We start from the raw sequence: 56247 nt of genomic DNA on the forward strand, positions 1-56247 counted from the left end.
GCGCCGATGGACGCCGAACTGCTTGCCGAAAAGCTCGGATCGTCGCGCTCGACCATCGAGCGACGTCTCAAGCCCTATCTGGACGATGGCCGCGTTCTCAAGGAACGGCGCGGAAAGTCAGTAGTTTACCTGGTGTCCCCGCCGGCTTGCGCCAACGGCGAGACGGCGACGGACATGAGCGTCGACATGGTGAAGGCGGTCATGGCGATGGTTTACGACATTGCCAACGATTGAGCCGGCGCAACCCCGATATCCTTAAAATTTGTGGAAAATCTGAAAAGAGACCCAAAATACTCAGGGGATTACGCAACGTCCGGGCGCCTTGCGGCTTGCATGGTCGGGAATCGCCCCGGGAAATGGTGAAACATCGTCAAAATGACGAAGGTGGAGCCGAGGGAGGATCGCGATGTCGCTGCAGGACGACGAACTTCCGACTCAGGCTCATCGGATCCTCCGCCTTTATGAGATGTTCTTCAGTCTCATGTTCCGTTTCATGGAGGAATACGAGGTAAATGATCTTGGTCAGCTTATGATCCTGACGACGATAGCCATTGCGAATGCGAACAAGATCGATGCGGATATTGAAACTATCTCTGAGGAAACCGACATTCCCTACTCGACCGTGCGCAGAAAGGTGGAGAAAATGTGCGCGGACGGGATCCTTGAAATGAGGAAAGAGAGGCAGAAGCTTGTCTTTTCTATATCTGACCGTATGGACTTTGCGCACCCCGCTCAGCAGCAAGAAGATATAAGCAGAAAATTCCAGAAAGACGTCGTGGACATTGTCGTTAAATCTATAAACTCAATAATACTTGAGAAAAAGAAGTAGAATTCACATTGAAAACCCCAATCAATTGACGCATTAAGTTTTTGTTAACTATACAATACGCATAGTCGATGGCACGTTCATCGGGTAACGCAAGGGCGTCGGGCGACAAGGCCCGGAACCTGGAAACGGCGATCGAGATCGCTACCGAACACGACAGAATATTGGCAACCGCCAGTGCCTGACAGGGCTCTGGCGGAACGGGAAACCTTCGCCTCGGGCAAGGCTTCCTCTCGGTCAGGAAAGCGGGGCTGAACATGGCTTGGACTCAGGAACGCGAAGATCTGCTCAGGAAGCTGTGGCTGCAGGGGCTCAGCGCCAGCCAGATCGCCTATGTGATGGCGGGCATCACGCGCAATGCGGTGATCGGCAAGGCCCATCGCATGGGGCTTCCCAAGCGGTCTCCGGCCACCAGCCACCGTCCCAAGCCGCGGGTCCAGCGCGGCAAGCCGTCGCTCGCCCTGGTCGGTGCCCGGCCGGCGCCGCGTGAGAGCATCATGGAGAAGCAGTTTCAGCGCGGCCTCGGCCTTGCGCTCGAGACCGGCTTTCAGGCGGAGCAGGGCGACCGCGTCACGCTGATGACGCTGACCAGCCGCACCTGCAAGTGGCCGATCGGCGATCCGGCGGATGCCGACTTCCACTTCTGCAGCCACGAGGCCGAGAACGGCCGCTCTTACTGCGAGTTTCATCACGGCCTCGCCTATCAGGGCATCCGCCGCCGCCGTCCTGCCGCCGAGCGCGCGGCCGCGCCGATCCAGGTTCTGCCGCTGCGCGCCATCGCCGTCTGACAGCAACGGTTCGGGTTCGACGCAGCCCGCTTTCCCCCTCCCAGGCGGCAGCGTTTGACCCCCGGGGCGGGGCCGGTTTCCGGCCCCGCCCCCTTTTCGTCTTGGGCTGTGGGGCCGGTTTCCGGCCCCGCCCCCTTTTCGTCTTGGGCTGCGGGGCCGGTTTCCGGCCCCGCCCCCTTTTTGTCCAGGGCTGCGGGCCGGTTTCCGGCTACCATTGTGTTGCCGGCTTGATTTTGCTCATTGTCGGCAGCCCGTGCGGGCGCACACTGGCGGAACAATATCGGCAACACGGGAGTATCCGATCCGATGACAGCCCAGTCCCCCTTGCGCAAGATCCGCCTCAACCTTGCCCGCACCCGCGAGTTTCCGGCCGGCTCGGCGCGGCATGGCTACGAGTTCGTCGCCCCGCTCGGCGAGGACGGGCATATCGATGCAGCGCTCTGGAAGCAGCATCGCGAGGCGTGCCGCGTGCGGCGGTTCTGGGCGGACGAGGAGCACGACATCGGCCATCTGGTGCGCCGGCCGGGCGGCTCCTGGGCGTTTCACTACGACATCGGCGGCGACGAGGACGACGAGGCCGGCTACCGCTTCGGCGCCCATGCCTTCGTGCCGGGCGAATATGTCTCGATCCGCGACGAGGACGGCGAATTGCATACGTTCCAAGTGGTGACGGTGCAGGAGCTCTGACGGCCCTGCCGGCGCGAGGGTCATTCCGGTTCGGAATGAGATGCCGACACTCGTGCCTTTGCGCGGGGGGGCGCCGGCGGCTATACCGGCAGGCAACGACACTTTCGAGCGGGATGGAGCCACATGCACGGGAACGAGGCGCGCCGGATCTCCGGTACGGGCGGATTTTTGCTGGTCAAGACGCTGGAGCAGCTTGGCGCGGGCCGCGTCTTCTGCGTGCCGGGGGAGAGCTACCTGCCGGTGCTCGACGCCCTGCATGATGCCTCGATTCCGGTGACGGTGTGCCGCCAGGAAGGCGGCGCGGCGATGATGGCGGAGGCTTGGGGCAAGCTTACGGGCCGGCCCGGCATCTGCATGGTCACCCGCGGCCCCGGCGCCACCAATGCCGCCGCCGGCCTGCATGTCGCGCAGCAGGATTCCACGCCGATGATCCTCTTCGTCGGCCAGATCGAGACCGGCATGCGCGGCCGCGACGCCTTCCAGGAGGTCGACTACCGGCAGATGTTCGGCGGCATCGCCAAATGGGTCGCCGAGATCGAGGACCCGGCGCGCATCCCCGAGATGCTGTCGCGCGCCTATCATGTGGCGACCTCCGGCCGGCCCGGCCCGGTGGTCCTCGCCCTGCCCGAGGACACGCTCGCCCGAACCGCCGAGGTGATGGAGCTGCCGCCGTTCCGCCCGGTCGAGACGCATCCCTCGCTCGCCCAGATGGCGGAGCTGCAGAAGCGCCTGTGGGCGGCGCGCCGGCCGCTGGTGATCCTCGGCGGCAGCCGCTGGAGCGAGGCGGCGCGCGCCGCGCTGGTGCGCTTCGCCGAGCGCTTCCGCCTGCCGGTCGCCTGCTCGTTCCGCCGGCAGATGCTATTCGACAACCTGCATCCCAACTATGCCGGCGATGTCGGCATCGGCATCAACCCGGCGCTGGCCGAGCGGGTGAGGGAAGCGGACCTGCTGCTTCTCGTCGGCGGCCGCATGTCGGAGATGCCGAGCCAGTCCTACACGCTGCTCGACAGTCCCTTGCCGCGCCAGACCCTGGTGCATGTCCATGCCGGCGCCGAGGAACTCGGCCGCGTCTACCTGCCGGACCTTGCGATCCACGCGAGCCCGATCGGCTTTGCCGCCGCGCTGGAGGGCCTGCAGCCGCCGAACGAGATCGCCTGGTCGGGCCTCGCCGAGGCGGCCCATGCCGACTATCTCGCCTGGTCGGGCGCGCGGCCCCAGGTGCCGGGCGCTCTGCAGATGGCGCAGGTGATGGACTGGCTGGAGGAAAACCTGCCGGAAGACGCGGTGCTGACCAATGGCGCGGGCAACTACGCCACCTGGGTGCACCGCTTCCACCGGTTCCGCCGGCACAACACCCAGCTTGCCCCGACCAGCGGCTCGATGGGCTACGGCCTTCCCGCCGCCATTGCCGCGGCGCTGCATTCGCCCGGACGCCGCGTCGTCTGCTTTGCCGGCGACGGCTGCCTGCAGATGACCCTGCAGGAATTCGGCACCGCCTGTCAGGACAAGGCCAACCTCATCCTCGTCGTCGTCGACAACGGCATGTACGGCACCATCCGCATGCATCAGGAGCGCGAGTTTCCGGGCCGGGTCTCGGCAACGAGCCTGGTCAATCCGGACTTCGCAGCGCTTGCCCGCGCCTATGGCGCCCACGCGGAAACGGTGCTGACGGCGGACGAGTTCGGCCCGGCCTTCGAGCGGGCGGCAGCCTCCGGCGGGCCGGCGCTGCTGCATCTCAAGCTCGATCCGGAGGCGATCACGCCGGTGCGCACCCTCAGCCAGATCCGCGCCGGCTGACCCGGCGGGGCCCGCCGTTCGGGCGAGCCCTTCAGGTGGGCTCTTCAGGCGGTCTGTTCAGGCGGTCTGTTCAGGCGGTTCGCTGCCGCCCAAGTGCGCCGCCGCCACCGGCAGCGTCACCTTGGCAATGGCATCGTCGTCGGCGGAGGGGCGCACGGTGAAGCCGAGCGCCTCGCACATCGCCAGCATGGTGGAGTTTTCCTTCAGGACCTCGCCGGTGATCGTCTCGATGCCGTCCGAGCGGGCATAGTCGATGATCAACTGCATCAAGGCCCAGCCGAGGCCGCGGCCCTTCAGGTCCGACTGGACGATGATCGCGTATTCGCCGGTGCGGTGGTCCGGATCGGCATGCAGGCGCACGACGCCGAGGATCTCGTCCGTTCCCGGCGTCAGCGCGGCAAAGGCCATGGCGCGCGAATAGTCGAGCTGCACCAGCCGCTGCATGAAGGCGTGGTTGAACTCCTTGACGGGGGCGAAGAAGCGCAGCCGCAGGTCGTCCGGCGACACTTTCTCGAAGAAGCGGCGATAGCGGTCCTCGTCCTCCGGGCGCACCGGGCGGATATCGACCAGGCTGCCGTCCTTGAGCTGGAGCTGCTGCTCCCACTCCTTCGGATAGGGCGTGATGGCCAGCCGCGAGGTCGCGTGGCGGCCGCGATGCACCTGCGGCTCGCCGAGGGCGATGCGGGCATCGAGCGCGGTGACGCCGGCCGCGTCGGCGACCAGCGGATTGAGGTCGAGCTCGCGCACCTCCGGCAGGTCGACGGCGATCTGCGCCACCTTGACCAGGGTCAGGGCGATGGCGTCGAGATCGGCCGCCGGCCGGTTGCGGAAGCCCGCCAGCAGCTTGCTGACCCGCGTCTGGCGGATCAGCGCCTGGGCGAGGTTGAGATCGAGCGGCGGCAGGGCGAGCGCCACGTCGCCCATCACCTCGACCCCCGTTCCGCCATGGCCGAACAGCAGCACCGGGCCGAAGCTCGGATCGTCGGCAAGGCCGATGAAGATCTCCGTTCCGCTCGGCGAGCGCACCATCGGCTGCAGCAGGATGCCGGTGATCTCGGCCTTGGGATGCGCCGCGCCGATCCGCTGGAGCAGGGTCGCGGCGGCGGCCCGCGCCGCTTCGGGCGTAGCAAGGTCCAGCACGACGCCGCCGACATCCGACTTGAACGGCAACTGCGGCGAGACCAGCTTCAGCGCCAGCCGCTCGTGCTGCATCAGCAACTCGCGCGCCAGGATCTCGGCCTCGTCCGCCGTGGCGGCGAGGCGGCTGGGCACCTGATGGATGCCGTAGCAGGCAAGCAGGTCGGAGATCTCGCCGGGGTGCAGCCATGTGCGCCCCTCGTCGAGGGCCTGGCGCACCAGGTGCTGCGCCCGCTCGCTGTCGGTGGTGAAGCCGGCCGGCAGGCTGGGCGGCGCCGCCATCAGCATCTCGCGGGCATCGGCATAGCGCACCAGATGCATGAACGAGCGCACCGCCTCGGAGGCGCTGGCATGGCAGGGAATGCGCGCCGCGTCGAGCGGCTGGCGCGGCAGCGGGGCGCCGGCGGTCAGCGCCACCAGCAGCGGCTTGCGCCGCCCGTAGCCGGACTGGCTCGCGGCATGGGCCTTGGCCAGTTCGCTGGCGACGTCCTCCAGCCGGGTGAAAGCGGAAGGGGCGGCCACCGCCAGCACCGCGTCGACATTGCGGTCCTTCAGTAGGATCCGCGCCGCCTCGCCATAGCGTTCGGGCGACGAGGTCTCATGCAGGGTCAGCGGGTTGGCGCGGGTCTCGCCCTGCCGCATGACCGGCTGCAGATGCGCGGTCGTCTCCGCGTCCAGCTCGGCGATCTGCCCGCCCTGGCGCTCCAACTGGTCGCCGGCAAGCGTGGCCAGGCTGCCGCCGGTCGCCAGGATGGCAAGGCGCCGTCCGGCCACCGGCTTCACCCGGCTCACCGTTTCCACCGCCTCGAACATCTCGTCAATGTCCTCGACGCGCAGCACGCCGGCACGGGCCAGCGCCGCGTCATAGACCGCATCCTGCGCCGCGATCCGCCCGGCATGGGTGACGCGCTCGCCGATCCGCTCGCGGCTGGCGCCGGAGCGCAGCACCACGACCGGCTTGGAACGGGCGGCGACGCGGGCGGCCGACAGGAACTTGCGCGGATTGGCGATGGTCTCCAGATGCACAAGGATCGCCCGTGTCCGGTAGTCGAGCGCGAACCAGTCGAGCAGGTCCGACACGTCGACATCGGTGCGCTGGCCGAGCGAGGCGATGGCGGAAAAGCCGATGCCGTTGGCCTTGGCCCAGGACAGGGTCGCGTTCACCACCGTGCCGGAACGGGCGATGAAGGCAAGGTCGCCCGTACCGGCCTCGCACACGCCCAGATGCGCGGCGAGCCCGGCGGCCGGCGCCGCGATGCCGAGGCTGCCGGGGCCGAGCAGGCGCAGGGTGTGGGGGCGCGCCGCCTGCAGCGTCGCGGTCACGGTGGCATCGTCCCAGCGGTCGTAGCCCGGCGACAGGGCGGCGACGGCCCGCGTGCCCGCTCCGCCGAGCGCGGCGACGGCGGCCGGCGCATCCTTGGGGGCGCCGAGATAGAGCGCAAGGTCGGGCGCCTTGTCGAGATCGGCGAGGGATCGCACGGCCCGTGCCGGCGCCGCGTCCGCCTTACCGGGACAGGCAATGGTGAGGATCTGCCCGCGAAAGCCGGCGCCGGCGATGCGCGTCAGCAGCAGGTCGGCGACCTCGGCGCCGAACCGGTTGGGCCCGACCACGGCGAGCGAGGCGGGGCGGAAGAGCGCATCGAGATTGCGGATCGTCATCGGCACTCATCCTGTCTGTCAGGCGCGAGCGTCAGGGTGGGAGAGTGGGGCGCCGGGCCCGGAAAGTCAAAGGCGCCGCCACTCCCCCGATGTGGCGGCGCCTCGCTTCCGGGCGAACGGCCTGGGCCGCCGCCTGGAAGAAGCCTTGTCTGCGACCGGCGGCGTCAATGCGCCATCAGCACCGGCACCGTCATCGAGGCGAGGATGTCCCGCGTCGCGCCGCCGAACAGGAACTCCCGCATGCGCGAGTGGCCGTAGCCGCCCATCGCGATCATGTCGATGCCGTGGTCGGAGACGTAGTTGAGGATCGCATCGGCAACGCCGGAGCCGGGCCGGGGCACCACGTCGACGGTGACCGAAAGCCCGTGCCGGGCCAGATAGGTGGCGATGTCGGAGCCCGGCTCGCCGTCGGTGATGCGGCGCCCGGTGTCGACGATCATCACGGTGACCTTCTTGGCCATCTGCAGCATCGGCAGCGCGGCATGCACCGCGCGGCTGGCGGTCGGGCTGCCGTCCCAGGCAACCATCACGTTCTTCATTTCCATGGTGCCGCCGATATAGGGCACGATCAGCACGGGCACGCCCGCCTCGAACAGCACCGTCTCGATCAGCAGCTCGCGCATCGGCTCCGGCGTGTCCGGATTGTCCTGGCCGATCACCACCAGATCGGTGAGGCGGCAATGGGTGAGCACGCTCTCGGCGGAGCCGCCGGTGATCACCTCGGCGGTCCGCACTTCGGCGGCAACGCCGGCCTTGCGGGCCATTTCGCGGAAAGTGTCGCCGGCTTCCTGCGCCGCCTTCAGCGCCTGGTTGCGGGCGATCTCGATATAGTCGGCCGGCATCGGCCCGGCGATGAAGCCGGGAACCACCGGCTCGAAGGCGATCGTCAGGCCCGTGGCATGCGCGCCGGTGCGGGTCGAAAGGTCGAGCGCCACGCCCGCGGCGTGCTGTTTGCCGGCCAGGTCGACCAGCGTGAGAATGTCCTTGATAGCCATGGATCGCGTCCCTCCATTTGAGACCATGCCGCGGCAGCCGCCGAGGCTGCGACGGAAGATGTGCCGAAACTAGGGTGTCCGGGGGCCCCGGTCCTTGACCGGGATCAATCTTTGATCGGGATCAGTCGGTTGGTGCCGGCCGGACACGTGGGCGGCCCGCAGCGAATGCGCGGGTACGCATCGTCGCACAGGCCGGATCAGATTTAAATCGATGAAGATTTTGGCCGCGGAGTATTTCATCCGGCCGGCCTCGGCTGCGTAAGAAGGTCTGGAATGCATCGTGCCGCAGGCGCGGTGATATCCCGAGAAATGACAATCTGGATGGAGGCAAACATGCGCAAGTACTTGATGGGAGCTGCCCTTGCCACGGTTCTGGCCGGGGCCGGAGCCGCGAATGCGGCGAACATTGTCGAGACGGCCCAGCAGGCCGGCACGTTCAACACGCTGATCGCCGCCGTCGAGGCCGCCGGCCTTGTCGAGGCGCTGTCCGGCCCCGGACCGCTGACGGTCTTCGCCCCGACCGACGAGGCCTTCGCCGCGCTTCCCGAGGGCACGGTCGAGACCCTCCTGAAGCCGGAGAACAAGGACCAACTGGTGGCGATCCTCAGCTATCACGTGGTCGGCCAGGAGATCACCTCCGACCAGATCCCGGCGGCGACCACCGAGGTCGAGACGCTGAAGGGCGAGGGCGACCGCACGATCACCGTGGTGAAGTCCGACAGCGGCGTCACCGTCGACGGGGCCAATGTCGTCACCGCCGATATCCGCGCCGACAACGGCGTCATCCATGTCATCGACAAGGTGATCCTGCCGTCCGACTGACCTTTCTGCACGCGTTGCATGGAAAGGCCGGCGCCCCCCGCCGGCCTTTTCCTGTGTGCCGCGTTCGTCCTACTGGCCGCGCAGCGCCTCGCGGGCGATGATCAGCCGCTGGATCTCCGAGGTGCCCTCGTAGATCGTGGTGATGCGGGCATCGCGCACCAGCCGCTCCAGCGGATAGTCGCGGATATAGCCGGCCCCGCCATGCAGTTGCAGCGCCGTATAGGTGGCGCGCTGCGCCGCTTCCGAGGCGAAGAGCTTGGCCATCGAGGCCTCGCGGGCGAAGGGCTTGCCCGCGTCCTTCAGCGCCGCTGCCTGCAGGATCAGCAGCCGCGCCGCCTCCAGCTCGGTCTCCCGGTCGGCGATCATCCATTGCACGCCCTGCATGTCGGAGATCGCCTGGCCGAACTGCCGGCGCTCCTTCACATAGGCCTTGCCCCGCTCCATCGCCGCGCGGGCGATGCCAAGCGACAGCGCGGCGATGCCGATGCGCCCGCCGGCGAGTTCGCCGACGGCGATGCGGAAGCCGTCGTTCTCGCGGCCGAGCATCGCGCTTGCCGGCACCCGGCAGTCCTCGAAATGCACCTCGTTGGTCGCCGAGCCGGTCTGGCCCATCTTCTTCTCGGCCTTGCCGATGACGAGGCCCGGCGTGTCTGCTTCCACCAGGAAGCAGGAGATGCCCTTGCCCTTCGGCGCGTCCTTGTCGGTCACGGCCCACACCACGAAGACGCCGGCATATTCGGCCGAGGTGATGTAGAGCTTGGAGCCGTTCAGCACATAGTCGTCGCCGTCGCGCTCGGCGCGCGTGCGCATCGCCGCCGGGTCGGAGCCGGCGCCGCTTTCGGTCAGGCAGAAGCCGCCGGCCGGATAGGTGCCGTCCGTCAGCCGCGGCAGATAGCGGGCGCGCTGGTCGTCGTTGCCCACCGCCTGGATCACTTCCGCCACCATGTTGGAGACGGAAACGGTGACGCCGGTGGAGGCGCAGGCCCTGCCGATCTCCTCCACCGCGATGGCGAAGGCGACGCTGCCGGCGCCGGTGCCGCCGTGGTCGGGCGAGATGTTGAGGCCCATGAAGCCGTTTTCGGCGAGCAGTTTCAGATTGGCGAGGAAAGCCTGACGCCCGCCGCCCTGGTCCAGTTCCTCGGCCAGCGGCGCGATCTTGTCCTCGGCGAGCTTTCGCGCCGTGTCCTGGATGAGATACTCTTCCTCGCTCAACGAAAACTGCATCGGCGTTCCTCCCAGAACAATGATGTCCCCGACGGGGTGGATCAGGACCGCAAGACCCGGCCATGACAGGTGCAAAGACATACGGCCCGGCGACGGCGCTGTCCACGGCCAGGGATCAGGAGGCCGGGGATCAGGGGACCAGGGTTCAGGGGGCCGGGGATGAGCCGACCGGGGATCGGGCGCGCTCCTGGCGCGGCCGCGCCGGCGCCGTCCTGTCGCGGCGCCTACCGCCGCGCCTGCGGCGGTCGCTGCTGTTCCTGCCGCCGCTGCTCGTGCTGCTGCTGGCCGTCTTCGCCGCCGACTGGGCGGAGGTGCAGTCGGGCCTGCGCAGCGATGCGGTGGCGCGCGAGCGGCTGACCCTCTACCGCGAGACCATCCTGCGCGAGCTCGAGAAGTACCGCCATCTGCCCTATATCGTCGCCCGCGATCCGCGCGCGGTCGGCGTTCTGTCCGATCCGGGACAGGCGCCCTCGGCCAACCGCTTCCTCAAGGAACTCGCGGCGACGACCGGCGCCGCCGCGCTCTATGTGATGAACGAGGACGGGCTCACGGTCGCCGCCAGCAATTTCGACACGGCCGGCTCCTTCGTCGGCCGCAACTATTCCTTCCGCCCCTATTTCCAGGAGGCGCGGGACGGGGAGGAGGGGCGATTCTTCGCCGTCGGCGCGACCACCGGCGAACCGGGCTTCTTCTTCGCCCGTTCGACGCCGGCCGGGGCGCCGGCGCGCGGCGTCGTGGTGGTCAAGGTCGACATGGAGCGGCTGGAGACCAATTGGCGCCATGGCGGCGAGACGGTCATCGTCACCGACGTGCACGGCGTCGTCTTCCTCGGCACCCGCGACGACTGGCGCTATTCCTCGCTCGCCCCGCTGCAGGACATGGTGGTGGCGGCGATCCGCTCCGACCGGCAATATGGCAATGCCCGTCTCGCCAGCCTGCAACAGGGACCGCTGGCCCAGACGCGCCTGGTCATCGGCGGCACCGCCTGGCGCCAGGCCCGGCTGAAGGTCGGCATCCTCGACTGGACCATCCATTATTTCACGCCGATGAGCGAGGTGCGCGCGCCGCGCGGCGTGGTCTGGGCCGGCGCCGGCGCCCTCGTTCTCCTCTATGCGATCTGGCTGCTGGTGCTGCGCAGCCGCAGGCTCGGCCGCGTCACCGCCGGCCTGCGCCAGGACGCGGCGACCCTGCGCGATCTCAACCGCCGCCTCGTCGAGGAGATCGACGAACGGCGCCGGGTCGAGCGGGAGTTGCGCGACACCCAGGCCGATCTTGCCCGCGCCAGCCGCCTTGCCGCCGTCGGCGAAATGTCGGCCGCCGTCGCCCATGAGCTCAACCAGCCGCTCGCCGCGCTCGGCATGTTCGTCTCCGGCGCAAGGCTCTACCAGCAGCGCGGCGAGACCGCCGCCGTCACCGAGAATCTCGACGAGATCGACGCCCTGCGCCACCGCATGGCGACGCTGACCCAGGAGCTGAAGCGCTTCGCCCGTCCCGGCGAATCGCGCATCGAGACGGTCGACCTGCGCGACTGCCTGAAGACCAGCGCCAAGCTGGTGCGCCCGCGCGTCGAGGAAACCGGCGTCGCCCTGCAACTGCACCTGCCGTCGCGGCCGATGACCGCCAACACCGCGCCGCTGCGCGTCGAGCAGGTCCTCGTCAATCTGCTGCGCAACGCCATCGACGCCTGCCAGGGGGTGGCGGCGCCCGTCGTCGAGGCCCGCGCCCGGATCGAAGAGGGGCGCGCCGTCATCGAGATCCTCGACAATGGCGAGGGCATTCCCGACACCTTGCGCGAGCGGATCTTCGAGCCCTTCTTCACCACCAAGCCGGCGGCGACCGGCCTCGGCCTCGGGCTTGCGATCTCGGCGCGGATCGTGGAAGACCTCGGCGGGTCCCTTGCGACGCGCGCGCGCCGTGCGGGCGGGGCCTGCTTCGTGCTGTCCCTGCCGCTTGCGGCGCAGGGCGGGGATGAGGGCAGCGAGGAGGACGCGCGCCGGCTCGACGCGGTTGATGCGCAATGAGGCAATGCGCGGGGAGGCAGCGCGCAATGAGGCAATGCGCGGGGAGGGCCGGGTGAGCGCAACGCGGGAGCAGGACAGCATGACCATCGACAGCGATGCCCGGCCGGGCGAGGGCGCGCGCACGCCGGTCCTCGTCGTCGACGACGATCCGTCGATGCGCGCCGGCCTGCGGCAATGGATGCGGCTTGCCGGCTTCGAGCCGGTCGAGGCGGTGGATGCGGAAGCCGCCCTCTTGCGGCTTGGCGCCGACTTTCCCGGCTGTGTCATCTCCGACGTATTGCTGCCGGGCGCCAGCGGTCTCGACCTGTTGCGGCAGGCCCGGCGGATCGATCCCGACCTGCCGGTGATCCTGATGACCGGCCATGGCGACGTGCCGATGGCGGTGGAGGCGATGCGCGAGGGCGCGGCCGATTTCATCGAGAAGCCGTTCGACCCGGACATGCTGGCGGCGATGGTGCGCCGCGCCGCCGATCACCGCCGGCTGGTGCTGGAGAACCGGGCGCTCAGCCGCCGGCTCAGCGACATGAGCGGCCTTTCGGCCCGGCTCATCGGCGATGCCGCCGCCATGGTCCGCCTGCGCGAGCAGATCGCCCATTTCGCCCGCACCGACGCCTCGGTGATGATCGTCGGCGAGACCGGCACCGGCAAGGAGGTGGTGGCGCGCGCCCTGCACGAGCTGTCGCCGCGGGCCGAGGCCCCCTTCGTCGCGCTCAACTGCGCAGCGCTCCCAGAGACCATGGTCGAGGCGGAGCTGTTCGGCCATGAGGCCGGCGCCTTCACCGGTGCCGACCGCACCCGCGCCGGGCGGATCGAGCAGGCCGACCGCGGCGTGCTGTTCCTCGACGAGGTGCCGTCGATGCCGCTGGCCTTGCAGCCCAAGCTCCTGCGCGTGCTGCAGGAGCGCGAGGTCGACCGCATCGGCGGCCGCGCCGCCGTTCCCGTCGACATCCGCATCATCAGCGCCGCCAATGTCGATCCGCGCCAGGCGGTGGCGGACAACCTGATGCGGCAGGACCTCGTCTACCGGCTCAACGCGGTGGAGATCCGCATTCCGCCGCTGCGCGAGCGCGGCGGCGACATCCGCCTGCTGTTCGACAGTTTCGTCAATCGCTTCATGGCCGATTACGGCATCGACGGCGTCGCCCTGACGGCGGATGATGCCGCCTTTCTCGAAGTCCACGACTGGCCGGGCAATGTCCGCGAACTGCGCAACGCCGCCGAGCGTTTCGTGCTCAACGCGCCGATGGGCGCGCCGCCCTTGCGCGACCTCGTCACCGGGTCCGGCATCGGCCCCGGCGCAGGGGAGCCGGAGGCGCCGCGCGGCCGCCTGCGCGAACTGATGGAGGACTATGAGCGCCGCATCCTCGTCGATGCGCTGCGCCGGCATGGCGGGCGCATCGCGCCGGTGCTGGAGGAGCTCGACCGACCGGCCCCGCCGCACCCTCAACGAGAAGATGGCCCGGCTCGGCCTCAGCCGCACCGCGGGCGAGGGGAGCGCGGAAGGTTGACCGCCGGTATCGGCAAGATCTTGCCGATCGCTGGTAACCTTTTGGCAAGGTTTTGCCGGTCGGCCGGCCCGTGTTGCAGCGCGGTGCAACGCTTCCCGCCTGTTTCCCGCCCGGTTCCTGTCCGGTTTCCGTCTCTGCCGCCGATCTGGCACGCGGCTTGCCAAGCCTTGTCCAATCGCCCGTCAGGGAGGATGGGCGAGGATAGCGAGATGGCCGCGGCGCAAGGTCGGCGCCCGGCCGAAACTGGCATCCGGCCGGCAACCGGCCGGATCTTGGGAGGACTGACATGACCCTTTCCCGCAAGCTCGCCGTGCTCGGCACGACGACGATCCTCGGCTTCGGCTTCGCCACCGAGACGATGGCACTCGAATGGAACGTCTCCGTCTGGGGCAAGCGCCGCGCCTTCACCGAGCATATCGAGAAGCTCGCCGAGCTGGTCACCGAGAAGACCAACGGCGAGTTCACCTTCAACATCGCCTATGGCGAGGCCCTGTCGAAGTCGCGCGAGAATCTCGACGGCATCTCCATCGGCGCCTTCGAGATGGCGCAGATCTGCGCCGGCTATCACGAGGACAAGAACCCGACCCTGACGGTCATCGAACTGCCCTTCCTCGGCGTGCCGGACCTGCCGACCCAGATCGAGCTGGAAAACGCCATCTACGCCCATCCGGCCGTCGAGAAGGACCTGATGCGCTGGGACGCCAAGCTGCTGATGTCCTCGCCGATGCCGCAGTACAATTTCATCGGCAAGGGCACGGCGCCGACCAAGGTGACGGACTTCCAGGGCATGCGCGTGCGCGCGCTGGGCGGCATCGGCCAGGCGATGACCGCCATCGGCGCGGTGCCGACGACGGTGACCGCCTCCGAAACCTTCCAGGCCATCGATTCCGGCACGGTCGCGGCGGCCTCCTTCGCCCCGCATGCGCACCTGTCCTTCCGCACGATCGACGCCGCCAACTGGTGGACCAACAACCTCAATCCGGGCACGGTCAGTTGCCCGGTCGTCGTCAGCCGCGCTGCCTATGATGCCCTGCCGGAGAATTTCCGCGAGGCGCTGGACAGTTCGGTCGATGCGGCGATGGAGCATTACCTCGCCGAATACGACAAGGTCTATCAGGAGTGGTACCCGCTGCTGGAGAAGATGAACATCCAGCAGGTCGAGTTCCCCAGGGACGAGCTGCAGGCCTTCAAGGACAAGGCCGGCCGGCCGATCTGGGAGGACTGGGTGCAGAAGATGAACGGCCAGGGCCTTCCGGGGCAGGAACTGCTGGACCTCGCCCTGTCCAAGCTCGACTGAGACCGGTCGCCAGGACGTCCGCCGGCCTTCCTGCGGGGAGGCCGGCGGGCCGCCGGCGGCCGTTCCACCGCGCGCCCGCCTCGCGATGCGGGCCCGCTTTCCCCATTGACCGCAGGAACCGTTTGCGTGTCCGCGCCGGGAGGGAGTGCCTTCCCACCCGCGAGGCCGGCCGGACGGAGCTTGCCTGGAGCTTTCCATGACATCGTCCACCGCCCAGAAGGACCCGCCGGGCAGCTACATCCGTTTCGACGGATGGCTGGGCGCGGTCGAAAACGCCTTCAACCTCGTTGCGGCGGCAAGCATCCTCGCCCTGATGCTGCTTGCCGTCGCCCAGGTCATCGGCCGCAGCGCCTTCAACTGGCCCGTGCCCGGTTTCATCGACATCACCGAGCAGGCAATGGCGGTGTTCGCCTTCATGGGCATCGCCTATTGCCAGCGCGTCGGCGGCCATATCCGCATGGAACTGTTCCTCGGCAAGCTGAGCGGCCGGGCCATGTGGATCGCCGAGGTGATCGGCATTCTCGGCATCTGGATCGTGGTGGCCGCGCTGATCTACGGCTCCTGGTTCCATTTCGAGCGGGCCTGGACGATCGGCGACAGCACCATCGACATCCGCCTGCCGACCTGGCCGTCGAAGCTCGTCGTTCCCGTTGCCCTGTCGCTGCTGCTGGCGCGGCTGACGCTGCAGCTCTACGGCTACTGGCGGCTGGTGCGCGATCCCGCCGCCGAGCCTGTCGGCGTCCCGGTGCTGGCCGATGTGGAAACCGTCGCCAGGCATGAAATCGAGGAAGCGCTCGGCGACGCCGCCGAAACGTCCGGTGAGCGGGAGGAAACCCACCGATGACCCCGTTTGAAATCGGACTGATCATGACCGGCCTGCTGCTGGTCCTCGTGGTCCTCGGCATGCGTGTCGCCTTCGCCGCCGCCCTTGTCGGCACCCTTGGCCTCATCGCCATCTTCAGCATGCGCATGGGCTTCGAGCGTGGGTTCGTGGCGGCGCTCAAGATGGCCGGCACCATCCCGCATTCCAAGTCGGTGACCTACTCGCTCTCGGTGCTGCCGACCTTCATCCTGATCGGCTTCCTTGCCTTCTATGCCGGCTTCACCCGGCAGTTGTTCGAGGCGGCCAAGCGCTGGCTCGGCTGGCTGCCCGGCGGCATGGCGGTCGGCACGGTCTTCGCCACCGCCGGCTTTGCCGCCGTCTCCGGCGCCTCGGTGGCGACCGCTGCGGTCTTTGCCCGCGTCGCCATTCCGGAAATGCTGCAGGTCGGCTATTCCAAGCGCCTGTCGGCGGCGGTGGTCGCGGCCGGCGGCACGCTCGCCTCGCTGATCCCGCCCTCCGCGATCCTGGTGATCTACGCCATCCTGGTGGAACAGTCGGTCGCCAAGCTGCTGCTGGCCGGCTTCCTGCCGGGCATCTTCTCGGCTGTGGTCTATATCGCCATCATCATCGGCATGGCGATGTGGAAGGGCGATGCCCCGCCGGTGCGCGGTTTCACTTGGGGCCAGCGCCTTGCCTCCGTGCCGGGCACGCTGCCGATCATCGCCGTGGTGGCGATCATCTTCTGCTCGCTCTATTTCGGCTTCGCCACGCCGACGGAAGCCGGCGCGCTCGGCGCCTTCGTGGTGCTGATTTCCGCCTTCGTCAACGGCATGCGCGGCAAGCAGCTCTGGCAGGCGTTGCACGAGACGGCGAAGCTGACGGTGATGATCTTCACGCTGATCTGGGGCGTCCTGGTCTATGTCCGCTTCCTCGGCTTCGCCGGCCTGCCGCAGGCGTTCGAGGAGTTCATCGTCTCGCTGCATTTCTCGCCCTGGCTGATCCTCATCGTCATCCTGTGCGCCTATGCGGTGCTCGGCATGTTCATGGACGCCATCGGCATGCTGATCCTCACCCTGCCGGTGGTCTATCCGGCGGTGATGGCGCTCAACGGCGGCGAGGCGGTATCGGCCGCCGACAGCGCCTTCGGCCTGTCGGGAGAAATGTGCGCGATCTGGTTCGGCATCCTGGTGGTGAAGATGGCGGAGCTGTGCCTGATCACCCCGCCCATCGGGCTGAACTGCTTCGTGGTGGCGGGCGTGCGTCCCGACATCCCGGTGCAGGAAGTCTTCCGCGGCTGCGCACCGTTCTTCGTCGCCGACATCCTGACCATCGGCGGCCTTGTGGCGTTCCCCGCGATCGTCACCTTCCTGCCCTCGATCATGTGAGGGCGGCACACCGCAAGAACACGAAGGGGCGTCCGCCGGGCGCCCCTTTTTTAACGCTCCAACCTCTCTTTTCGTCATCCCGCACGCAGTGTGAGCCAGATGCGGGATCGGAGAGCCTCTCGGCAGCGCTCCCGAACGACACCGCGACCGCCGTGCCGCCCCGATCCCGGATCTTCGGCCTTGCGGCCTCGTCCGGGAAGACGCGGGGAGAGGTGGGATCAAAAAATCACCCGCAAAGGGTGCCAATGGCTCCCGGCTCTCCGGCTTCGCCTGCGGCCGGGATGACCTCCGGGGAGGAGGCATGACCTCGCATCCCCTCTGCCGTCACCCCGGCCAAGCGCAGCGCAGAGCCGGGGCCTATTCGTTCCCAGAGCGGTGGCGGGACACGCCGACGCACACCCACGCTCAGCCTGTCGTCCCGGTTTCGGCAAAGCCGAAGACCGGGATCTAGTAACCCCGGATCGGTGGCGAGAGTCCGCCAGCCCCTCCTTTCGTCATCCCGAACGCAGCGTGAGCCAGATGCGGGATCGGAGAGCCTCTCCAGAGCGTTCCGGGACGACGCAGAGAATGCGGACGCGTTGCAACGCCTCAGAACAGCGAGCCCTGCCCGCTCTCGCGGCCCTTGCCGGGCGCGCGCGTTTTGGGCCGTGGGGTTGCACGCGGCGCCGGCCGCGCCGCCTCGCTTTCCCCGCCGCCCGCCGGATCGCCGCCGGCGGCGGTCGCGGCCAGCCGGCTGTCGTCTCCGAATTCGATGGTGAGCCCGTCGCCCGGCTGGACGCCATGGGCCGAGCGCAGCGGCTGGCCGTCGGCACCGCGCACCAGGGCATAGCCGCGCGCCAGCACGTTCTTGTAGGAGAGGCTTTCCAGCAGCTTGGCGACGGCGTCGAGCCGCGCCCGGTCGCGGGAGATCTGCTGGCGATGCGCCCGGAGCGCCCGCGCCTCCAGCCCGCCGAGCCGCTCGCGCGCGATCAGGACCGTGCGCGCCAGCGTGTGCGGCGACAGCCGCCCGGCGGCCATCAGATGCCGCGCCCGCTTGTCGCGCAAGGCGGCGCGCAGCGCCGGCGCCAGCCGCTCCGCATAGGTGTCGAGCCGCTGCCTCGGCAGCGCCAGCAGGTCGCGCGGCGAGGGCAGGGCGGCGGAGGCCGCCCGCAATTCCGTCCGCCGGCCGGCGATCAGCCGCAGCAGGCCGGAGATCTGCCGCCGCGCCAGACCGTCGACGCTGGCCATCAACTCGCCGCGCACCGGCACGGCGATCTCCGCCGCGCCCGTCGGCGTCGGGGCGCGCAGGTCGGCGGCGTGGTCGATCAATGTCCAGTCGGTCTCGTGGCCGACGGCGGAGATCAGCGGGATGTCGGACGCCGCCGCCGCCCGCACCACGATCTCCTCGTTGAAGCCCCACAGGTCCTCGATCGAGCCGCCGCCGCGCGCCACGATGATCACGTCCGGGCGCGGGATCGCACCGCCCGGCTCCAGGCGGTTGAAGCCCTCGATGCCGTTCGCCACCTCGCGCGCCGACGTCTCGCCCTGCACCCGCACCGGCCAGACCAGCACATGCAGCGGAAACCGGTCGGAGATGCGGTGGAGAATGTCGCGGATCACCGCGCCGGTCGGCGAGGTGACGACGCCGATCACCCGCGGCAGGAACGGCAGGCGCCGCTTGCGCTCCTCGGCGAACAGGCCCTCGGCGAGAAGCTTGCGCCGCCGCTCCTCGAGCAGCGCCATCAGCGCGCCGACGCCCGCCGGCTCCAGCGAATCGATCACCATCTGGTATTTCGACTGGCCCGGAAAGGTGGTGATCTTTCCGGTGGCGATCACTTCCAGCCCCTGTTCGGGCTGGATCTTCAGCCGGCTCGCCTGGCCGCGCCAGATGACGCCGGACAGCACCGACTGTGCGTCCTTGAGGTCCAGATAGATATGCCCGGAGCCGGGCCGCGAGATGCGCCCGAGCTCGCCGCGCACGCGCACATAGCCGAAGGCGTCTTCCATCGTGCGCTTGATCGCGCCGGAAATCTCTGACACCGAGTATTCGGCAAGGTTGTCGCTGTCTGCCAAGGCGGGATCCGGTCGGTGTGTTTCGTCCCCGCGAAGGGACCGCACCTTGGCCCCCCCGTCAAGACCGCGCGCCCGCCTCCGCGCTCTCTGTTCAGGCTTTCCGGAAAACCCCGCCATGCCCCGCTACGAATTCCGATTGCCGCGCCTTCATGTCGAGGACGGCCTGTCCGCCGGCGCGCAGATCGCGCTCGACCGGGCCCAGTCCAACTATCTGCTCAACGTGTTGCGGATGAAGGACGGCGACGAGGTGCTGCTGTTCAACGGCCGCGACGGCGAGTGGTGCGCCGCGCTCCGCCAAGAGGGGCGCAAGCAGGCCTCGCTGGTGGCGGGCGAGATGACTCGCCCGCAAGCCCCGCTCGCCGACCTTCACTATCTTTTCGCACCGCTCAAGCATGCCCGCCTCGACTACATGGTGCAGAAGGCGGTGGAAATGGGCGCCGGCGCCTTGCGCCCCGTCCTCACCCGCTACACCCAGTCGGGCCGCGTCAACCTGGAGCGCATGCGCTCCAATGCCGTCGAGGCTTGCGAACAGTGCGGTGTCCTTGCCGTTCCCGCCATCGCAGAGCCGGTGGCGCTGGAGGCGCTGCTCGCCGGCTGGCAGGCGGGCGAGGGCGCGCGCATTCTTGTCTTCTGCGACGAGGGCGAGGCCAGCCAGAACCCGCTTGCCGCGCTCGAGCGCCTGTCGGCGGGCTCCCCGCTCGCCGTGCTTGTGGGGCCGGAAGGGGGCTTTTCGGAGGAGGAGCGCGCCCTCTTGCGGGCGCAGCCCTTCGTGGTGCCGATGCCGCTGGGGCCGCGGGTGCTGCGGGCCGACACGGCGGCGGTTGCCGCGCTCGCGGTGGTTCAGGCGCGGCTCGGCGACTGGGTCTGAGGCTGCCCCTACGGCCGGCATGGCCGCCGTTTTCCAGCCATTCCGCCACTGGATTTGATCACGAAAAATCGCATTTGTTTTGGTCGGGACGGCTGAGTATGGTGCGCGCCGACCACGCGACGACCACGCGAAGGGATATCCCATGGCCCGCGATACCATTGATTCCACCCCGATCGTGGGGGTGGCCGACCTCGCCGCGACGCTGGAGGCCGGCTGCAAGCCGACGGATGCGTTCCGGATCGGCACGGAGCACGAGAAGTTCGCCTTCCGCCTCGCCGACAATTCCCCCGTTCCCTATGACGGCCCCGCCGGCATCGAGACCCTGCTGACAGGCATGGAAGGCCTGCTCGGCTGGGAGCGGATCGACGACAACGGCCTCGTCATCGGCCTCGCCGATCCGGTCGGCGGCGGCGCGATTTCCATCGAGCCCGGCGGCCAGTTCGAACTGTCCGGCGCGCCGCTGGAGAACCTGCACCAGACCTGCCGCGAGACCAACGCGCACCTGGCGCAGCTCCGCCAGATCGCCGAGCCGCTCGGCATCGGCTTCCTCGGCCTCGGCATGACGCCGGACTGGCGCCGCGAGGATGTGCCGGTGATGCCGAAGTCGCGCTACGAGATCATGACGCGCTACATGCCCAAGGTCGGCAGCCTCGGCCTCGACATGATGTACCGCACCTCGACCATCCAGGTGAATCTCGACTTCGCCTCGGAGGCCGACATGCGGGCCAAGATGCGCGTCGGCCTGGCGCTGCAGCCGGTCGCCACCGCGATCTTCGCCAACTCGCCCTTCACCGACGGCAAGCCGAACGGCTTCCGCTCGTTCCGCGCCGAGATCTGGAAGGACACGGACAACGACCGCTCCGGCCCGCTGCCCATCGCCTTTGAGGACGGCTTCGGCTTCGAGAGCTATGTCGAATGGGCGCTCGACGTGCCGATGTATTTCGTCAAGCGCGGCGGCACCTATTACGATGTCACCGGCACCAGCTTCCGCGCCTTCATGACCGGTGCGCTGGAAGGCGTCGTGCCGGATGCGCGGCCGACCATCGGCGACTGGAACAACCACCTGTCGACCCTGTTCCCGGATGTGCGGCTGAAGAAGTATCTGGAGATGCGCGGCGCCGACGGCGGCCCGTGGCGGCGCATCTGCGCCCTGCCGGCGCTGTGGGTGGGCCTGCTCTATGACGAGGGCATTCTCGACCAGGCCGGCGAGATGATCCGCGACTGGAGCGAGGAGGAGCGCGTTGCCCTTCGCAACGACGTGCCGCGCCTCGGCCTCGAGGCGCCGTTCCGCGGCGGCACGGTGCTGGATCTTGCCCGCGAGATGGTGGCGCTGTCCCGCGAGGGGCTGAAGCGCCGCGCCCGCCTCAATGACGGCGGCCAGGACGAGCGCGTGCATCTTGCCGCCGTCGAGGAGACGGTGGCGAGCGGCATGTCGCCGGCCGACGTCATGCTGCGCCGCTACGAAGGCGACTGGCAGGGCGATCTGTCCAAGGTCTATTCCGCTTACGCCTATTGAGGGGTCTGTCGAGCGAGGGGCGGCGGCGCAAGTCATTTGACCGCGCCGCCGCGACAGCGGAAGATGCCTGATCCGAAAGTGGAAAGGCATCCGATGACCGAGAGCTTTCCTGCCCTGGGCGCCTTCGATCCGGCCGCGGTCGGCGAGGCGATGCGCCGTCAGTTCGGCTGGGGCGAGCGTGACGTCGCCCGCGCGGCCGAGGCCTTGATGCCGGCGGCGCTCGCCGGCATGCGCCGCTATGCCGCTTCGCCCTCCGCGCTCGAAGGGCTGCTCGCCCTGATGCCCGGCCCCGGCCGGGCCGCGGCGCTGCCCGACCCTTCCGCGCTGGTGGGCGAGCCGCTGGCGCTGATCTTCGGCCCGTCCGAGGTGCAGCGCTCCATCGCCGACTATGTCGCCCAGCAGACCGGGCTGGAGCGGCCGGGCGTCGAGACGATGATGCCGGTGGTCGCCACCCTGGCGCTCGGCCAGGTGGCGCGGCGCTTCACCTTCGGTCCGGCGCGCGAGTTGCTCGACGCCTTCCTGGCCGGCTATGCCCGCGGCCGGCCGAAGCCGGTGCCCAATCCCTTGCGGGTGATGGAACCTTACGCGCAGGCGATGCGCTCGTTCTGGGACGGCTATCTCGGCCTTGTCGGCGCCGCCACCGCGACCGGCGCCGCCGCCCGGCAGGAGGAGGAGCCGGCGCCCGAGCCCGCTCCCGAACCTGTCGACGAGCCTGCCGACGACACCGCAGCCGATGCCGGATCGGCCCTGGTCGACCGCTGGCTGTCGCTCGGCCGCGACATCCAGGAACGGCAGATCCGCGCCTATGAGAGCCTGTTCGAGCGGGTCTCTTCCGGTGCGAAGCCGGACGAGACCTGAACAAAAAAAGCCCGCCTCGGGGGAGGCGGGCAAGGTGCGTCGGCGAGGGGCCGACAGGGCCTCGGCACCGGGCGAAGGGAGAGGGTCTCGTGAGCCGCCCGGTGCGAAGGGGAGGTCAGGCGCCGCGCTTGCGCCGCCCGGAAACGCTGGAGTTCCGCCGTTCGTTCCGCAGCCGCGCGAGCTGCGCGCTCGGGTCGAGATAGTCGGACCCGTGCAGCGAGGCGGCGACGTCGGAGCGCGTCACGCCGATATCGGCGAGCATGTAGTCGTCGAGGTCGAGGAGGCCGGCCACCGCCTTGCGGTTCTGCCGCTGGCGCCATGCCGCGGCAACGATCGTCAGAAGCGCGGTCGCGGCAGTGCCGAGCGTGGCGGCGAGGGACACGCGCGTTTGCGCGGGAAGCGGGGTGTTGCATGCCTGCGTCATGGCAAGACTCTCCTTTCCGGCGCTCCGGTATGGTGCGCCTGGTATGTGCTGTGGCGGGGTCGCCGCCGTTTGTCCGTTTCGTATGACAAGAGAATAGGAAGGGACGATCAATTAAACAAACGAATGTTTTCGATGGATATCGATCTTCATTCGTGATGTATTGACGTCAGACCCGATCCCGCGCGGCGCGTGCCTTCGCCGCCCGCGCCAGCCGGAGGCGGCAGCCATGGCCCATGCCCTCGATATCGACCAGTTGCGCACCTTCCTCGCCATCGCCGAGCTCGGCAGCTTCACCAAGGCGGCGGATGCGGTCAACAAGACCCAGTCGGCGGTCTCCATGCAGATGAAGCGGCTGGAGGACCGGCTGGAGCGGCAGATCTTCGTCAAGGACGGACGCCAGTCGCGCCTGACCGAGGACGGCCACCGCCTCATCGAGTTCGCCCAGCGGATGATCCGTCTCAACGACGAGACGGTGACCGCCTTTTCCGAGCCCTCCATCGTCGGCCGCGTCCGCCTCGGCCTGCCGGACGACTATGCCGAGCGCCTGCTGCCGCAGGTGCTGGCCGCCTTCGCCCGGCTCAACCCGGCCATCGAGATCGCCGTGCAATGCCAGGGCTCGATCTTCACCGGCGAGTTGATCGAGCGCGGCGAGCTCGACCTTGCCATCGTCACCTCCGGCGACTGCGTGCGCGTGCAGGGCGAGGTGATCCGCCGCGAGCCGCTGCATTGGGTCGCCCCGGCCAACCAGTGCCTGCATTGCGAGGACGTGCTGCGCCTGGCGCTCGGCCCCACCACCTGTTCCTGGCGCGGCCAGGCGGTCTCGCTGCTCGACCGCATGAACCGGCGCCACTGCATCTCTTACACCTCGTCCAGCGCGGCGGCGCTGATCGGCGCGGTCCAGGCCGGGCTTGCCATCGCGGTCCTGCCCGAAAGCGCGGTGCGCGCCGGCATGCGCATCCTGTCGGAAAGCGACGGCTTCCCGACGCTGCCGCCCTGCGACATCACCATGATCCGTGCCGCCGCCGCCACCGACCCGGTGCATGACGCGCTCTGTGCCCATATCCGCGCGGCCATCGGCAATGTCAGCACCGAGATGCTGATGGCGGCCGAATAGGCCGCTGCGTCAGGTCTTGGCGCGGCCCGAGCGCAGCACCAGCAGGTTGCCGGCCAGCACGAAGACGAGGCCGGCGATCGCGTCCGGCCCCCAGTGGAAATTCTCCAGCACCGTGGAGACCAGCAGCGCGACGATCGGGAACATCACCGTCGAATAGCCGGCCCGCGCCGAGCCGATCCGCGCCAGCAGCGTCAGGTAGCAGGCGAAGGCGATGACCGAGGCGACCACCGCCAGATAGACCATCGCGCCGAGATAGACCGGCGTCCATTCGATGTCGAAGGACGCCCCGCGCGCGGCCGCGAACAGGCCGAGGAACGTCGCCCCGTAGACCATGCCCCAGGCGCTGGCCGAGACCAGCGGGATGCCGCTCTTCTGGTTGGCGGTCGAGACCATGTTGCCGAGGCAGAAGGACAGCGTGCCGGCAACGCACAGGCCGAGCCCGAGCACCGCCTGCATGTCGAGCCCGGCGCCGGCCGCGCCGACGATCTGCGGGCGGAACAGCAGCGCCACGCCGACAAAGCCGAGCAGCGCGCCCAGCATCACCCGCCGGCTGATGCGCTGGCCGAAGATCGCGAAGCCCAGGATCATGTTGAACACCGAGGCGAGCGAGAACACCACCGACAACAGGCCCGAGGGCACATGCTGGGCGCCATAGTAGAACAGCGTGAAATTGGTGGAGAACAGGAACAGGCCGAGCCCGGCGAAGCGCAGATGCGCGCGCAGCGGGAAGTCGAGCCGCACGCCGCGCAGCGCCGCCCAGGCCATCATGATCGCCGCCGCCAGCACGAAGCGCCAGAACAGCGAGACTTCCGGCGCCACCACGCCGAGCTGCATCTTCAGCGCATACCAGGAAAAGCCCCAGGCCAGCACGGTGAGGCCGTAGAGCCCCATGTCGAACGGGGAAAGGGAAGGGCTGTCGCGCAGCGCGGCGCCGGAAGCGAGCGTGGTCATGAGGCGGCTTCTGTGAAGGGAGAGGGTGAGGCGATCATGCCCCATCCCGCTCCTCGCGACCAATCAGGATTGTTGACCGGATCGATGCACGCCGCTGATGGTTCGTGCCCGCTGCCGCACCCCGCTCACGAACGCCGCATCCGCCAGCGCGCGCGCAACCCTTCCGAGGTCAGGTAGACGAGGGCGAAGAGATAGAGACCGGTCAGCGTCAGCATGGTGACGATCAGCACCGGATAGCCGTACCAGGCGACCGCCAGCAGCCACAGCGCCAGGATATTGAAGAAGAAGGCCCAGCGTTCGGCCTGGCCGCCGCGGCGCGCGCTGCGCAGCAGGGCACCGAACACGGGAATATATTCGAGAAGGCGGGTGAGCCTGTTCGTCATGGGATGTCCGTCCTGTGTCGCGGCGCCCGAACGGCCCCACGGTGGGACCGCCCTCCTAAGGACGCCAGAACGGCAAGGGTGGCACGGGCGGCGCGGCGCGAGGATGCGGCGCCCTGTCCCTGCGACAATCAGGACCTGCGACAATCAGGACCTGTCGGGGCTGTCCGCGCTGTCATGCCAGAGCGGCGCATAGCCGGCGGCAAGCACGGCGACGCTTGCCGGCGGTGTCAGCAGCTCCGCCGGACTGCCGGGCGGGCAGGCGAGGGCGTCCGGCTCGGCCGGGCGGTAACCGGTGAAGCTCCAGGCGAGCCACCGGCCTTCGCGCCGCGTCAGGATCGTCTCGCCGAGCCGCGCCATCGCCCCGTCGGGCAGCGTCTCAAGGTCGCGGAGCGAAAGGCATGTTCGTTCGCGTATGCGCTGGTCATGCAACTGCCGGTCCATCTCCGGCGCGCTGGGCGGGGAGGGCAGCCCCTGCGCCCGCTGCCAGGCCGCGCGATAGCGCAGCGCGTCCGTGCGCCGGCACTCGAAGCAGGGCCGGTGCCCGGCGGCGAGCGCCGTCACCTCATCGAGGAAGAACAGTTCGGTATAGCCCGGCCCCATCACCTTGCGCTGGCGGCCGCGAAACGCCAGCACGCAGCAGATCCAGGCGCGCGAACGCCAGCGCGCCCGGCCGAGCGTCCTGGTTTCGGGGTCGTGCAGCCGGCCGCCGCGATTGCCCATCATCGTGCCGCGCGCGGCGACCGCGTGCAGGCTGCCGTCGGCGGAGACCCGGTTGGTGAGCGCCATGGCGGCCTCGGCTCACGCCTCGCCGACGACGACGATATGCAGCGCGCGCGGCCCATGCGCGCCGAGCAGCAATGTCTGCTCGATATCGGCGGAGCGCGACGGGCCGGTGATCATGTTCACCGTGCGCGGCATCGTGCCCTTGCCGAATCGTACGCGGATCCGCTCCCACAGGCTCTCGTAGTCGCCGGCGATATCGGCCGCCGTCACCACGACGATATGGTGCTCGGGCAGGAAGTTCAGCGTCGTCGGGTTGTCGGGCCCGGAGGTCAGCATCAAGGTGCCGGTCTCGGCGATGCCGCCGAAGGCGTGCGAGACGGTGGCAAGGTCGGCATTCTCGGCCCGGCCGCGGTCGATCTCCAGGTTCGCCTGCCCCGCCCAGGGCATGGCGGCGAGCCGCGCGTCCTCGCCGAAGCGCACCCGCGCCGGCAGGTTCTTCGACTTGAGATACTCGGTGACCGCCTGCGGCACCTCGGCAGCGCTCGCCACCCGGGCGATGCTCGCCTGCACCTTCTCCGCCATCTCGCAGAACAGCGCCACCCGCGCCGCCGGGGCCAGCTGGCCGCGCGCCGGGATCAACCCCTTCGGTGCGCGCTGCAGCCGATCAGTGACCGCCGCGCGGCGGGCCGTTTCGTCGCCCTTGCGCCCCATCGCCGAGCGCATCCTGGCGAGGATCGAGGCTTTTGCGTCGCTCATGCCGAGGCCCTTCCGCTTGCACTCTTCGAGCGCGTGTCTTTCGCCTTCGCCCATTGCGCCTGGAAGGTGCCGCCTTGCGGCGCCGGCAGGTCGCGGTGCCGGGTCCAGCCGCCGGCCAGCGGCAGGAAGGAGAAGCGCCCGCGCCCCCGCCCGATCAGGCCGAGCGCGCCCATGGCAAGCCGTGTGACGCCCTGGTAGAGCGCCGGGCGCCTTGCGAAGAAGGCCCAGAGCGCCAGCCCGTAGCGGGCGGTGGCCGGGTTGAGGTTGCGCGAGAACTCGCGCTCGCGCCAGTGCCGCATCATCTTCGGCAGCGGGATGCGCATCGGGCACACGCTCTCGCAGCGCCCGCAAAAGGTCGAGGCGTTGGGCAGGTGGCCGGCCTTGTCGACGCCGATCAGCGAGGGCGTCAGCACCGCCCCCATCGGGCCCGGATAGACCCAGCCATAGGCGTGGCCGCCGACCGCGTGATAGACCGGGCAGTGGTTCATGCAGGCGCCGCAGCGGATGCAGCGCAGCATGTCCTGGAACTCGGTGCCCAGCATCGACGAGCGGCCGTTGTCGAGCAGCACCACATGATACTCCTCCGGCCCGTCCGGATCGCCGTCGCGCTTCGGCCCGGTCGACACGGTGGTGTAGACCGACATGTCCTGTCCCGTCGCCGAGCGCGCCAGCACCCGCAGGATCTGCGACACGTCCTCCAGCGTCGGCACGATCTTCTCGATCGAGGCGACCACCACATGCGTCTTCGGCAGGATCTGCGTCAGGTCGCCATTGCCCTCGTTGGTGACGATGATCGAGCTGCCGGTCTCCGCCACCAGGAAATTGGCGCCGGTGATGCCGATATCCGCCTGGAAATACTTGTCGCGCAGCACCGCCCGCGCCTCGCCGAGCAGGGTCGTCGGCTCTTCCAGGTTGCGGTCCGGATCGAGATGGGTATGCACCCTGCGGAAATCCGCCTCGACCTGGTCCTTGTTGACATGGACCGCCGGGGCGATGATGTGGCTCGGGTGCTCGCCGCGCAGCTGGATGATGTATTCGCCGAGATCCGTTTCCACCGGCGCGACCGAATGCTCCTCGAGGAAGGCGTTGAGGCCGATCTCCTCGGTGATCATCGACTTGCCCTTGGTCACCGTCCGGGCGCCGCGCTTGCGGCAGATGTCGAGGATGATGCGGCGTGCGTCCTCGGCCGTCTCGGCCCAGTGCACCGTGCCGCCGGCCGCCTCCACCTTCTCGGCATAGGCTTCGAGGTAGAGGTCGAGATGCGCCAGCACATGGTCCTTGATGTCGCGGGCATTGTCGCGCAGCTGGTCGAATTCCGGCAGCGCCGCGGCCGCCACCGCCCGCTTGGTGATGAAGCCCGAGCGCACATGGCCGAGCGCGCGCTGCAGCGGCGCGTCGTCCAGCGCGTGGCGGGCATTGGCCTTGAACTGTGGCGAGGTGATCTGCATGTGAGGCTGGCTCCCCTGCGCTTGCCTGTTGCGGTCAGCCCTGACGCTTTTCGCCGATCGCCGGCTGGTCGGTCATGCCGGCCAGCACCTCGGCGACATGGCGGACCTCGATGGCCGACCCCTCGCGCTTGAGCTTGCCGGCCATGTTCATCAGGCAGCCGAGATCGCCGGCGAGCAGCAGCCCGGCGCCGCTCTCGCGGATCGTCTTGGTCTTTTCCTCGACGATCTTGTTGGAGATGTCGGGATATTTGACGCAGAACGTGCCGCCGAAGCCGCAGCACACGTCGGGATCGCGCATTTCCTTCAGCTCCAGCCCCTCGACCGAGGCGAGAAGCTTGCGCGGCTGCCGGGAAATGCCGAGTTCGCGCAGGCCCGAGCAACTGTCGTGATAGGTGACGCTGCCCGTAAAGCTTGCGTCCACTTCGGTGACGCCGAGCACGTCGGTGAGGAAGCTGACCAGCTCGAACACCTTGGCGGAAAAGGCCGCCGCCCGTTCGCGCGCCGGCGCGTCGTCGTCGAACAGTTCCTCGTAATGCTTCTTCAGCATGCCGGCGCAGGAGCCGGACGGGGCGACCACGTAGTCGTAGCCCTCGAAGGCGCGGATCGTCTGGACGGCGATGGCGCGCGCATCGGCCCGGTCGCCGGAGTTGAAGGCCGGCTGGCCGCAGCAGGTCTGCGCCGCCGGCACCTCGACGAGGCAGCCCGCGTCCTCCATCAGCTTCACCGCCGCGAAGCCGACGCTCGGGCGGAACAGGTCGACGAGGCATGTCACGAAAAGGCCGACGCGCGGGGCGGTTTTCGGCGCCTGCGCTGTCTCGTTTGGCTGCGCGCCGGTTTGCGCGGTGGCTGTCATTGCGTCCCTGCTTCCTCTGTCGGGCGGCGGGAGGTGCGCCGCCGCTTGCTGTCGTCCTGTTCGCTCTCCAGGCGCTGCGCCAGCCGCAGCTCGGAGACGACGCTCCAACTGCCCGAGCGAGCCATCGCATAGGCGACCTGCTCGACGAAATCGATGTGGGAGCTCGCCGCATCGCCCGCCTGGGCCGCGTCGCCGGCGATCACCGCCTCGTAGATCGCCCGGTGCTGCTCCAGCAGCTTCTCGCGCGAGCCGGGATAGCGGTAGAGCTGGACGCGGCTGTAGAACACCCCGTCGGCGAGCAGCCGGTAGCAGGAGCGCAACGTGTGCAGCAGCACGATGTTGTGCGCGCTCTCGCCGATCGCCTGGTGGAATTCGACGTCGAGTTCGGCCTCCCGCGCGAAGTCCTGGCCGTCATGGGCCGCTTCCATGGCGCGGAAGATGCGGGTGATGATCTCCCTGTCGGCGTCCGTTGCGCGCTGCGCCGCCAGCCGCGCGGTGGTCCGCTCGATCTCGCGGCGGTATTCCAGATAGTCGGCGATCGCCGGCGGGTGGCGCCGCACCAGCTCGACGATGGCCTCGGAGAACACGGTGCCGATCACGTCGGCGATGAAGGTGCCCTCGCCATGGCGGGTCACCAGCAGGCCACGCTCCTCCAGCGTCTTGATGGCATCGCGCAGGATAGGGCGCGAGACGTCAACTTTCTTTGCCAGATCACGTTCGGCCGGCAGCCGGTCGCCGGGGCGCAGCACCCCCTGCAGGATCAGTTCCTCCACCTGATCGACAACGGAATCTGCCGTCCGGTTGTGATGGATCTTTTGGAATACCATCGTCCCGTTCTTTTTTATTGCAGCGCAAAAGAATTCTCGCCGCACCGCAGCGGAAGTCTTCGTGCTGAAGAGTTCAGCGGCAACTTATTCCGTATTGCGTTCAGTGGTCAATATTGTTATCCAGTTAGCGCGGATCGATGCTCCGGTTGGGAGGCCGGGCCCGGTTCGCGGGTGACAGGCGCGGATGTGGCCAGGCGGCTTGTGCGGCGACAATCTGCCGGCAAAGGCAGGCATCCGGTTCTGTCCTGTTGCGCGAGGGGAGCGTTTTCGGCATCGGTCTGGTGGGGCAGTGCACCCGCCCTTGTCGTTGCCGTGTCCGGTCCCTGGAGCGCAGGATGTTCCTAGGGAGGACCTGAACGTGAAATCTCTTCTTTCTGCAGTTGCCGTAACGGCGTCTCTTGCGATCGGTGCGACATCGCCGGCCGTCGCGCTGGACAAGCTCGACTGGGACATGCAGTCGACCTATCCGGGCTCGCTCACGCAGCTCGGCACGCTCGGCAAGCTCGTGTCCGAGCGTCTCGCTGCCGCTTCCGGCGGTCAGATCAACGTCAAGTTCCAGGAGCCGGGTGCCATCGTGCCGGCGCTCGAGGCCTTCGACGCCGTTGCCTCCGGCGCGGTGCAGGCCGCCTGGTCGACGCCGGGCTACTGGACCGGCAAGGACGTCTCGCTCGCGCTGTTCGCGGCGGTGCCGTTCGGCCCCAGCGCGCCGGAATATGTCGCGTGGCTGAAGTTCGGCGGCGGCCAGGAGCTGCTTGACGAGATCTATGGCTCCTATGGCATCAAGTCGCTGATCTGCGCCGTCATCGCGCCCGAGGCGGCCGGCTGGTTCCGCAAGGAAATCAACACGGTCGACGACCTCAAGGGCCTGAAGATGCGCTTCTTCGGCCTTGGCGCCAAGGTCATGCAGAAGCTCGGCGTCTCGACCCAGCTTCTCGCCGGCGGCGACATCTTCCCGGCCCTCGAGCTCGGCACCATCGACGCGACCGAGTTCTCCATGCCGGCGATCGATCTCAAGCTCGGCTTCCACCAGGTCGCGAAGTTCTACTACTTCCCGGGCTGGCACCAGCAGTCGACCATGTTCGATCTGATGATGAACAAGGCCGAGTGGGACGGGCTGGACGACCAGACCAAGGCGATCTTCGAGGCCGTCTGCGACGCCAACATGATCTACGGCATTGCCGAGGGCGAGGCCATCCAGGCTTCCGCGCTCGCCGAGCTGCAGGGCCATGGCGTCCAGATCAAGCAGTTCGACCCGGCGGTGCTCGAGGCCATGGAAGCGGCCTGGGCCGAGGTGGTCGAGGAAGAGAAGGCGGCCAGCCCGAACTTCGCCCGCGTCTGGGAGTCGCTCTCCAAGTTCCGCGAGGAATACAAGATCTGGTCCGACGTCGGTTACCTGAAGAGGTAACCCGGAACGCCTGACACGGCGGGTCCGCGCTGCCAGCCGGTGGTGCGGGCCCGTCATTTGCGCTCAAGGCCGCAGGGCCTGGCGCCCGACGGCCCGCTGGACGCCGACCGCGGCCGTACGGTCCACCGATTATCCGGTCGGGGAGAGGGTTTCCATGTCAACGCTGATTAGCCTTCTCGGCATCGCGGCCTCCGTCGTCGCGGCGTTCGAGCTTGGCGTTCCTGCCTATTATCTTTGCGCCGCCGGCTTCGCGCTCGGCGTCGTCGGCGGGTTCCTCGGGGGGCGCGTGTCGCTGTCCGTGGCCGCCATGGTGCTGGCCGCCTTCGTCTTCGCGATCACCGATTCGGGAATGACGGCCGTCCTCCGGTTGATGGACGTCGATCCCCGCGCCTTCTTCCGCGCCAATGACGGGCTGTCCGGCCTGATCGGCTCGCTGCTGGTTCTCGGCCTCACCCTGCTGATCCTGCGCGCCCGCGCGCCGCGGGCCTACGAGACCATGCTGGAGACGTCGGACGACTTCGACCGTGTGGTCAACGGCGTCGGCAAGCTGGCCTCCTGGATCTTCGTGCCGTTGATGCTGGTCATCTTCTACGATGTCACCCAGCGCAAGTGGCTCGACTTCGACACGTCGATCATGGACACGCCGTTCTTCGTCGACAGCACCAAGCTGCAGGAGCTGGAGTGGCATTTGCATGCCGTGCTCTTCATGCTCTGCCTCGGTTTCGCCTATCGCAAGGATGCGCATGTGCGCATCGAACTGGTGCGCGACCGGCTGACCCGGCGGGCCCGCGTCTGGATGGAACTGGCCGGCATCCTGTTCTTCCTGCTGACCTATTGCTATCTGATCGTCTCGTTCGGCTGGGTCTTCGCGAGCAAGTCCTATCAGATCGGCGAGGTTTCGGCCGCCCAGACCGGCCTCAGCCACCGCTGGATCATCAAGTCGATGCTGCCCATCGGCTTTGCGCTGCTCTTCACCGCCGGCGTTTCCGCCGCGTTCCGTTGTGTCGTCTATCTCTTCGGCCCGTCCTACCTGAACCAGCGGTCCGGCGACTATGCCGGCACCCATCACGCGGACCTGCCCAAGGACGTGGCCACCAACGGACCGATCGCGGACTGACCGGAGCTCGACACATGACATTCATCGAACTTCTGCCGGTCTTCATGTTCGTGGCGCTCGCGCTGCTGCTGTTCACCGGCTTCCCCGTTGCCTTCATCCTCGGCGGTGTCGGCCTCGGCTTCGCCTTCCTGGCCCAGGAACTGGGCGCCTTCAACGTCGCGCGGCTGGTCATCATCCCCAACCGCATCTTCGGCGGGACGATGGAAAATCCCGTCCTGGTCGCGATCCCGATGTTCATCTTCATGGGCACGATGCTGGAGAAGTCCGGCGTCGCCAAGGACCTGCTCTACTGCCTGCAGGTGCTGACCCGCCGGGTTCCCGGCGGCCTCGCCCTGTCGGTGACCTTGATGGGCACGATCATGGCCGCCACCACCGGCATCATCGGCGCCTCGGTGGTGATGATCACCCTGCTGGCGCTGCCGGTGATGCTGGAGCGCAACTACAACATCCCGCTGGCCACCGGCACCATCGCCGCCTCGGGCACTCTCGGCATCCTGATACCGCCCTCGATCATGCTGGTGATCATGTCGGACCTGATGTCGATCCCGGTCGGCACCGTGTTCATCGCCGCCGTCATCCCCGGCCTGCTGCTGTCGGCGCTCTATGCGCTCTACATCATGGTGCTGTGCCGGGTGCGGCCGCAGCTTGCCCCGCCGCTGCCCGACGACATCGGCCCGACCAATCGGGCCGAGTTCTGGGCGATGATCTTCAAGAGCTTCGTGCCGCCGGTGTTTCTCATCGTCGTGGTGCTCGGCTCGATCTTCGCCGGCCTTGCCACCCCGACCGAGGCGGCCGGCGTCGGCGCGGCGGGCTCCACCCTGCTCGCCTTCCTCAACCGCAAGCTCACCTTCCAGGTGATGAAGGACGTCTGCCAGCGCTCGGCGCTGACCGGCGCCATGCTGTTCGGCATCTTCCTCGGCGCCACCTGCTTCTCGCTGGTGTTCCGCTGGCTCGGCGGCGAGGCGCTGATCGACGAGTTCATCGCCTGGGCGGGCGTCGGTCCCTGGGGCATCCTCTTCGTGCTGATGGGGATGATCTTCTTCCTCGGCTTCTTCTTCGACTGGATCGAGATCACCCTGATCGTCCTGCCGGTGTTCGGCCCGATCGTTGCCAAGCTCGACTTCGGCATGCACCTGGCCGGTTTCGAGGGCGTCGGGGAGGTGGCGCTGATCTGGTTCACCATCCTGGTGTCGACGAACCTGCAGACATCGTTCCTGACACCACCCTTCGGCTTCGCGCTGTTCTACATGAAGGGCGTGGCGCCGCCGCAGGTGACGATCCAGCAGATCTACAAGGGCATCATTCCCTTCGTGCTGCTGCAGTTGTTCGGCCTTGCCCTGTGCATTGTCTTCCCCGGCATTGTCCTGTGGCTACCTAACGCATTGCTCGGCAACTGACGCCTGTGGCCTAATGCAGCCTGCCCCGTCCGCGCTCGCGGGCGGGGCAGGCTTTTTGCGTGCGAGGGGGCGCCGGAATGGCGGACAGCGACAGCGAGGCGGGGCGGGTCCCGCGGGCGGGCGGCGACGGCCGGGGCGGCCCCCGCGACGAGGGCGGTGGTGGTGGCGGTGACGGTGGCGGTGCGGAGCCGCGGCTGCCCGGTTTCACCGTGCATCCCTCCCGCGACTTCGTGCTCGGCGAGCTGCATGCCCGCCCGTTCCGGCCGCAGGTCGGGCCGCGCGTCTTCCTGCGCTACGGCTTCACCGTCGACGAGGCGGCGGCCGAGGCCGATCGCGCCTGGTTCGCCGGCTATTGCCGCTCCCTCGGCCTGCAGGGGCCGGGCGAGGCGGAGCGGCACCATCTGGTGGAGATCGGCGAGGGGGTGCTGCGGCGCGAGCGGCATGGCGAGTTCCTCACCTATACCTGGGACGGGCTGCTCGATCCGGCCGCCGCGATCGACGGCGCCCCTCCCGGCCATCCCTTCGGGGCGCGGTTCCGCGCGCCGGGGCCGATGATGGTGGCGGCGCGCCTCGATGTGGTGCCGGCCGACAGTTCCGCCTTCGAGCGGCGCTTCGCCCGTTTCGACCGGGCGAGCCTGTGCGTGGCCGAGACCGATGGCGGCGCCTCCGTCATCGCCACCGATTTCCGTCAGGACCGCGACGGCCTCACCCGCATCCTTGTCGGCGACCGCGGGTTGTCGCCGGTGCAGGCCGGCGCCCAGAGCCAGCGGCTGCTGGAGCTGGAGACCTACCGCGTCTTCGCCATGCTCGGCCTTGCCGAGGCGCAGCGCCAGATGCCGCGCGTCTCGGCGATCGAGGGGGCGCTCTTGGCGCTGGCCGAGCGCATGCGCACCAGCGTCGGGCTGGAGGCCAACCGCGCCCTGCTCGACGAGCTGACGCGCCTTGCCGCCGATCTGGAGGCGAGCGCGGCGGAGAGCGCCTATCGCTTCGGCGCCAGCCGCGCCTATTACGGCATCGTCCGCCAGCGGCTGGAGATCTTCGGCGAGCGCCAGCGCGAGGGCTATTTCACCCTCAGCCAGTTCCTGTCGCGGCGGCTGGCGCCGGCCATGCGCACCTGCGAGACGCTGGAGGAGCGGCAGGTCAAGCTGGCGGAAAAGCTGGCGCGCGCCGCCACCTTGCTGCGCACCCGCGTCGATGTCGAGCTGCAGCAGGACAACCGCTCGCAGCTTGCCGCGATGAACCGGCGGGCGCGGCTGCAACTGCGCCTGCAGCAGACCGTCGAGGGCCTGTCGGTCGCCGCCGTCAGCTATTATGTGGTCGGGCTGATCGCCTATCTCGCCAAGGGCGCCAAGACCGGACCGCTGGCAGCCTGGCTGCCCTCGCCGGAGCTGATGACCGGCCTTGCCGTGCCGGTGGTGCTCGCCGCCGTCTTCCTCACCGTCCGCCGCATCCGCCGCCACCACAGCGACGAGGACCACGGCGAAAGGTGAGGGCGAGGGAAAGGGAGAGGGGCGCGCACGACCTCTCTTTTCGTCTTCCCGGACGAGGCCGAAGGCCGATGATCCGGGACCGGAGAGCCGAGGGCCTATCGGTCGCGCGCGCGAAAGACACCGCAACCGCCCCTGCCTCCCCGGTCCCGGCTCGGCGCTGCGCGCCGTCCGGGAGGACGCCAAGGAGAGGTCGCATCCCCCCAAAGTCCCCCAGATCCCCCAAAAATCCCCAAATGAAAAGGGAGCCGTTCGGGGGAACGGCTCCCCCAGATCCCCCAATGAAAAGGGAGCCGTTCGGGGGAACGGCTCCCTTGAAACTCTGATGCCGGCATTCTGGCGCTTACGCGCTCCCGCCCGCGGCGGGCCGGGTCACTGCTTGCTGCCGTCGAGGGCGAACTGCGCCAGATAGGCGATGACGTCGGCGCGCTCGTCTTCCTTCTTGAGGCCGGCAAAGGCCATCTTGCCCTTCGGGATGACGTCCTTCGGGTTGGTGAGATAGGCGTGCAGCGTCTCGTTGTCCCAGACCTTGCCGGCCTCCTTGCCGTCCAGCAGCGGCTTGGAATACTTGAAGTCGTCGACATGACCCCAGGCCGCGTCGACCACGCCGTTCAGATGCGGCCCCACCTTGTTCTTGGCGCCTTCGCCGACGGCGTGGCAGGCCATACACTTGCGGAACACCTTCTCGCCGGCGGCGGCATCGCCATCCGCCTGCGCGCTCGCGGAGGCAGCGAGGAGGGCGGCACCGGCCAGCAACACAAGACGCTTCATAGTCTGTTCTCCCAGGATTTCTCTCTTCGTCGGGTCGGCCGAGCACGGTCGGTCGCGGGGGCCGACCCTATCACGATCCGGCTTGGCGTCATCCTGCCTGGAGCGAGGCAACATGTCGCATTTTGCGAAGGTAGAGGGTCGCGGCCGCGTTTGCCAGATGGGAGAACCACGATCCTCGCCGCGCCTCAGGCCGGCGAGACCTCGCCGGCCCTGCCGCCCGTCATGTCGGCGCTCTGACCATCCAGCCGCCCGTCCAGCCGGCCATCGAACTGCCCGTCGAACTGCCCGTCCACCCGCCCGTCCGGCGCCTCGCCGTCCTCGCCCGGCCGTGCCAGCCACTGGTCCAGCCCCTCGTCCCAATAGGGCGCCGGGCCGTAGAGCTTGGCCAGGAAGTCGATGAACACCCGCACCTTGGCCGGCAGGAAGCGGCGGCTCGGATAGACCGCATGCAGGCCGACATTCTTCGAGGCCCGGTAGTGCGGCAGCACGATGCGCAACCGGCCCTCGCGCAGTTCCGGGCCGATGTCCCAGGTCGAGCGCAGGGCGATGCCGAGCCCGGCCAGCAGCGCCTCGCGCACCACCTCGCTGGAATTGGTGCGGATCGGCCCGCCGGTGCGCACGATCTCCGGTCCGTCCGGCCCGGCCAGCCGCCACAGCTCCTGCTGGGTGGTGGAGATGCAGGCATGCCTGTCCTGCAATTCGCCGATGGTCTGCGGCGCGCCGCGCCGGTCGAGATAGGCCGGGGCGGCGCACAGCACCCGGTGGACGGGCGCCAGCCGCCGCGCGACCAGGCTGGAATCCTCCAACTCGGCGATGCGGATGGCAAGGTCATAGCCTTCGCCGACGATGTCGATGAATTCGTCCGACAGGTCGAGGTTGAAGGACAGGTCCGGATTGTCGGCCAGGAAGGCGCCCAGATGCGGGGCGATATGCATGCGGCCGAAGGCGGTCGGCGCGCTCACCCGCAAGGTGCCGCGTGCCAGCGCCGAGCGGCGGCTGACATAGCTTTCCGCCTCCTCGATCGAGGCGAGGATCGCCACCACCCGCTTGTAATAGCCCTGTCCGGCCTCGGTCAGCGCCAGTTGCCGCGTCGTGCGCTGCAACAGCCTTGTCCCCAGCCGGTCTTCCAGCCGGCGCATCCGCTTGGAGACCACGGCGGGCGACAGGCCCATCTCGCGTCCGGCCGCCGACATGCTGCCGGCCGCCACCACCCTTGCGAAGATTTCCATGTCGGCAAAATCGGTCATTTTCAACCCATAGGAAATTGTTTTTATCGATTTTCAACGCTTCATCGCGTGCGAGCTATTTGCCATGCTATGCGGGTTGCCATCGCCGTCCGCAATCGCACCTTAGGTCAAGAGACGCCCCGAAACTCCGACCCGTCCGCTGGAGCGGAGTTTCCAGGAAGCCGCTTATCCTGGATACTACGCCGGCGCGCGACTGCCGGATCACGCAGGCCGGCGCGATTCGTGCCGAGGGAGGAAACGACATGAGCGGCATTGCCATGCCCAGGCCGGACGCGGCCGTCCTGTCGCGCCGCGACGAGATCGTGCGGGCGCTGAAGGAGATGGTGCCGGGCGAGGGCGTCATCGACACCGACATCGGCATGCGGGTCTACGAGACCGACGGCTTCAACGCCTATCGCCAGATGCCGATGGTCGTGGTCCTGCCGGAAACCGTGGAGCAGGTCTCGGCGGTGCTGCGCTATTGCCACGACAACGGCGTCAAGGTGGTGCCGCGCGGCGCCGGCACCTCGTTGTCCGGCGGTGCCCTGCCGCTCGGCGACGGCGTGCTGATGTCGATGATGAAGTTCAACAAGGTGCTGGACATCGACGCGGCCAACCGCGCCGTCGTCGCCCAGCCCGGCGTCACCAATCTCGGCATCACCCGCGCGGTCGAGCATCTCGGCTTCTACTATGCGCCCGATCCCTCCTCGCAGATCGCCTGTTCCATCGGCGGCAACATCGCGGAAAATTCCGGCGGCGTGCACTCGCTGAAATACGGGCTGACCACCAACAATGTGCTCGGCCTCGAAATGGTGCTGATCACCGGCGAGGTGATCCGCCTCGGCGGCAAGCATCTCGATGCCGAAGGCTACGACCTGCTCGCGCTGATGACCGGCTCGGAAGGCCTGCTCGGCGTCGTCACCGAGGTCACCGTGCGCATCCTGCAGAAGCCGGAGACGGCGCGCGCCGCGCTCGTCGGCTTTCCCTCCAGCGAGGCCGGCGGCCAGTGCGTCGCCGAGATCATCGGCGCCGGCATCATTCCCGGCGGCATGGAGATGATGGACGAACTGGCCATCAACTTCGCCGAGGACTTCGTCAATGTCGGCTATCCGCGCGATGCCGGCGCGCTGCTGATCGTCGAGCTCGACGGGCCGGAGGCCGAGGTCGATCACCTTCTGTCCGAGGTCGAGGCCATCGCCCGGCGCAACGGCGCCACCTCGCTTCGCGTCTCCACCTCGGAGGAGGAGCGCCTCGCCTTCTGGGCCGGGCGCAAGTCGGCCTTCCCGGCGGTCGGCCGCATCTCGCCCGACTATCTGTGCATGGACGGCACCATTCCCCGCCGCGCCCTGCCGCAGGTCCTCGCCCGCATGCGCGAGCTTTCCGAAAAGCACGGGCTGCGCTGCGCCAATGTCTTCCATGCCGGCGACGGCAACCTGCATCCGCTGATCCTCTACGATGCCAACAAGCCGGGCGAGCTGGAGCGGGCGGAGGATTTCGGCGCCGACATCCTGCGGCTCTGCGTCGAGGTCGGCGGCGTCTTGACCGGCGAGCACGGCGTCGGCATCGAAAAGCGCGACCTGATGCCGGTGATGTTCTCCGAGGACGATCTGAAGCAGCAGCAGCGGGTCAAATGCGCCTTCGATCCCAAGCAGTTGCTCAATCCGGGCAAGGTCTTTCCGGAGCTGCACCGCTGCGCCGAGCTTGGCCGCATGCATGTCAGCAAGGGGCAGTTGCCGTTTCCCGACATTCCCCGGTTCTGACGCGCGCGCCTCTCGAGCCCGCCTCTCTCAACCCGCCCCTCTCGACCCGCAAGCCAGCACGAGAAGACAAGATGCCCGACACGTTCAAGCCGCGCACGGCGGAGGAGGCCCGCGACGTCGTCCGCTGGGCGGCGGCCGAGCACGAGCCGCTGGAGATCGTCGGCCAGGCCTCCAAGCGCGCCCTCGGGCGCCCGGTGCAGGCCGGCCAGGTGCTCGATATGTCCGGCCTTGCCGGCATCGAGCTCTACGAGCCGGAGGAACTGGTCCTCACCGCGCTGCCCGGCACGCCGATCGCCGAGATCGAGGCAGCGCTGGCGGCGAGGAACCAGGAACTCGCCTTCGACCCGCTCGACTACGGCCCGCTGCTCGGCCGGCCGGCGGGGCAGGGCACGCTCGGCGGCGTCATCGCCGCCAACCTCGCCGGCTCCAAGCGGCTGAAGCATGGCGCCGCGCGCGACCATGTGCTCGGCATGGACGCGGTGTCCGGGCGCGGCGAGATCTTCAAGTCCGGCGGCCGGGTGGTGAAGAACGTCACCGGCTACGACCTGCCGCGCACCCTGACCGGTTCCTGGGGCACGCTGGCGGTTGCCACCCGCCTCACGCTGAAGGTGCTGCCGCGGGCTGAGACCGAGGCGACCTTCCTGCTGTCCGGCCTTGCCGATGCCGAGGCCGCCACCGCGATGACCGCCGCCATGGGCTCCTCGGCCGAGGTCTCCGCCGCCGCGCATCTGCCGGAAGCCGTTGCGCGGGATCTTGCCGCGCGCGGCCATAGGCTCTCCGGTCCCGCGACCCTGTTGCGGCTGGAGGGCTTCGGCCCCTCGGTCGACTACCGGTTCGAGCGGCTGCGCGCCCTGCTCGGCGGTGCCGGCCGCGCCGTCGCGCGGGTGGAGGTTGACGCCTCCCGCGCCCTGTGGCGGGCGGTGCGCGATGCGGAGGCCTTCGCCGGCAGCGACGATCTCGTCTGGCGCCTCTCCGTTGCCCCGACCGCCGGTCCCGCTGTTGTCGCGCAGCTTGTGGGTCAGTTCGCCTGCACGGCCTTCTACGACTGGTCGGGCGGCCTCGTCTGGCTCGCCGTGCCGGGCGTCGATGCCCGCGCCGAGGCGGTCCGCGCCGCCATTGCCGCCTGCGGCGGCGGCCATGCGACCCTGGTGCGCGCGCCCGCGCCGCTGCGCTCGTCCATCCCCGTGTTCCAGCCCCAGCCCGGTCCGCTCGCCGCCCTGTCGGCCCGGCTGAAGGAGCAGTTCGACCCACACGGCATCCTCAACCCGGGCCGCATGACGGCGGGACACTGACATGCAGACCAGCTTCTCCATCCATCAGCTTGCCGACCCGCATATGGCGGAGTCCGAAAAGATCCTGCGCAAATGCGTCCATTGCGGCTTCTGCACCGCCACCTGCCCGACCTTCGCCCTGCTCGGCGACGAGCTCGACAGCCCGCGCGGCCGCATCTATCTCATCAAGGAGATGCTGGAGAACGACCGGCCGGCCGATGCCCGCACCGTGCGCCATATCGACCGCTGCCTGTCCTGTCTCTCCTGCATGACGACCTGCCCCTCGGGCGTGCATTACATGCACCTGGTCGACCATGCCCGCGCCCATATCGAGAAGACCTATCGCCGCCCGCTCGGCAACCGGATGGTGCGCGCGCTGCTTGCCTTCGTGCTGCCGCATCCCGGCCGCTTCCGCCTGTCGCTGGCCGCCGCCTTCTATGCCCGGCCCTTCGCCGGCCTGCTGGGCGCGTTTGGCGGTCCGTTCAAGCAGCTCGGCGCCATGCTCTCGCTCGCGCCCCTGAAGGCGCCGTCGCCCTCCTCGCTGAAGCCGGGCAGCGCCTATCCGGCAGCTAGCGCCGCGCGCAAGGGCCGCGTCGCGCTGCTCACCGGCTGCGCCCAGCCGGTGCTGGCGCCGGAGATCAACGAGGCGACCGTCCGCCTGCTCACCCGCGTCGGCGTCGAGGTGGTGTTGCCGAAGGGCGAGGGCTGCTGCGGCGCGCTGGTCCATCACATGGGCCGCGAGGAGCAGGCGCTGACCGATGCCCGCCGCAATGTCGATGCCTGGACGCGCGAGATCGAGGGCGAGGGGCTCGACGCCATCCTGATCACCGCATCCGGCTGCGGCACCACGATCAAGGATTACGGCTTCATGCTGAAGGACGATCCGGCCTATGCGGAAAAGGCCGCCAGGGTCTCGGCGCTGGCCAAGGACATCACCGAGTACCTCGCCGGCCTCGACCTCGGTGCGCCGGCCCGCGCCACGGGGCTGACGGTCGCCTATCACTCGGCCTGTTCCATGCAGCACGGGCAGAAGATCACCCGCCAGCCAAAGCAGTTGCTCACGGCGGCCGGCTTTGCCGTGCGCGACGTGCCGGAGGGGCATCTGTGCTGCGGCTCGGCCGGCACCTACAACATCCTGCAGCCGGACCTTGCCCGCCGCCTGCGCGACCGCAAGGTCGCCAATATCGAGAAGACCGCGCCCGATCTCGTCGCCACCGGCAATGTCGGCTGCATCACCCAGATCGGCAGCGGCACCGACCTGCCGGTGCTGCACACGGTGCTGCTGCTCGACTGGGCCTATGGCGGGCCGGAGCCGGCGCTCCTGGCCGAGACGGGTCTTGCCGCCACGGCCTGAGGCGGCAAGCTGCCGGCTCGACAACGAAAACCGCCAAACGAAAACCCCCGGGCGGCGGAACCGTCCGGGGGCTGTCGCTTGCGGGGACCTTGCAGAAAAACGGTTAGCGGACGTGGACCTTGGCGCCGACCGGCACCCGGTCGTAGAGGTCGATCACGTCCTCGTTGCGCATGCGGATGCAGCCCGAGGACACCGCCCGGCCGATGGTCCAGGGCTCGTTCGAGCCGTGGATGCGGTAGAGCGTCGAGCCGAGATAGAGCGCGCGGGCGCCGAGCGGGTTCTTCGGGCCGCCGGCCATGTGCACCGGCAGGTGCGGCTGGCGCTTGCGCATTTCCGCCGGCGGGCGCCAGTCCGGCCACTCGGCCTTGCGCGTCACCGTGTGCGTGCCGGCCCATTCGAAGCCGGGACGGCCGACGCCGACGCCGTAGCGGCGGGCAAAGCCGCCCTTTTCCACCAGGTAGAGATAGCGCGCCTCGGTATCGATGACGATGTCGCCGGGCTTGTGCTTGCCGTCATAGGCGACGGTGGTCGGCAGGAAGCGCGGGTCGACCTGGCGCTGCGGCGGCTGCGGCCGGGCCGCCACCGCCGGGGCGACGCCCATGTGGCGCACCTGTTGCAGGGTCTGCGGTTGGCGCATCACCGGGCGGGTGGTCACCTGCGACCGCATCTGGCGCCGGTGGGGCTGCAATTGCATCACCCAGGGTTCGGTCAGGTCGGGGCTCAGCAGAAGCGGCGGCGCGCCGGCGCCGCTGCGATAATCCGCCCTGGCGGGGGACAGCGCCATCGCGCCGGCCAGCATCGCCGCGGCAAGGAGAAAACCTGTTCGGCTCATCGACGTACTCGCAACCTCTTCGTCGCACCACGATAGGCCGCCGGCCGGTCTGGCGGCGGATTGCTTCAAGGTAGCGGTTGCGCGGCAGCCAATCGTAAACCCTGGCGCAAGCTGGGCGGGATTCTCTCCGTTTGGTTAGCGCCGGGTTGAAGGACATGGTGAACGCCGCGTGAATCGGCGGCGCGTCAGTTCACCAGCGGGCGGATCTCGCGCACGATCGCCGGCAGCAGGGGCTCGACCTGGGCCGGGCTCATGCCCGGCTGGATGCGCGGATGGTAGAGCATGTTCAGCAGCAGCCGGTCGAAGGTGGTGAAGCGGCTGTGCCGGGAGCGGTCGTTGAACACCGAATGCACCAGCGAATCGTCGTCGTTCATCGGCCCCAGCCCCTGCAGCAGCTCCTCCACCAGGCAGCGGCGGAACAGGAAGTCGCCCTCGTCGGAGACGATCACCGCCGCCGACTGCGAGATGCCGCGCCGGTCGGAGACCACCCGCACCAGGCAGCGGCCGGGCACGTCGGCGGTCGGGTCCTTGTAGATGTGGCGCCGCACCACGTCGCGATACTGGCCGCGGTCGACCACATAGACGTGGAAGTTCGCCTCCTCCGGCGTCGGCACGATGATCGTCGACAGGCCGCGGATCCCGGCGCCGATCTGCTCGATGAAGCGATAGACGGTCGGCCGCCGGTCCCTTGCCGCCATGTTGTGGACGTAGAAGCGCACCGGCCCGGTGTATTTCTTGACGAGATAGGGCTGCCAGCTCCACGAGCGGTATTCCAGCCCGAAGACGGTCTTCATGAAGCCGTCGATCAGTTCCTCGGTGGAGAAGGTCGGCGGCGCCGCGCGCAGGGACACTGGGCCGCCGGCAACGGCCGGCAGGGCAAGGCATAGCAGCAGGATCAGTCGCGACAGCGGTCGGCGCAAGGGTTCGGTGTCCCGGTAACGGCATCTCAGTCAGGCGTCGACCGCCGCCGGGCAGCATACAGAACCGGGCAGGGGAGCGGAACGCAAAAGCTCGCCCCCTGTCGAAAATGCCGTTGCGGCAGCCATGCCCGGAACCATTCCTTAAATCCTCGCCGGCTATAGCAGGAGTCCGGCGCCCCCATTGCCTGTCCCGACATCGCCTGACCTAGAAGATCTGGAGACGACCCCGACCATGATGGCCACCAGACGAGCCTTTAGAGCCGAGAGCCTCCTGCAGCAGTCGAGCGCCGACAGCGGCTCCGCGCAAGGGTCGGACATCCAGTATCGGGCGCTGATGGCGGAAATCGCCTCGATCAAGGCGATGATTCGCCCGCCCGAGGAGGTCGGCAACCAGATGCTCGAGCAGTTCAAGCATGAACTGGGCGAGGCGGTGAAGCTGAAGGCCGAGCTCGATTCGATCTACGAGGCGATCGCCCGGACCAAGCGCGAGATCGCCACGCTGCATCACACCACCGGCCATGAAGGCCAGGAGATGAACCGGGTCACCAACGAGCTCGACGCGGTGGTCCACGGCACCGAAGGGGCGACGGAGAGCATTCTCTCGGCGGCCGAGTTCATCGACGAAACGGCCAACACGCTGGCCGCGCGCCTGCGCGGTCAGGACGCGGATCTTGCCAACGACATCCAGGAGAAGGTCGTCCAGATCTTCGAGTCCTGCAACTTCCAGGATCTCACCGGCCAGCGCATCAACAAGGTCATCACCACGCTGCGCTTCATCGAGGACCGCATCATCCGGATGATGGACATCTGGGGCGGCATCGAGACCTTCAAGACGATCGAGCCGGACGAGCGCGCCGTGCGCGAGGGCGACGCCGCCCTGCTCAACGGCCCCTCGCTGGACACCGACGACGGCGTCGCCAGCCAGGACGACATCGACGCCCTGTTCGCCTGATCGCGGACCCCGCCATCCCGTGCTCCCGTCGCTGGGTGACGCCCGCCCCGCGGAGCCGGCGAGCGCAGCGAGCCCGGCGCGAGCGAAAAAAGGCGGGCTTCACAGGCTGGCGTGGCCCTGCTATCAAGAACAAAGAGCGAACGATTGGCGCGGCCGCAGGCCGGGGAGGGATGATGAGCGAGGCTTTCGACACCGGCGGGGCAGCAGCGCAGGACGATCTGCCGCCCGGCCTGCTGCGCGGCGAGGACGGCCGCTGCCGCTGCTGGTGGCATGGCAACAAGCCGGATTATCTCGCCTATCACGATACGGAATGGGGCCGCCCGGTCACCGACGACCGGCGCCTGTTCGAAAAGCTCTGCCTCGAGGGGTTCCAGTCGGGCCTGTCCTGGTTGACCATCCTGCGCAAGCGCGAGAGCTTCCGCGCCGCCTTCGCCGGTTTCGATTTCGAGGCGGTGGCGCGCTTCGGCGAGGCCGATGTCGAGCGGCTGCTGCAGGACGCCGGCATCGTCCGCCATCGCGGCAAGATCGTCTCGACCATCAACAATGCCCGCCGCGCCTGCGATCTTGCCGCCGAGCGCGGCTCGCTCGCCGCCTATGTCTGGAGCTTCGAGCCCGAACCGCAGGACCGGCCCGAGCGCTGCGACCATGCCTCGCTCTCGGTGCTCGCCCAGACGGCGGCCTCCCGCGCCCTGTCGAAGGACCTGAAGAAGCGCGGCTGGAGCTTCGTCGGCCCCACCACGGTCTATGCCTTCATGCAGGCCATGGGGCTGGTCAACGACCATCTCGAGGGCTGCTGCGTGCGCGAGGAGGTCGAGCGGCAACGACAGGCGCTGGTCCGCCCGACGTAAGGCGCGGCTGTTCCTCTCTCTCGGAGGTCATCCCGGCCGCGCGTAGCGCAGAGCCGGCCAGACGACGGTTCGCCGCGTCCCCGCCGCCGCTCTGGCAGCCAATAGACCCCGGCTCTCCGGCTTCGCCTGCGGCCGGGGTGACATCCGTGGGTGGGGTGACCGGCGCGTGCTTGCGTGCGACCGGGGGTGACGGCCGAGATGGGGTGAGGTCGCGCCTCATTCTCAGGCCGTCATCCCGGCCGCGCGCAGCGCCGAGCCGGGATCCATTGGCACCCTCGGCCGGCGTGAGGCGGAAGGCGTGTCGCTCCACTCGCTGCTGCCGTTTTGCCGGCTCCACCCTCTCCTTGGCGTCTTCCCGGACGGCGCGCCAGCGCCGAGCCGGGACCGGCGAGCCACGACGGTCGTGGGGATGGATACGGCAAGCGCCGTCAGGCGGGCGTGAGGCGGGACGGCGTTCGCTCCATTCCACGGCTGTCATACCCGCGAAGGCGGGTATCCAGTATCCGCTGGGTCTCATGGTTGTGCGAAAGCGGCAGCCTGAGGCCTTCCGCCGCCCGCCTCTCTCGCCTGCGCTCCCGCTCCCTCTCTCGCCTGCGCACCGCCAGCGCCGCCGCCCCCCCGCCGCCATCGCCACACCCGCCCCCGCCGGCTATCCCATGCCGAGTTGCGGCCGCGGTCACAACGAGGTTGCACCGGCCCGTCGCATCGGCTTAGCTGACATCGCATTTGCCACAAGGGCTTGCCAGGAGGCGGCGGCCACGGGGCTTGCGGGTTTGCCCCTCTCGCCCTGTCCGCCTCGCAGCCGTGCCCCGACAGCATCGTCCCGGAAACCGGCAGCGGTTGCCGGCCCGCGATGCGTGGATCCAACTGGCCGGGCCGCGTCGCACGACGCAAGGCGCTCCGGCCGCAACGACAGGTGCCGTTCGAACGGTGCCGCTTGCGGGCGCGCCGGGAGCCGCCCCTGGGGAGGACTGAGATGAAACTTGCCCGTTATGCCATCGGCCTTGCCGCCGGCCTGGCGCTGACCGCGTCCGCGGCCCTTGCCGACACCACCACCTTGCGCATCACGCTGCAACTGCCGATGAAGAGCCATCTCGGCGAGAATCTCACCGTCTTCAAGCAGAAGGTGGAAGAGATCTCCGGCGGCGACATCAAGGTCGAGATCTACGATTCCGCCCAGCTCTACAAGGACGACGAGGTGCCGCAGGCGGTCGGCTCCGGCTCCATCGAGATGGGCGTCGCCTCGCTCACCCGCTATGTCGGCGACGTGCCGGCGGTCGACGTCTTCTACATGCCGTTCCTGCTCAACAGCGACGAGCTGGTGCGCAAGGCGGTGGCGCCGGGCAGCCCGGTGCGCGGGCCGCTCGACGAGGCGATCCTGGACACCGGCGCCCGCGTCCTGTGGTGGCAGGCCTATGGCGGCTCCGTGCTGCTGTCGAAGGGCGGGCCGATCCGCACCCCGGCCGATCTCAAGGGCAAGAAGGTCCGCGTCTTCGGCAAGACCCTCGGCGAATGGATCAAGGCCGCCGGCGGCGCGCCGACCATGGTCTCCGGCTCGGAGCAGTACATCGCCTATCAGCGCGGCACCGTCGATGTCGGCATGACCGGCGTGTCCGGCGTCGATGCCCGGCGCCTGTGGGAGGTGATGGACACGATCACCGTCACCAACAATGCCGACATCGAGTTCATCGTCGTCGTCAACGAGCGGTTCTGGCAGGGCCTGCCGGAGCAGCACCGCGCCTGGATCAACGAGGCGGCGCTGTTCGCCGAGACCGACGTGCGCGACCGGATGGCCGATATCGAGGCCACCTCCTACAAGGCCGCGCTCGAGAACGGCATGACCGTCTATGAGCCGACCGCCGAGGAGATCGAGGCCTGGAAGGCGTCGGCGCAGCCGGTCTACGACCAGTTCCTCGCCGATTCGGGCGAGCTCGGGGCCAGGGTGCTGGCCGCCGCCCGCGCCCTCAACGACTGATCGCCTGTCCGACATCTGCGCCGGGGCGGCCCGTTCCGCCCCGGCGCTCCCGGATCTTCCGCAAAAACTGGGGTTGCCGCCGATGCTGCGTGTGATCGACGCCGTCTCCCGCCTGTTCGGGACGGTCGCCGGATGGGCCTATTTCGCCACCGCCCTGATGCTCGGCTACGAGGTGGTGATGCGCTATGTCTTCATCGCGCCGACCATCTGGGCCGAGGAACTGTCGCGCATGCTGCTGGTCTGGGCGACCTTCGGCGGCGCCGCCATCCTGCTGCATCGCCGCCAGCACATCACCATCACCCTGTTGACCGATATGCTGTCGCCGCGCCTGCGCCAGGTGCAGGAAGTCTTCGTGCTGCTGTTCATCGCCGCGCTGGCGGCGGTCATCGTCCGCGACGGCGGCGGCATCGCCTGGGACTCGTTCCAGCGCGGCCGCACCACCGGCTCCATGCTCAACCTGCCGGCCTGGTGGGCGCAGGTCTCGCTGCCGCTATGCTTCGCCCTGCTCGGCCTGCAGGCGCTGGTCGAGGCGCTGCGCGTCGCCACCGGCGGGGCCGAAAATCTTCCCCGCGGTTCGGTAGAGCACTAGACGATGACCACCATTCTCATCCTCCTGGCGCTGTTCGCGCTGCTGCTGGTCGGTGTGCCGGTCGCCTTCACCCTGGCCGGCCTCGGTTTCGGCCTGCTCTATTTCGGCGGCTTCTCGCCGCTGATGGTGCCGCAGGGGCTGCTGTCGGCGGCCGACAGTTTCGTGCTGATCGCCGTGCCGCTGTTCCTGTTGATGTCCAACGTGCTGCTGAAGGGCGGCGTCGGGCGCGATCTCTTCGCCGCCGTGCAGGCCTGGGTCGGCCACTGGCCGGGCGGGCTCGCCATCGCCACCATCCTGTCCTGCGGCGTCTTCGCGGCGATCTCCGGCTCCTCGGTCGCCACCGCCGCCACCATCGGCACCGTGGCCATCCCGGAAATGACCTCGCGCGGCTATCCGCGCCGCTTCGTGCTCGGCCTGCTGGCCGCCGGCGGCACGCTCGGCATTCTCATTCCGCCGTCGATCCCGATGATCGTCTATGGCGTCATCACCGAGGAATCGATCATCGCCCTGTTCCTGGCCGGCGTCGGGCCGGGCCTGCTGCTGATGGCGCTGTTCATCGTCTGGTCGGTGCTCTATGCGAGCTTTGCCGCCGACTACCAGCCGAGCCCCAAGGCAAGCTGGGACGAGCGCCGCCGCACGGCGATCCGCGCCCTGCCGACCGTGCTGCTCGCCGGCCTGGTGATCTCCGGCATCTATCTCGGCATCTTCACGCCCACCGAGGCGGCGGCCGTCGGCTTCCTCGGTTCGCTGGTCGTGGTCGGGCCGATCCTGCGCACCCTCGACTGGCCGAAATTCCGCGACGCGGTCGCCGAGGCGATGACGACGACGGTGGCGATCCTGCTGATCGTCGCCGGCGCCAAGGTCTTCGGCAAGGCGATCACCCTCTATCGCATTCCCCAGGACATCTCGCTGTTCCTGTCCGACCACATCTCGACCGCCGGCATGTTCGTGCTGGTGGTCGCCCTGGTCCTGCTGATCATGGGCCTGTTCCTGGAATCCCTGTCGATGATCCTGATCATGGTGCCGGTGCTCTCCGGCGCGCTGATGGCGCTCGGCATCGATCCGGTCTGGTTCGGCGTCTTCTTCGTCATCATGATCGAATGCGCGCTGATCACCCCGCCCGTCGGGCTCAATCTCTATGTGATACAGGCGGTCGGCAAGGCCAGCATGGGCGAGGTCGCCTCCGGCGTGCTGCCGTTCCTCGTCATCATGCTGGTCTGCGCCGCCGCCATCTTCTGGTGGCCCGGCATCGCGCTCTACATTCCCTTCCGGCTGTAGGCGCCCCGCCCGGTTTCTGCTGCCCGGTTTCCGCCGCCCGGTTCCTGACTGAAAGGCATGTCCATGTCCTCTCCCGCCGCGCGCCTGCGCGCCCATCTTGCCGCGACCCCGCTCACGGTGATGCCCTGCTGCTTCGACGGCCTGTCGGCCAAGCTGATCGGCGATGCCGGCTTTCCCGTCACCTTCATGTCGGGCTTTGCCGTCTCCGCCGCCCGCATCGGCGCGCCCGACACCGGCCTCATCTCCTATGGCGAGATGGTCGACACCGGCCGCAATGTCTGCGCGGCGACCGGCGCGCTGGTCATCGGCGACGGCGACACCGGCTATGGCAATGCCCTCAACGTCAAGCGCACCGTGCGCGGCTACGCCCAGGCCGGCTTTGCCGCGATCATGATCGAGGACCAGGTCGCGCCCAAGCGCTGCGGCCACACCCGCGGCAAGCTGGTCGTCGACCGCACCGAGGCCGTCAACCGCATCAAGGCGGCGGTCGATGCCCGCGAGGAGGGCGCCGACATTCTCATCCTCGCCCGCACCGACGCCCGCCACGGCCATGGTCTCGACGAGGCGCTGGAGCGCGCCGCCGCCTTCCGCGAGGCCGGCGCCGACCTGCTCTTCGTCGAGGCGCCGCAGTCCGTCGAGGAGATGGAGCGGATCTGCCGCGAGGTGCCCGGCATCCACATGGCCAATCTCGTCGAGGGCGGCGCCACGCCGCTTCTGCCCCATGCCGAGCTTGAGCGCATCGGCTACCGGCTCGCCGCCTATCCGCTGACCCTGCTCTCCGCCGTGACCCGCGCCATGCAGGAGGCGCTGCAGGTGATCAAGGCAGGCCGCCATCCCGACGAGGCGCTGCTCGACTTCGCCTCCCTGCGCAAGGCGGTCGGCTTCGACGCCTATTACGAAGAAGAGGCGAACTACGCCGACCGTCGTGAGTGACACCATCTCACGACACTATCTCACGACACTATCTCACACCGGCGGCAGGCGGGGATAAGGTGTTTGCCGCTCGCCCCGCGCGGCGGGGATAAGTCGCTATTGCGGGCCGGAATGCCCGCCGCGCGCCGATTTCGAGAAAATTGAGACGGGTTAGGACCGGAAAACGCAAAATTTCTCAAAATTTTGCAAAATCCGTCTCGAAAATTCTCAATTCGGATTGTCGTTATCGAACAAGTGGTTGGCGTCGATTTCGGCAAGTTTCCGCAAGGAGATGATCCATCGCCGCTCTGCCGGCGTAAACCGCTACGAGACCGAAAGCGCGACGGCAATCCCGATCTGCCGCTCGACCAAACGCTTCCGCTCTCAGCCGGAACGCCTGCCCGATCGGCCGACCGGCCCGGAGGCCGCTCTCCCCCGGAGCGGCCTCTTTTTTGCGTCAAAGCGCCGGCTTGCGCGCCAGCCAGTCGGTCGCCTGCTCATAGGCTTTCGCCGCCCGCAAGACGCCGAGATCGTCGCGCGGTCGGCCGATGATCTGGATGCCGGCCGGCACTCCGGACGCCGAGAAACCGGCCGGGACCGCCACCACGGGCAGGCCCAGAAGGCTTGCCGGAACAACGACTTCCATCCAGCGGTGGTAGGTGTCCATCGCCCGGCCGCCGACCTCCTTGGGCCAGTCCAGATCGACGTCGAACGGAAACACCTGCGCCGTCGGCAGGATCAGGATGTCGACCGTTTCGAACAGCCGCAGCACCGCCCGGTGGAAGGCGCTGCGCACCACGCTCGCCTCCTCCAGCCGGGCCAGCGCCAGCGCGCGGCCGCGCTCGATTTCCCAGATTGCCGCCGGTTTCAGCTTGTCGCGGGTGGCCGCCGCCTCATAGAGGCCGCCGAGTTTTCCGGCGACCCGCCAGCTCCGCAGATCCGCCCAGGCCTGAAAAATCCGCTCCGGATCGAAGCCCGGCGCCGGCTCCTCGACCCGGCAGCCGAGCCCGGCGAAGACGTCGACCGCCGCCCGGCACAGCTCCAGCAGTCCCGGCTCGAACGGCAGATGTCCGCCAAGATCGCCGAGCCAGCCGACCCTGAGACCGGCAATGTCGGACCGGATCGGCGGCACGAATTCGGACCCGTCGCCCGGCAGCGATTGCGGCGCGCGCGGGTCGTACCCGGCCTGCACCGACAGCAGCAGCGCCAGATCGTCGACGCTGCGCGCCATCGGCCCTTCCGTCGCCATCGTGTCGAAGAAACTCTCCGGGCCCGGCCCCGACGGCACCCGGCCGTAGCTCGGCCGCATGCCCAGCACGTTGCAGAAACCGGCCGGATTGCGCAGCGATCCCATCATGTCGCTGCCGTCTGCCACCACCAGCAGGCGCGCGGCCAGCGCTGCCGCCGCCCCGCCGCTGGAGCCGCCGGCGCTGCGCGTCCTGTCGTAGGGGTTGCGCGTCGGCCCGAACAGCGGGTTGTAGGTATGCGAGCCGAGGCCGAATTCCGGCACGTTGGTCTTGCCGATGAGAAGGCCGCCGGCCGCCCGGATCCGCGCCACCTGGATGCCGTCCTCCTCCGGCACTTGGCGGGCGAAGACCGGCGAGCCCATCGTCGTCGGAATGCCGGCGGTCATCGCCAGGTCCTTGATCGCCTGCGGGATTCCGTGCAGCGGCCCGCGCGAGCGCCCCTCACTGAGCTCGACGTCGGCCGCCTCCGCCTCGGCCAGCAGCGCATCGCCGTCGCGCAGCGAGACGATGGCGTTGATCGCCGGATTGACCGCCTCGATCCGCGCCAGCGTCGCCTCCATCACCTCGCGGGCCGACACGTCGCGGCCATGGATCTTGCGCGAAAGCTCGACGGCGGACAGTTCGAGCAGCTCTTGTAACGACATCGGCGGAACCCTTGGGGCTGGGGCCGCCGGCTGTGCGGGCGCAGGGCCGGCCGGCGGCAAACGGGGCGGGACTGTGCGCGGGAGACTGAAGCCCCCCTCGCGCCAGTTACTTGAAATGTCACATGTTTCGGCGCGAATGCCAAGGGCGGGCGCCTGGAGATAGGCAGGCTCCTACAGCGCCGAGGCGCGGCGCAGCCAGTCCGGCTTTTCCAGGCAGTAATAGCCGGAAATGCGGCTGATCGTACCGGCGCGCTTCCAGTCGTTGAGGACGCGGCTGACGTTTTCGCGCGCCGCCCCCGCCATGTTGGCGATGTCGGCCTGCGACAGCTTGTAGTGGATCAGGATGCGGTCCTTGTCGACCGGCTTGCCGAACGTGTCGGCGAGCTGCAGCAGCGTCTGGGCGACGCGGCCGGGCAGCGGCAGGAAGGAGCGGGCCGCCAGCACGTCGTTGGCCTGGCGCAGCCGCTGGCCGACGATGTAGAGCATGTGGCGGTAGAGCGCCGGGTTCTCGTCGGCGAAGCGCTCGAAGGCGTGCTTCTCGATGAAGGCGAGGCGGGTCGGCTTCAGCGCGGTGACGGTGGCCGAGCGCGCCCGTCCGTCGAGCAGGGCGAGCTCGCCGACGATGGCGCCGGGGCCGAGCACGGCCAGCAACTGCTCGTCGCCCTCGACGCTGACGATCGAGACCTTGAGCGAGCCTTCCAGGATCGCGTAGCAGCCGTTGCCGGGATCGCCGGACTCGAACAGGATGGCGCCCGGCTTCACCGACATCGGCCGCGCCAGCGCGGCGAGACCGGCGGCGAGATTGCAGTCGAGCCCCTCCATGGAGAAGCTGTTCTCGAGGAAGTTCCTCAGTTCGACCATGTGTCCTGCCTCGATTCGTCGCCACGATGGACGCGCAGTGTCGGGGCTGGCGCATGAATGCCGCATGAACTGGAGGATGCGCCGGTGCGACTGCCCCGTCGCGCCGGACCGGAATGGCCCCGTTGCGCCATTGTACGGCGGTTTCGCCCGCAGCAAAGCGATTATGTGACCGTCGTCACTGTAACCGGGCCGCCGCGCCCCTATATCAAGAACAACAGGCGCTGCTCTCCTGACCTGGCAGCGCCCCTCCCGAAAAACCGGCCCCCCATCCCCGCGGGGGGCCGGTTTTCGCGTTTCTGGCCTTCGGGCCGCGCGTCAATACAGGAAAATGTCCTTTTCCATCAGCAGCAGCGGGAACGTATCCCCGCGGAAGAAGGCGAACTGGGCGCTGCGCGTATCGAGCCGGGCGCGCGGCTCCGCCCGCCGCAGCCGATCGTCGATCTCGCCCGGCTGGCAGAACACGACGGTGCGGTCGGCGAGCCCGTCGAGCCCGCGGCGCAGATGCTGGACATGGGCCCCCTGGTCGATGGCCTCGGGAAAGTCGGGGCCGCGCTCCAGCACCTTGAGACCGGCATCGCGCGCATCGCGGGTGAAGCGCGCGGCGGCGCGCGGGCTGAGTTGCGGCATCACGATGCGCGGCGGCCAGCGGCGCAGGGCCGCCTGCTTCAGCACCACCCGGGCGAGGGCGGGAACGGCCAGCAGGTCCTCCGCCACATGCAGGAAGTCTGCCGGACGCTGGTAGAACTCCTCGAAACAGGTGATCTGCGCCTCGACCTCCTCCGCCAGCATCTCGTCGGGCAGCAGCCGCAGCGCCCCCCACCAGCGCCACCAGCGCGCCTTTGGAAACCGGTTGCCGAACTGGCTGCGCGCGCGCATCGACAGCGGCGCGAAAGGATGGGTGAGCGTCAGCGTCAGGCCGACCAGGGTCCGGTGGCGCACGCTGTCGACCGTATCGCGCAGCGGCAGGTATTCGCGCGACCACAGGTCGGAGACGACGAGACACCCCACGGCGGACAGCGCGCCGGCCGAGATCAGCTCGCGCAGGGCCCTGTCGACGCCGAAGGCCAGGCCGTAGTCCGGTGAGGTGAGAAGGATCCGTTTCATGGCGGAATTCTATGCAGCGGCGGGCCGGCCGGCACCAGTGTCAATTTTGCCGGCTCGGCTTGCCGGGCGGCTCAGGGAAGCGGGTAGACCGGATCGAACGGCGTGCCGGCATGCGGCTCGGCCACCCGGTAGACGACAAGGCGTTCGACCGGCGTGCCGTCCGACCGGCGGGTCAGCACGGCGATCTGCTCGACCTCGGCAAAGCGCGCCGACAGGCGCTCCGTGCCCGGATCGCGCCGCTCCTGGGCGACGAAGAGGGCAGGGCGGGCGACACGCTCGGGATCCGGATCGGGCCGCATCGCGTAGCGGATGCGCTGGTCGACCTGTTCCACCGGCATCGCCCGGTCGAGCTGCCAGGCAAGCTGCGCGTTGAGGCCATAGGCGTCGGTGGCGATCCAGGCCGCCTCCTGCTCGGCCGCAAGCCGTTGCAATTCCGCGCCGATCTCCGCCCAGCCGCGGATCTGATGCGTCGGATCCTTGCGGGCGAGGGCGCCGGTCAGCGGCACGACCGCATGGACATAGACGATCAGCGACACCGCAAGCCCAAGGGCGATCGCGACGGCCGAAAACCGCTGCCAGACCCGCGCGCCGGGCCATGCCGGCGGCCGGGCGGCAATCAGCGCGGCGGCAAGGGCGATCACCGGAAACAGCGGCGCCGGCCAGTTGCCCTGCACGCGCGAATGCAGCGAATGCGCCAAGAGGTAGACGACGAAAGGCAGGCTGGTCCACAGCAGCAGACCGCCCGCCGGCTCGCCCCGCAGGGCCGCGCGGGCGATCCGCACCAGGCCGATGCCGGCCAGCACCGCGACCAGCGGATTGGCAAGGCCGACAACCGCACCGACGAATTCCGGCAGGTAGCGCGTGCTCCAGCCCTCTGGCACGGCGCGGCCGAACTGCTTGCCGAAGGAGGCCCAGTCATGCGCCGCGTTCCAGCCGATCACCGGCAGCACCAGGGCGATCGCCAGCAGCCCGCCGGCCCAGAGCTGCCAGGCGCCCCACCAGCGCCGCGCCTGCGGCACGAAGACGAGATGGAGCACGATGCCGGCGCCGAGAAACAGCACCGAATACTTGGCATTGAGCCCGAGCCCGGCGAACAGGCCGACGGCGAGCCACCACCACGGGTTTTCGCTCGCGGTCAGCTCGGCCAGCGCCCAGAGGGCAAGACCCCAGAACAGCACGGACGCCGCGTCCGGCGTCGCCAGCAGGCTGCCGGCACCGATCAGCAGGCTGGCATTGAGGAACAGCACCGCATAGCCGGCCTCGCGCGCGCCATAGAGCAGCAGGCCGGTGCGCCAGATCGCCGCCGAGCCGATGGCGGCCGACAGCACGGAGAGGAACCGCAGGCCGAGCGCGGTGTCGCCGAACAGCGACTGGCCGAGGAAGGCGAACCAGGCGACCATCGGCGGGTGATCGTAATAGCCGGCGGCGGGATGCAGCCCCCAGAGCCGGTAATAGGCCTCGTCCTCAGCAAGGCCGGCCTTGGCGGCGACCAGCAGCCGCAGCACGGCGAGGGCGGCGACGAGCAGCGCGAGGGGCAGCGGGCGCAGCCACAGCGGCAGGGCCCCCGCTGCCGTGCCGCCCGGCTGGATTGCCTCGTTGTTGGAGCCGTGTCCCGCCATCTCGTCGTCCTTGTCGCGCGCGAAGGCCTACGCCTCAGGCCTTGCGCCAGGTCAGCACCGAGCTTGCCGCATAGTTCCACACCGCGCCCATCACCGCGCCGGCAAGGCCGGCGAGCCCGACCAGGATGCGCCCGGCATCCTCCTGATAGACCAGCGAGGCGACGCCGACATTGGCGACGACGCCGACGCTGCACACCACATAGAAGGTCAAGAGGCCGCGCAGGGCCGCGAAGCCGCGCAGCCGCCGGTCGCGATAGGTCAGGCGGTTGTTGAGCCAGAAATTGGTGGTCATGGCGACGAAGGTCGCCGCCGTCTGCGCCACCGGGAAGGAGAGGCCGCCGATCTCCAGCAGCGCGAACAGCGCCGCCATATGCACGACGACGCCGGACGCGCCGACCAGCATGAACATCAGGAAGCGGATCGAGACCAGGTCGCCGACGAGCTTGGACAAGACGAGCCCCAGAAAGTCGAGCGCCACCAGCGTGTCGAGCTTGCTCTCGCCATGCAGGCGCTCTCGGAAGACGAAGGGAAGCTCGACGATGCGCAAGGAGCCGCGCGCGGTGGCGACGATGTCGAGCAGGATCTTGAAGCCCTGCGACGAGAGGCCGGGCGCCAGCCGCTCCACTTCGGTGCGGCGGATCATGAAGAAGCCGCTCATCGGGTCGGACAGGGTCACCTTCAGCAACACCCGCGCCAGCCGGTTGGCAAGGCCGGAGCCGGAGGCACGCACGCCGGAAAGCCCGGTGCCGACGTCGCCGCCTTCCACATGGCGGCTGGCCACCGCAAGGTCGGCCGCGCCGTTGGACAGCGCCGCCAGCATCTTCGGCAGCAGGGTCTCGTCATGCTGCAGGTCGGCATCCATCACCGCCACATAGTCGGCGGAGGACGCCAGCATGCCCTCGACGCAGGCGCCCGACAGGCCGCGCCGCCCGACCC

The 56247-nt window shown here is 68.8% G+C and carries 49 protein-coding genes (2 of these 49 only partly in view); 28 read left to right on the forward strand and 21 right to left on the reverse strand.

Annotation, left to right across the window (positions count from 1 at the left end):
• From P2PM1_RS22960 to P2PM1_RS22980, 5 genes are all read left to right on the forward strand, one after another.
• Positions 1 to 234, forward strand: the 3' portion of a protein-coding gene (locus tag P2PM1_RS22960; RefSeq protein WP_186387057.1) for a hypothetical protein. The gene continues 174 nt to the left of window position 1, outside the view; the window shows 234 of its 408 coding nt (coding positions 175-408); its start codon lies beyond the left edge, outside the window; it ends in the stop codon at positions 232 to 234.
• A gap of 172 nt (positions 235 to 406) precedes the next feature.
• The gene (locus P2PM1_RS22965) at positions 407 to 829 is read left to right on the forward strand and encodes a hypothetical protein (RefSeq protein WP_186387056.1); all 423 of its coding nucleotides are present in this window, start codon (positions 407 to 409) and stop codon (positions 827 to 829) included.
• 254 nt (positions 830 to 1083) lie between these two features.
• Entirely contained in the window at positions 1084 to 1614 is a 531-nt protein-coding gene (locus tag P2PM1_RS22970) for a GcrA family cell cycle regulator (RefSeq protein ID WP_186400694.1), read from the forward strand.
• A gap of 306 nt (positions 1615 to 1920) precedes the next feature.
• Entirely contained in the window at positions 1921 to 2301 is a 381-nt protein-coding gene (locus P2PM1_RS22975; protein WP_186397003.1) for a hypothetical protein, read from the forward strand.
• A 123-nt stretch (positions 2302 to 2424) separates the two neighbouring features.
• On the forward strand, positions 2425 to 4098 hold the full coding sequence (locus P2PM1_RS22980; RefSeq protein ID WP_186400695.1) for a thiamine pyrophosphate-binding protein: 1674 nt from the start codon (positions 2425 to 2427) through the stop codon (positions 4096 to 4098).
• 57 nt (positions 4099 to 4155) lie between these two features.
• Here the strand turns inward: P2PM1_RS22980 and P2PM1_RS22985 are convergent, their stop codons facing one another.
• Positions 4156 to 6894 (reverse strand): bifunctional acetate--CoA ligase family protein/GNAT family N-acetyltransferase, encoded by a 2739-nt coding sequence (locus tag P2PM1_RS22985; RefSeq protein WP_186400696.1) that lies wholly within the window; start codon positions 6892 to 6894, stop codon positions 4156 to 4158.
• A 164-nt stretch (positions 6895 to 7058) separates the two neighbouring features.
• Entirely contained in the window at positions 7059 to 7889 is an 831-nt protein-coding gene (locus P2PM1_RS22990) for a universal stress protein (RefSeq protein WP_186387051.1), read from the reverse strand.
• Positions 7890 to 8222: 333 nt separating this feature from the next.
• Between P2PM1_RS22990 and P2PM1_RS22995 the strand changes: the two genes are divergently transcribed.
• Entirely contained in the window at positions 8223 to 8711 is a 489-nt protein-coding gene (locus P2PM1_RS22995; protein ID WP_186387050.1) for a fasciclin domain-containing protein, read from the forward strand.
• A 69-nt stretch (positions 8712 to 8780) separates the two neighbouring features.
• Here the strand turns inward: P2PM1_RS22995 and P2PM1_RS23000 are convergent, their stop codons facing one another.
• Positions 8781 to 9935, reverse strand: coding sequence for an acyl-CoA dehydrogenase family protein (locus P2PM1_RS23000; protein ID WP_186400697.1), 1155 nt, complete (start codon positions 9933 to 9935; stop codon positions 8781 to 8783).
• A 62-nt stretch (positions 9936 to 9997) separates the two neighbouring features.
• Between P2PM1_RS23000 and P2PM1_RS23005 the strand changes: the two genes are divergently transcribed.
• From P2PM1_RS23005 to P2PM1_RS23025, 5 genes are all read left to right on the forward strand, one after another.
• The gene (locus P2PM1_RS23005; protein WP_186400698.1) at positions 9998 to 11956 is read left to right on the forward strand and encodes an ATP-binding protein; all 1959 of its coding nucleotides are present in this window, start codon (positions 9998 to 10000) and stop codon (positions 11954 to 11956) included.
• Positions 11957 to 12008: 52 nt separating this feature from the next.
• Entirely contained in the window at positions 12009 to 13754 is a 1746-nt protein-coding gene (locus P2PM1_RS23010; RefSeq protein ID WP_244301607.1) for a sigma-54 dependent transcriptional regulator, read from the forward strand.
• Positions 13751 to 14761: a C4-dicarboxylate TRAP transporter substrate-binding protein gene (locus P2PM1_RS23015; RefSeq protein ID WP_186400699.1), complete on the forward strand. Its 1011-nt coding sequence runs from the start codon at positions 13751 to 13753 to the stop codon at positions 14759 to 14761. The genes P2PM1_RS23010 and P2PM1_RS23015 overlap by 4 nt, the downstream gene beginning before the upstream one ends.
• 196 nt (positions 14762 to 14957) lie before the next feature.
• Positions 14958 to 15605, forward strand: a complete 648-nt coding sequence (locus P2PM1_RS23020; protein ID WP_186387046.1) for a TRAP transporter small permease subunit — start codon at positions 14958 to 14960, stop codon at positions 15603 to 15605.
• The gene (locus P2PM1_RS23025) at positions 15602 to 16969 is read left to right on the forward strand and encodes a TRAP transporter large permease (RefSeq protein WP_186400700.1); all 1368 of its coding nucleotides are present in this window, start codon (positions 15602 to 15604) and stop codon (positions 16967 to 16969) included. Before P2PM1_RS23020 ends, P2PM1_RS23025 begins: the two co-directional genes overlap by 4 nt.
• A gap of 588 nt (positions 16970 to 17557) precedes the next feature.
• Here P2PM1_RS23025 and xseA read toward each other — a convergent pair.
• A complete protein-coding gene (gene xseA, locus P2PM1_RS23030; RefSeq protein WP_244301608.1) occupies positions 17558 to 19021 on the reverse strand; it encodes an exodeoxyribonuclease VII large subunit in 1464 nt (487 codons plus the stop codon).
• Between the two features lie 115 nt (positions 19022 to 19136).
• On the opposite strand from xseA, the gene P2PM1_RS23035 reads away from it, so the two are divergent.
• The 3 genes from P2PM1_RS23035 (at position 19137) to P2PM1_RS23045 (ending at position 22263) form a co-directional block, all read left to right on the forward strand.
• Positions 19137 to 19889: a 16S rRNA (uracil(1498)-N(3))-methyltransferase gene (locus P2PM1_RS23035; RefSeq protein ID WP_186400702.1), complete on the forward strand. Its 753-nt coding sequence runs from the start codon at positions 19137 to 19139 to the stop codon at positions 19887 to 19889.
• Positions 19890 to 20031: 142 nt separating this feature from the next.
• Positions 20032 to 21405 (forward strand): glutamate--cysteine ligase, encoded by a 1374-nt coding sequence (locus P2PM1_RS23040; RefSeq protein WP_186400703.1) that lies wholly within the window; start codon positions 20032 to 20034, stop codon positions 21403 to 21405.
• Between the two features lie 93 nt (positions 21406 to 21498).
• Positions 21499 to 22263 (forward strand): DUF937 domain-containing protein, encoded by a 765-nt coding sequence (locus P2PM1_RS23045; RefSeq protein ID WP_186387041.1) that lies wholly within the window; start codon positions 21499 to 21501, stop codon positions 22261 to 22263.
• Between the two features lie 115 nt (positions 22264 to 22378).
• Here P2PM1_RS23045 and P2PM1_RS23050 read toward each other — a convergent pair whose 3' ends face one another.
• Complete coding sequence (locus P2PM1_RS23050) at positions 22379 to 22687, reverse strand: DUF1127 domain-containing protein (RefSeq protein ID WP_186387040.1); 309 nt, start codon at positions 22685 to 22687, stop codon at positions 22379 to 22381.
• Positions 22688 to 22913: 226 nt separating this feature from the next.
• Between P2PM1_RS23050 and P2PM1_RS23055 the strand changes: the two genes are divergently transcribed.
• Positions 22914 to 23801, forward strand: coding sequence for a LysR substrate-binding domain-containing protein (locus P2PM1_RS23055; protein WP_186387039.1), 888 nt, complete (start codon positions 22914 to 22916; stop codon positions 23799 to 23801).
• Between the two features lie 9 nt (positions 23802 to 23810).
• Here P2PM1_RS23055 and P2PM1_RS23060 read toward each other — a convergent pair whose 3' ends face one another.
• The 7 genes from P2PM1_RS23060 to P2PM1_RS23090 form a co-directional block, all read right to left on the reverse strand.
• The gene (locus tag P2PM1_RS23060; RefSeq protein ID WP_186400704.1) at positions 23811 to 24752 is read right to left on the reverse strand and encodes a DMT family transporter; all 942 of its coding nucleotides are present in this window, start codon (positions 24750 to 24752) and stop codon (positions 23811 to 23813) included.
• 125 nt (positions 24753 to 24877) lie between these two features.
• Entirely contained in the window at positions 24878 to 25135 is a 258-nt protein-coding gene (locus P2PM1_RS23065; protein ID WP_186400705.1) for a hypothetical protein, read from the reverse strand.
• 144 nt (positions 25136 to 25279) lie between these two features.
• Positions 25280 to 25921 (reverse strand): hypothetical protein, encoded by a 642-nt coding sequence (locus P2PM1_RS23070; protein WP_186400706.1) that lies wholly within the window; start codon positions 25919 to 25921, stop codon positions 25280 to 25282.
• A 12-nt stretch (positions 25922 to 25933) separates the two neighbouring features.
• Entirely contained in the window at positions 25934 to 26614 is a 681-nt protein-coding gene (locus tag P2PM1_RS23075; protein ID WP_186400707.1) for a lactate utilization protein, read from the reverse strand.
• Positions 26611 to 28062, reverse strand: coding sequence for a LutB/LldF family L-lactate oxidation iron-sulfur protein (locus P2PM1_RS23080; RefSeq protein ID WP_186400708.1), 1452 nt, complete (start codon positions 28060 to 28062; stop codon positions 26611 to 26613). The genes P2PM1_RS23075 and P2PM1_RS23080 overlap by 4 nt, the downstream gene beginning before the upstream one ends.
• Positions 28063 to 28096: 34 nt before the next feature.
• Positions 28097 to 28915, reverse strand: a complete 819-nt coding sequence (locus P2PM1_RS23085) for a (Fe-S)-binding protein (RefSeq protein WP_186400709.1) — start codon at positions 28913 to 28915, stop codon at positions 28097 to 28099.
• Entirely contained in the window at positions 28912 to 29742 is an 831-nt protein-coding gene (locus P2PM1_RS23090) for a FadR/GntR family transcriptional regulator (protein WP_186400710.1), read from the reverse strand. Before P2PM1_RS23090 ends, P2PM1_RS23085 begins: the two co-directional genes overlap by 4 nt.
• A 358-nt stretch (positions 29743 to 30100) precedes the next feature.
• On the opposite strand from P2PM1_RS23090, the gene P2PM1_RS23095 reads away from it, so the two are divergent.
• From P2PM1_RS23095 to P2PM1_RS23110, 4 genes are all read left to right on the forward strand, one after another.
• Positions 30101 to 31147, forward strand: coding sequence for a TRAP transporter substrate-binding protein (locus tag P2PM1_RS23095; RefSeq protein WP_208985394.1), 1047 nt, complete (start codon positions 30101 to 30103; stop codon positions 31145 to 31147).
• Positions 31148 to 31301: 154 nt separating this feature from the next.
• On the forward strand, positions 31302 to 32264 hold the full coding sequence (locus P2PM1_RS25295) for a TRAP transporter small permease subunit (protein WP_208985395.1): 963 nt from the start codon (positions 31302 to 31304) through the stop codon (positions 32262 to 32264).
• A gap of 14 nt (positions 32265 to 32278) precedes the next feature.
• A complete protein-coding gene (locus P2PM1_RS23105; RefSeq protein WP_186387030.1) occupies positions 32279 to 33661 on the forward strand; it encodes a TRAP transporter large permease subunit in 1383 nt (460 codons plus the stop codon).
• 77 nt (positions 33662 to 33738) lie between these two features.
• Positions 33739 to 35151: a DUF3422 family protein gene (locus P2PM1_RS23110; protein ID WP_186400711.1), complete on the forward strand. Its 1413-nt coding sequence runs from the start codon at positions 33739 to 33741 to the stop codon at positions 35149 to 35151.
• A 369-nt stretch (positions 35152 to 35520) separates the two neighbouring features.
• Here P2PM1_RS23110 and P2PM1_RS23115 read toward each other — a convergent pair whose 3' ends face one another.
• Positions 35521 to 35919 carry a cytochrome c family protein gene (locus P2PM1_RS23115; RefSeq protein WP_186396977.1) on the reverse strand — a complete coding sequence of 133 codons (399 nt, stop codon included), beginning with the start codon at positions 35917 to 35919 and terminating at the stop codon, positions 35521 to 35523.
• Between the two features lie 185 nt (positions 35920 to 36104).
• Positions 36105 to 37166 carry a LysR family transcriptional regulator gene (locus tag P2PM1_RS23120; RefSeq protein WP_186400712.1) on the reverse strand — a complete coding sequence of 354 codons (1062 nt, stop codon included), beginning with the start codon at positions 37164 to 37166 and terminating at the stop codon, positions 36105 to 36107.
• Between the two features lie 242 nt (positions 37167 to 37408).
• Here P2PM1_RS23120 and P2PM1_RS23125 point away from each other — a divergent pair, with 242 nt between their 5' ends.
• From P2PM1_RS23125 to glcF, 3 genes are all read left to right on the forward strand, one after another.
• On the forward strand, positions 37409 to 38905 hold the full coding sequence (locus P2PM1_RS23125; protein ID WP_186400713.1) for an FAD-linked oxidase C-terminal domain-containing protein: 1497 nt from the start codon (positions 37409 to 37411) through the stop codon (positions 38903 to 38905).
• A 71-nt stretch (positions 38906 to 38976) separates the two neighbouring features.
• Positions 38977 to 40197 carry an FAD-binding protein gene (locus P2PM1_RS23130; RefSeq protein ID WP_186400714.1) on the forward strand — a complete coding sequence of 407 codons (1221 nt, stop codon included), beginning with the start codon at positions 38977 to 38979 and terminating at the stop codon, positions 40195 to 40197.
• Position 40198: 1 nt separating this feature from the next.
• Positions 40199 to 41530: a glycolate oxidase subunit GlcF gene (glcF, locus tag P2PM1_RS23135; RefSeq protein WP_186400715.1), complete on the forward strand. Its 1332-nt coding sequence runs from the start codon at positions 40199 to 40201 to the stop codon at positions 41528 to 41530.
• 103 nt (positions 41531 to 41633) lie between these two features.
• On the opposite strand, the gene P2PM1_RS23140 is transcribed toward glcF, so the two are convergent.
• Both P2PM1_RS23140 and P2PM1_RS23145 read right to left on the reverse strand, forming a co-directional pair.
• A complete protein-coding gene (locus P2PM1_RS23140; protein ID WP_186387023.1) occupies positions 41634 to 42362 on the reverse strand; it encodes a L,D-transpeptidase in 729 nt (242 codons plus the stop codon).
• A gap of 185 nt (positions 42363 to 42547) precedes the next feature.
• Entirely contained in the window at positions 42548 to 43282 is a 735-nt protein-coding gene (locus P2PM1_RS23145) for a DUF2927 domain-containing protein (RefSeq protein ID WP_208985396.1), read from the reverse strand.
• 232 nt (positions 43283 to 43514) lie between these two features.
• Here P2PM1_RS23145 and P2PM1_RS23150 point away from each other — a divergent pair, with 232 nt between their 5' ends.
• The 6 genes from P2PM1_RS23150 to P2PM1_RS23175 all read left to right on the forward strand — a co-directional run bounded on the left by P2PM1_RS23150 (position 43515) and on the right by P2PM1_RS23175 (position 49857).
• A complete protein-coding gene (locus tag P2PM1_RS23150) occupies positions 43515 to 44234 on the forward strand; it encodes a protein phosphatase CheZ (protein WP_186387022.1) in 720 nt (239 codons plus the stop codon).
• Between the two features lie 173 nt (positions 44235 to 44407).
• A complete protein-coding gene (locus P2PM1_RS23155) occupies positions 44408 to 45082 on the forward strand; it encodes a DNA-3-methyladenine glycosylase I (protein WP_186396972.1) in 675 nt (224 codons plus the stop codon).
• 976 nt (positions 45083 to 46058) lie between these two features.
• A complete protein-coding gene (gene dctP / locus P2PM1_RS23160; protein ID WP_186400716.1) occupies positions 46059 to 47057 on the forward strand; it encodes a TRAP transporter substrate-binding protein DctP in 999 nt (332 codons plus the stop codon).
• Between the two features lie 82 nt (positions 47058 to 47139).
• On the forward strand, positions 47140 to 47646 hold the full coding sequence (locus tag P2PM1_RS23165; protein ID WP_186400717.1) for a TRAP transporter small permease: 507 nt from the start codon (positions 47140 to 47142) through the stop codon (positions 47644 to 47646).
• Between the two features lie 3 nt (positions 47647 to 47649).
• Positions 47650 to 48924 carry a TRAP transporter large permease gene (locus tag P2PM1_RS23170; protein WP_186400718.1) on the forward strand — a complete coding sequence of 425 codons (1275 nt, stop codon included), beginning with the start codon at positions 47650 to 47652 and terminating at the stop codon, positions 48922 to 48924.
• 63 nt (positions 48925 to 48987) lie between these two features.
• Positions 48988 to 49857 carry an oxaloacetate decarboxylase gene (locus P2PM1_RS23175; protein ID WP_186400719.1) on the forward strand — a complete coding sequence of 290 codons (870 nt, stop codon included), beginning with the start codon at positions 48988 to 48990 and terminating at the stop codon, positions 49855 to 49857.
• A gap of 436 nt (positions 49858 to 50293) precedes the next feature.
• Here P2PM1_RS23175 and P2PM1_RS23180 read toward each other — a convergent pair whose 3' ends face one another.
• The 5 genes from P2PM1_RS23180 to P2PM1_RS23200 form a co-directional block, all read right to left on the reverse strand.
• Positions 50294 to 51727 carry an amidase gene (locus tag P2PM1_RS23180; RefSeq protein ID WP_186400720.1) on the reverse strand — a complete coding sequence of 478 codons (1434 nt, stop codon included), beginning with the start codon at positions 51725 to 51727 and terminating at the stop codon, positions 50294 to 50296.
• Positions 51728 to 51898: 171 nt separating this feature from the next.
• The gene (locus P2PM1_RS23185; RefSeq protein ID WP_186387015.1) at positions 51899 to 52588 is read right to left on the reverse strand and encodes a Crp/Fnr family transcriptional regulator; all 690 of its coding nucleotides are present in this window, start codon (positions 52586 to 52588) and stop codon (positions 51899 to 51901) included.
• A 315-nt stretch (positions 52589 to 52903) separates the two neighbouring features.
• Complete coding sequence (locus P2PM1_RS23190) at positions 52904 to 53692, reverse strand: ChbG/HpnK family deacetylase (protein ID WP_186397233.1); 789 nt, start codon at positions 53690 to 53692, stop codon at positions 52904 to 52906.
• Positions 53693 to 53763: 71 nt separating this feature from the next.
• Positions 53764 to 55311 carry a glycosyltransferase family 39 protein gene (locus P2PM1_RS23195; RefSeq protein WP_186400721.1) on the reverse strand — a complete coding sequence of 516 codons (1548 nt, stop codon included), beginning with the start codon at positions 55309 to 55311 and terminating at the stop codon, positions 53764 to 53766.
• A gap of 34 nt (positions 55312 to 55345) precedes the next feature.
• A protein-coding gene (locus tag P2PM1_RS23200) for a glycosyltransferase family 2 protein (RefSeq protein ID WP_186387122.1) crosses the window boundary here: on the reverse strand, positions 55346 to 56247 show its 3' portion. 250 nt of this gene lie beyond the right edge of the window; only the last 902 of its 1152 coding nucleotides appear in the window; its start codon lies off the right edge, out of view; it ends in the stop codon at positions 55346 to 55348.

Source organism: Stappia sp. P2PMeth1, assembly GCF_900185735.1.
Lineage (GTDB): Bacteria > Pseudomonadota > Alphaproteobacteria > Rhizobiales > Stappiaceae > Stappia.

Excerpts from the sequence above, each read along its gene's own strand:
- P2PM1_RS22980 (WP_186400695.1), top strand. The coding sequence starts at position 2,425 with ATGCACGGGAACGAGGCGCGCCGGATCTCCGGTACGGGCGGATTTTTG.
- P2PM1_RS23120 (WP_186400712.1), bottom strand. The coding sequence starts at position 37,166 with ATGACCGATTTTGCCGACATGGAAATCTTCGCAAGGGTGGTGGCGGCC.
- P2PM1_RS23040 (WP_186400703.1), top strand. The coding sequence starts at position 20,032 with ATGGCCCGCGATACCATTGATTCCACCCCGATCGTGGGGGTGGCCGAC.
- P2PM1_RS23170 (WP_186400718.1), top strand. The coding sequence starts at position 47,650 with ATGACCACCATTCTCATCCTCCTGGCGCTGTTCGCGCTGCTGCTGGTC.
- P2PM1_RS23000 (WP_186400697.1), bottom strand. The coding sequence starts at position 9,935 with ATGCAGTTTTCGTTGAGCGAGGAAGAGTATCTCATCCAGGACACGGCG.
- P2PM1_RS23165 (WP_186400717.1), top strand. The coding sequence starts at position 47,140 with ATGCTGCGTGTGATCGACGCCGTCTCCCGCCTGTTCGGGACGGTCGCC.
- P2PM1_RS22970 (WP_186400694.1), top strand. The coding sequence starts at position 1,084 with ATGGCTTGGACTCAGGAACGCGAAGATCTGCTCAGGAAGCTGTGGCTG.
- P2PM1_RS23125 (WP_186400713.1), top strand. The coding sequence starts at position 37,409 with ATGAGCGGCATTGCCATGCCCAGGCCGGACGCGGCCGTCCTGTCGCGC.
- P2PM1_RS23130 (WP_186400714.1), top strand. The coding sequence starts at position 38,977 with ATGCCCGACACGTTCAAGCCGCGCACGGCGGAGGAGGCCCGCGACGTC.
- glcF (WP_186400715.1), top strand. The coding sequence starts at position 40,199 with ATGCAGACCAGCTTCTCCATCCATCAGCTTGCCGACCCGCATATGGCG.
- P2PM1_RS23150 (WP_186387022.1), top strand. The coding sequence starts at position 43,515 with ATGATGGCCACCAGACGAGCCTTTAGAGCCGAGAGCCTCCTGCAGCAG.
- P2PM1_RS23190 (WP_186397233.1), bottom strand. The coding sequence starts at position 53,692 with ATGAAACGGATCCTTCTCACCTCACCGGACTACGGCCTGGCCTTCGGC.
- P2PM1_RS23085 (WP_186400709.1), bottom strand. The coding sequence starts at position 28,915 with ATGACAGCCACCGCGCAAACCGGCGCGCAGCCAAACGAGACAGCGCAG.
- P2PM1_RS23070 (WP_186400706.1), bottom strand. The coding sequence starts at position 25,921 with ATGGCGCTCACCAACCGGGTCTCCGCCGACGGCAGCCTGCACGCGGTC.
- P2PM1_RS22990 (WP_186387051.1), bottom strand. The coding sequence starts at position 7,889 with ATGGCTATCAAGGACATTCTCACGCTGGTCGACCTGGCCGGCAAACAG.
- P2PM1_RS23050 (WP_186387040.1), bottom strand. The coding sequence starts at position 22,687 with ATGACGCAGGCATGCAACACCCCGCTTCCCGCGCAAACGCGCGTGTCC.
- P2PM1_RS23180 (WP_186400720.1), bottom strand. The coding sequence starts at position 51,727 with ATGTCGTTACAAGAGCTGCTCGAACTGTCCGCCGTCGAGCTTTCGCGC.
- P2PM1_RS23090 (WP_186400710.1), bottom strand. The coding sequence starts at position 29,742 with ATGGTATTCCAAAAGATCCATCACAACCGGACGGCAGATTCCGTTGTC.
- P2PM1_RS23055 (WP_186387039.1), top strand. The coding sequence starts at position 22,914 with ATGGCCCATGCCCTCGATATCGACCAGTTGCGCACCTTCCTCGCCATC.
- P2PM1_RS23005 (WP_186400698.1), top strand. The coding sequence starts at position 9,998 with ATGACAGGTGCAAAGACATACGGCCCGGCGACGGCGCTGTCCACGGCC.
- P2PM1_RS23110 (WP_186400711.1), top strand. The coding sequence starts at position 33,739 with ATGGCGGACAGCGACAGCGAGGCGGGGCGGGTCCCGCGGGCGGGCGGC.
- P2PM1_RS23020 (WP_186387046.1), top strand. The coding sequence starts at position 14,958 with ATGACATCGTCCACCGCCCAGAAGGACCCGCCGGGCAGCTACATCCGT.
- dctP (WP_186400716.1), top strand. The coding sequence starts at position 46,059 with ATGAAACTTGCCCGTTATGCCATCGGCCTTGCCGCCGGCCTGGCGCTG.
- P2PM1_RS23065 (WP_186400705.1), bottom strand. The coding sequence starts at position 25,135 with ATGACGAACAGGCTCACCCGCCTTCTCGAATATATTCCCGTGTTCGGT.
- P2PM1_RS23155 (WP_186396972.1), top strand. The coding sequence starts at position 44,408 with ATGAGCGAGGCTTTCGACACCGGCGGGGCAGCAGCGCAGGACGATCTG.
- P2PM1_RS23080 (WP_186400708.1), bottom strand. The coding sequence starts at position 28,062 with ATGCAGATCACCTCGCCACAGTTCAAGGCCAATGCCCGCCACGCGCTG.
- P2PM1_RS22975 (WP_186397003.1), top strand. The coding sequence starts at position 1,921 with ATGACAGCCCAGTCCCCCTTGCGCAAGATCCGCCTCAACCTTGCCCGC.
- P2PM1_RS23015 (WP_186400699.1), top strand. The coding sequence starts at position 13,751 with ATGACCCTTTCCCGCAAGCTCGCCGTGCTCGGCACGACGACGATCCTC.
- P2PM1_RS23140 (WP_186387023.1), bottom strand. The coding sequence starts at position 42,362 with ATGAGCCGAACAGGTTTTCTCCTTGCCGCGGCGATGCTGGCCGGCGCG.
- P2PM1_RS23115 (WP_186396977.1), bottom strand. The coding sequence starts at position 35,919 with ATGAAGCGTCTTGTGTTGCTGGCCGGTGCCGCCCTCCTCGCTGCCTCC.
- P2PM1_RS23045 (WP_186387041.1), top strand. The coding sequence starts at position 21,499 with ATGACCGAGAGCTTTCCTGCCCTGGGCGCCTTCGATCCGGCCGCGGTC.
- P2PM1_RS22995 (WP_186387050.1), top strand. The coding sequence starts at position 8,223 with ATGCGCAAGTACTTGATGGGAGCTGCCCTTGCCACGGTTCTGGCCGGG.
- P2PM1_RS25295 (WP_208985395.1), top strand. The coding sequence starts at position 31,302 with ATGTCAACGCTGATTAGCCTTCTCGGCATCGCGGCCTCCGTCGTCGCG.
- P2PM1_RS23060 (WP_186400704.1), bottom strand. The coding sequence starts at position 24,752 with ATGACCACGCTCGCTTCCGGCGCCGCGCTGCGCGACAGCCCTTCCCTT.
- P2PM1_RS22985 (WP_186400696.1), bottom strand. The coding sequence starts at position 6,894 with ATGACGATCCGCAATCTCGATGCGCTCTTCCGCCCCGCCTCGCTCGCC.
- P2PM1_RS23075 (WP_186400707.1), bottom strand. The coding sequence starts at position 26,614 with ATGAGCGACGCAAAAGCCTCGATCCTCGCCAGGATGCGCTCGGCGATG.
- P2PM1_RS23025 (WP_186400700.1), top strand. The coding sequence starts at position 15,602 with ATGACCCCGTTTGAAATCGGACTGATCATGACCGGCCTGCTGCTGGTC.
- P2PM1_RS23035 (WP_186400702.1), top strand. The coding sequence starts at position 19,137 with ATGCCCCGCTACGAATTCCGATTGCCGCGCCTTCATGTCGAGGACGGC.
- P2PM1_RS23185 (WP_186387015.1), bottom strand. The coding sequence starts at position 52,588 with ATGGTCGAACTGAGGAACTTCCTCGAGAACAGCTTCTCCATGGAGGGG.
- P2PM1_RS23175 (WP_186400719.1), top strand. The coding sequence starts at position 48,988 with ATGTCCTCTCCCGCCGCGCGCCTGCGCGCCCATCTTGCCGCGACCCCG.
- P2PM1_RS23195 (WP_186400721.1), bottom strand. The coding sequence starts at position 55,311 with ATGGCGGGACACGGCTCCAACAACGAGGCAATCCAGCCGGGCGGCACG.
- P2PM1_RS22965 (WP_186387056.1), top strand. The coding sequence starts at position 407 with ATGTCGCTGCAGGACGACGAACTTCCGACTCAGGCTCATCGGATCCTC.
- P2PM1_RS23105 (WP_186387030.1), top strand. The coding sequence starts at position 32,279 with ATGACATTCATCGAACTTCTGCCGGTCTTCATGTTCGTGGCGCTCGCG.